51 protein-coding genes and 1 pseudogene (2 of these 52 running past the window's edge) are annotated in these 57,671 nt (G+C 64.9%); 31 read left to right on the top strand and 21 right to left on the bottom strand.

Annotated elements, in window-relative coordinates:
* From FIU28_RS13370 to FIU28_RS13355, 4 genes are all read left to right on the top strand, one after another.
* Window positions 1-795, top strand: the 3' portion of a protein-coding gene (locus tag FIU28_RS13370) for a L,D-transpeptidase (protein WP_143576169.1). 747 nt of this gene lie to the left of the window's left edge; 795 of the gene's 1,542 nt are visible here — the last part of the coding sequence; the start codon falls outside the window, past its left edge; its stop codon occupies window positions 793-795.
* A 123-nt stretch (window positions 796-918) separates the two neighbouring features.
* Complete coding sequence (locus FIU28_RS13365) at window positions 919-1,488, top strand: glutathione peroxidase (RefSeq protein WP_143573638.1); 570 nt, start codon at window positions 919-921, stop codon at window positions 1,486-1,488.
* 98 nt (window positions 1,489-1,586) lie between these two features.
* Window positions 1,587-2,522, top strand: coding sequence for a polysaccharide deacetylase family protein (locus tag FIU28_RS13360; protein ID WP_143573636.1), 936 nt, complete (start codon window positions 1,587-1,589; stop codon window positions 2,520-2,522).
* Between the two features lie 10 nt (window positions 2,523-2,532).
* Window positions 2,533-3,090: a dihydrofolate reductase gene (locus FIU28_RS13355; protein WP_143573634.1), complete on the top strand. Its 558-nt coding sequence runs from the start codon at window positions 2,533-2,535 to the stop codon at window positions 3,088-3,090.
* Between the two features lie 5 nt (window positions 3,091-3,095).
* Here FIU28_RS13355 and FIU28_RS13350 read toward each other — a convergent pair whose 3' ends face one another.
* The gene (locus FIU28_RS13350) at window positions 3,096-3,545 is read right to left on the bottom strand and encodes a DoxX family protein (RefSeq protein ID WP_143573632.1); all 450 of its coding nucleotides are present in this window, start codon (window positions 3,543-3,545) and stop codon (window positions 3,096-3,098) included.
* A 282-nt stretch (window positions 3,546-3,827) separates the two neighbouring features.
* Between FIU28_RS13350 and FIU28_RS13345 the strand changes: the two genes are divergently transcribed.
* Complete coding sequence (locus FIU28_RS13345; protein ID WP_143573630.1) at window positions 3,828-6,803, top strand: autotransporter outer membrane beta-barrel domain-containing protein; 2,976 nt, start codon at window positions 3,828-3,830, stop codon at window positions 6,801-6,803.
* A gap of 100 nt (window positions 6,804-6,903) precedes the next feature.
* On the opposite strand, the gene FIU28_RS13340 is transcribed toward FIU28_RS13345, so the two are convergent.
* Both FIU28_RS13340 and aspS read right to left on the bottom strand, forming a co-directional pair.
* Window positions 6,904-9,210 carry an NADP-dependent malic enzyme gene (locus FIU28_RS13340; protein ID WP_143573628.1) on the bottom strand — a complete coding sequence of 769 codons (2,307 nt, stop codon included), beginning with the start codon at window positions 9,208-9,210 and terminating at the stop codon, window positions 6,904-6,906.
* 53 nt (window positions 9,211-9,263) lie between these two features.
* Window positions 9,264-11,036, bottom strand: a complete 1,773-nt coding sequence (aspS, locus tag FIU28_RS13335; RefSeq protein ID WP_143573626.1) for an aspartate--tRNA ligase — start codon at window positions 11,034-11,036, stop codon at window positions 9,264-9,266.
* A 425-nt stretch (window positions 11,037-11,461) separates the two neighbouring features.
* On the opposite strand from aspS, the gene FIU28_RS13330 reads away from it, so the two are divergent.
* The 5 genes from FIU28_RS13330 (at window position 11,462) to FIU28_RS13310 (ending at window position 18,773) form a co-directional block, all read left to right on the top strand.
* Window positions 11,462-13,141 carry a methyl-accepting chemotaxis protein gene (locus tag FIU28_RS13330; RefSeq protein WP_143573624.1) on the top strand — a complete coding sequence of 560 codons (1,680 nt, stop codon included), beginning with the start codon at window positions 11,462-11,464 and terminating at the stop codon, window positions 13,139-13,141.
* A gap of 255 nt (window positions 13,142-13,396) precedes the next feature.
* Window positions 13,397-13,789 (top strand): glyoxalase/bleomycin resistance/dioxygenase family protein, encoded by a 393-nt coding sequence (locus tag FIU28_RS13325; RefSeq protein ID WP_143573622.1) that lies wholly within the window; start codon window positions 13,397-13,399, stop codon window positions 13,787-13,789.
* Window positions 13,790-13,837: 48 nt separating this feature from the next.
* Window positions 13,838-15,313, top strand: coding sequence for a protein adenylyltransferase SelO (locus FIU28_RS13320; RefSeq protein ID WP_143573620.1), 1,476 nt, complete (start codon window positions 13,838-13,840; stop codon window positions 15,311-15,313).
* Between the two features lie 101 nt (window positions 15,314-15,414).
* The gene (gene rnd / locus FIU28_RS13315) at window positions 15,415-16,569 is read left to right on the top strand and encodes a ribonuclease D (protein ID WP_143573618.1); all 1,155 of its coding nucleotides are present in this window, start codon (window positions 15,415-15,417) and stop codon (window positions 16,567-16,569) included.
* Between the two features lie 236 nt (window positions 16,570-16,805).
* Window positions 16,806-18,773, top strand: coding sequence for a methyl-accepting chemotaxis protein (locus FIU28_RS13310; RefSeq protein ID WP_143573616.1), 1,968 nt, complete (start codon window positions 16,806-16,808; stop codon window positions 18,771-18,773).
* Between the two features lie 8 nt (window positions 18,774-18,781).
* On the opposite strand, the gene ppx is transcribed toward FIU28_RS13310, so the two are convergent.
* The 4 genes from ppx to FIU28_RS13290 all read right to left on the bottom strand — a co-directional run bounded on the left by ppx (window position 18,782) and on the right by FIU28_RS13290 (window position 23,899).
* Window positions 18,782-20,287, bottom strand: a complete 1,506-nt coding sequence (ppx, locus tag FIU28_RS13305) for an exopolyphosphatase (protein WP_143573614.1) — start codon at window positions 20,285-20,287, stop codon at window positions 18,782-18,784.
* Window positions 20,288-20,299: 12 nt separating this feature from the next.
* Window positions 20,300-22,501 (bottom strand): RNA degradosome polyphosphate kinase, encoded by a 2,202-nt coding sequence (locus FIU28_RS13300; RefSeq protein ID WP_143573612.1) that lies wholly within the window; start codon window positions 22,499-22,501, stop codon window positions 20,300-20,302.
* 158 nt (window positions 22,502-22,659) lie between these two features.
* On the bottom strand, window positions 22,660-23,337 hold the full coding sequence (locus FIU28_RS13295) for a DnaA ATPase domain-containing protein (protein WP_143573610.1): 678 nt from the start codon (window positions 23,335-23,337) through the stop codon (window positions 22,660-22,662).
* A 4-nt stretch (window positions 23,338-23,341) separates the two neighbouring features.
* On the bottom strand, window positions 23,342-23,899 hold the full coding sequence (locus FIU28_RS13290) for a CDP-alcohol phosphatidyltransferase family protein (protein ID WP_143573608.1): 558 nt from the start codon (window positions 23,897-23,899) through the stop codon (window positions 23,342-23,344).
* A gap of 165 nt (window positions 23,900-24,064) precedes the next feature.
* Between FIU28_RS13290 and purM the strand changes: the two genes are divergently transcribed.
* The 3 genes from purM to FIU28_RS13275 are packed head-to-tail and all read left to right on the top strand — an operon-like array spanning window position 24,065 to window position 26,181.
* Entirely contained in the window at window positions 24,065-25,138 is a 1,074-nt protein-coding gene (gene purM, locus FIU28_RS13285; protein WP_143573606.1) for a phosphoribosylformylglycinamidine cyclo-ligase, read from the top strand.
* Window positions 25,139-25,144: 6 nt separating this feature from the next.
* Window positions 25,145-25,795: a phosphoribosylglycinamide formyltransferase gene (gene purN / locus FIU28_RS13280; RefSeq protein WP_143573604.1), complete on the top strand. Its 651-nt coding sequence runs from the start codon at window positions 25,145-25,147 to the stop codon at window positions 25,793-25,795.
* Window positions 25,796-25,809: 14 nt separating this feature from the next.
* Window positions 25,810-26,181, top strand: coding sequence for a hypothetical protein (locus FIU28_RS13275; RefSeq protein WP_143573603.1), 372 nt, complete (start codon window positions 25,810-25,812; stop codon window positions 26,179-26,181).
* Between the two features lie 116 nt (window positions 26,182-26,297).
* On the opposite strand, the gene FIU28_RS13270 is transcribed toward FIU28_RS13275, so the two are convergent.
* Window positions 26,298-27,131 carry a TerC family protein gene (locus FIU28_RS13270; RefSeq protein ID WP_143573601.1) on the bottom strand — a complete coding sequence of 278 codons (834 nt, stop codon included), beginning with the start codon at window positions 27,129-27,131 and terminating at the stop codon, window positions 26,298-26,300.
* Window positions 27,132-27,224: 93 nt separating this feature from the next.
* Entirely contained in the window at window positions 27,225-27,647 is a 423-nt protein-coding gene (ndk, locus tag FIU28_RS13265) for a nucleoside-diphosphate kinase (protein WP_143573599.1), read from the bottom strand.
* Between the two features lie 232 nt (window positions 27,648-27,879).
* On the opposite strand from ndk, the gene FIU28_RS13260 reads away from it, so the two are divergent.
* Complete coding sequence (locus tag FIU28_RS13260) at window positions 27,880-28,068, top strand: hypothetical protein (RefSeq protein ID WP_143573597.1); 189 nt, start codon at window positions 27,880-27,882, stop codon at window positions 28,066-28,068.
* A 76-nt stretch (window positions 28,069-28,144) separates the two neighbouring features.
* Window positions 28,145-30,019 carry an ABC-F family ATP-binding cassette domain-containing protein gene (locus FIU28_RS13255; protein WP_143573595.1) on the top strand — a complete coding sequence of 625 codons (1,875 nt, stop codon included), beginning with the start codon at window positions 28,145-28,147 and terminating at the stop codon, window positions 30,017-30,019.
* Between the two features lie 168 nt (window positions 30,020-30,187).
* On the opposite strand, the gene FIU28_RS13250 is transcribed toward FIU28_RS13255, so the two are convergent.
* The 3 genes from FIU28_RS13250 to FIU28_RS13240 all read right to left on the bottom strand — a co-directional run bounded on the left by FIU28_RS13250 (window position 30,188) and on the right by FIU28_RS13240 (window position 32,844).
* Entirely contained in the window at window positions 30,188-30,646 is a 459-nt protein-coding gene (locus tag FIU28_RS13250; protein WP_246660999.1) for a hypothetical protein, read from the bottom strand.
* Between the two features lie 224 nt (window positions 30,647-30,870).
* Window positions 30,871-31,323: a DNA polymerase III subunit chi gene (locus FIU28_RS13245; RefSeq protein WP_143573592.1), complete on the bottom strand. Its 453-nt coding sequence runs from the start codon at window positions 31,321-31,323 to the stop codon at window positions 30,871-30,873.
* A 21-nt stretch (window positions 31,324-31,344) separates the two neighbouring features.
* A complete protein-coding gene (locus FIU28_RS13240) occupies window positions 31,345-32,844 on the bottom strand; it encodes a leucyl aminopeptidase (protein WP_143573590.1) in 1,500 nt (499 codons plus the stop codon).
* Window positions 32,845-33,274: 430 nt separating this feature from the next.
* Between FIU28_RS13240 and lptF the strand changes: the two genes are divergently transcribed.
* The 7 genes from lptF (at window position 33,275) to FIU28_RS13205 (ending at window position 42,032) form a co-directional block, all read left to right on the top strand.
* Entirely contained in the window at window positions 33,275-34,453 is a 1,179-nt protein-coding gene (lptF, locus tag FIU28_RS13235; RefSeq protein ID WP_143573588.1) for an LPS export ABC transporter permease LptF, read from the top strand.
* Complete coding sequence (gene lptG, locus FIU28_RS13230) at window positions 34,450-35,547, top strand: LPS export ABC transporter permease LptG (RefSeq protein ID WP_143573586.1); 1,098 nt, start codon at window positions 34,450-34,452, stop codon at window positions 35,545-35,547. The genes lptF and lptG overlap by 4 nt, the downstream gene beginning before the upstream one ends.
* An 84-nt stretch (window positions 35,548-35,631) precedes the next feature.
* Complete coding sequence (locus FIU28_RS13225) at window positions 35,632-38,055, top strand: LPS-assembly protein LptD (protein WP_246660998.1); 2,424 nt, start codon at window positions 35,632-35,634, stop codon at window positions 38,053-38,055.
* 90 nt (window positions 38,056-38,145) lie between these two features.
* Window positions 38,146-39,063, top strand: coding sequence for a peptidylprolyl isomerase (locus FIU28_RS13220; RefSeq protein ID WP_246660664.1), 918 nt, complete (start codon window positions 38,146-38,148; stop codon window positions 39,061-39,063).
* Window positions 39,064-39,096: 33 nt separating this feature from the next.
* Entirely contained in the window at window positions 39,097-40,101 is a 1,005-nt protein-coding gene (pdxA, locus tag FIU28_RS13215) for a 4-hydroxythreonine-4-phosphate dehydrogenase PdxA (RefSeq protein ID WP_143573581.1), read from the top strand.
* Window positions 40,098-40,961 (top strand): 16S rRNA (adenine(1518)-N(6)/adenine(1519)-N(6))-dimethyltransferase RsmA, encoded by an 864-nt coding sequence (gene rsmA / locus FIU28_RS13210; protein ID WP_143573579.1) that lies wholly within the window; start codon window positions 40,098-40,100, stop codon window positions 40,959-40,961. The genes pdxA and rsmA overlap by 4 nt, the downstream gene beginning before the upstream one ends.
* Window positions 40,962-40,973: 12 nt before the next feature.
* Window positions 40,974-42,032: an alcohol dehydrogenase gene (locus FIU28_RS13205; RefSeq protein WP_143573577.1), complete on the top strand. Its 1,059-nt coding sequence runs from the start codon at window positions 40,974-40,976 to the stop codon at window positions 42,030-42,032.
* Between the two features lie 111 nt (window positions 42,033-42,143).
* Here the strand turns inward: FIU28_RS13205 and gmk are convergent, their stop codons facing one another.
* The 7 genes from gmk to fabD form a co-directional block, all read right to left on the bottom strand.
* Window positions 42,144-42,800, bottom strand: a complete 657-nt coding sequence (gene gmk / locus FIU28_RS13200; protein ID WP_143573575.1) for a guanylate kinase — start codon at window positions 42,798-42,800, stop codon at window positions 42,144-42,146.
* A complete protein-coding gene (locus FIU28_RS13195) occupies window positions 42,797-43,684 on the bottom strand; it encodes a YicC/YloC family endoribonuclease (RefSeq protein WP_143573573.1) in 888 nt (295 codons plus the stop codon). Before FIU28_RS13195 ends, gmk begins: the two co-directional genes overlap by 4 nt.
* Window positions 43,685-43,800: 116 nt before the next feature.
* A complete protein-coding gene (gene mltG, locus FIU28_RS13190; protein WP_143573571.1) occupies window positions 43,801-45,078 on the bottom strand; it encodes an endolytic transglycosylase MltG in 1,278 nt (425 codons plus the stop codon).
* A 111-nt stretch (window positions 45,079-45,189) separates the two neighbouring features.
* Complete coding sequence (gene fabF, locus FIU28_RS13185) at window positions 45,190-46,452, bottom strand: beta-ketoacyl-ACP synthase II (protein WP_143573569.1); 1,263 nt, start codon at window positions 46,450-46,452, stop codon at window positions 45,190-45,192.
* 94 nt (window positions 46,453-46,546) lie between these two features.
* Window positions 46,547-46,786 (bottom strand): acyl carrier protein, encoded by a 240-nt coding sequence (locus tag FIU28_RS13180; protein ID WP_006020277.1) that lies wholly within the window; start codon window positions 46,784-46,786, stop codon window positions 46,547-46,549.
* A 309-nt stretch (window positions 46,787-47,095) separates the two neighbouring features.
* A complete protein-coding gene (gene fabG, locus FIU28_RS13175; protein ID WP_143573567.1) occupies window positions 47,096-47,833 on the bottom strand; it encodes a 3-oxoacyl-[acyl-carrier-protein] reductase in 738 nt (245 codons plus the stop codon).
* Between the two features lie 156 nt (window positions 47,834-47,989).
* Window positions 47,990-48,946: an ACP S-malonyltransferase gene (gene fabD, locus FIU28_RS13170; RefSeq protein ID WP_143573566.1), complete on the bottom strand. Its 957-nt coding sequence runs from the start codon at window positions 48,944-48,946 to the stop codon at window positions 47,990-47,992.
* Between the two features lie 253 nt (window positions 48,947-49,199).
* Here fabD and FIU28_RS13165 point away from each other — a divergent pair, with 253 nt between their 5' ends.
* The 6 genes and pseudogenes from FIU28_RS13165 to rplI all read left to right on the top strand — a co-directional run bounded on the left by FIU28_RS13165 (window position 49,200) and on the right by rplI (window position 53,426).
* A complete protein-coding gene (locus FIU28_RS13165; RefSeq protein WP_143573564.1) occupies window positions 49,200-49,439 on the top strand; it encodes a hypothetical protein in 240 nt (79 codons plus the stop codon).
* A gap of 234 nt (window positions 49,440-49,673) precedes the next feature.
* Entirely contained in the window at window positions 49,674-50,153 is a 480-nt protein-coding gene (rpsF, locus tag FIU28_RS13160) for a 30S ribosomal protein S6 (RefSeq protein WP_143573562.1), read from the top strand.
* Window positions 50,154-50,158: 5 nt separating this feature from the next.
* On the top strand, window positions 50,159-50,398 hold the full coding sequence (gene rpsR, locus FIU28_RS13155; protein ID WP_143573560.1) for a 30S ribosomal protein S18: 240 nt from the start codon (window positions 50,159-50,161) through the stop codon (window positions 50,396-50,398).
* A 151-nt stretch (window positions 50,399-50,549) separates the two neighbouring features.
* A pseudogene (locus tag FIU28_RS13150) lies at window positions 50,550-51,697 on the top strand (metallophosphoesterase).
* A 132-nt stretch (window positions 51,698-51,829) separates the two neighbouring features.
* Window positions 51,830-52,789: a hypothetical protein gene (locus FIU28_RS13145; RefSeq protein ID WP_143573558.1), complete on the top strand. Its 960-nt coding sequence runs from the start codon at window positions 51,830-51,832 to the stop codon at window positions 52,787-52,789.
* 46 nt (window positions 52,790-52,835) lie between these two features.
* Window positions 52,836-53,426 (top strand): 50S ribosomal protein L9, encoded by a 591-nt coding sequence (rplI, locus tag FIU28_RS13140; protein WP_143573556.1) that lies wholly within the window; start codon window positions 52,836-52,838, stop codon window positions 53,424-53,426.
* A gap of 116 nt (window positions 53,427-53,542) precedes the next feature.
* Here the strand turns inward: rplI and FIU28_RS13135 are convergent, their stop codons facing one another.
* Window positions 53,543-54,595, bottom strand: a complete 1,053-nt coding sequence (locus FIU28_RS13135; RefSeq protein WP_143573555.1) for a hypothetical protein — start codon at window positions 54,593-54,595, stop codon at window positions 53,543-53,545.
* Window positions 54,596-54,868: 273 nt separating this feature from the next.
* Window positions 54,869-55,102: a hypothetical protein gene (locus tag FIU28_RS13130; RefSeq protein ID WP_143573553.1), complete on the bottom strand. Its 234-nt coding sequence runs from the start codon at window positions 55,100-55,102 to the stop codon at window positions 54,869-54,871.
* 345 nt (window positions 55,103-55,447) lie between these two features.
* Between FIU28_RS13130 and FIU28_RS13125 the strand changes: the two genes are divergently transcribed.
* The 3 genes from FIU28_RS13125 to alr form a co-directional block, all read left to right on the top strand.
* Window positions 55,448-56,950, top strand: coding sequence for a replicative DNA helicase (locus FIU28_RS13125; RefSeq protein ID WP_143573551.1), 1,503 nt, complete (start codon window positions 55,448-55,450; stop codon window positions 56,948-56,950).
* A gap of 94 nt (window positions 56,951-57,044) precedes the next feature.
* Entirely contained in the window at window positions 57,045-57,359 is a 315-nt protein-coding gene (locus FIU28_RS13120; protein WP_143573549.1) for a hypothetical protein, read from the top strand.
* A gap of 84 nt (window positions 57,360-57,443) precedes the next feature.
* Window positions 57,444-57,671, top strand: partial view of an alanine racemase gene (gene alr, locus FIU28_RS13115; protein WP_143573547.1) — the start only. It continues 939 nt past the right edge of the window; the window shows 228 of its 1,167 coding nt (coding positions 1-228); the start codon lies at window positions 57,444-57,446; its stop codon lies beyond the right edge, outside the window.

The following is a 57,671-nucleotide window of genomic DNA, read 5'->3' as shown; positions in this document are numbered from 1 at the left end:
CGGCGCGAACGCGAACAGAGCCAGACTGCCGATGCCAGCGGCGCGATCATGCCGCAGACCGGCGCGCTCACCCAGTCCGATGCTGCAACCATGCGGCCGAACGACCGGCTTCTCGTCACCCGCCGCGACGTCGATGCCGACGCGGCGCGGACGGTCGATCTGGCGATGGCCGAGGTCCGGGCGGACGAGGCCCGGCCGACCCGGCCCGACGTCCAGCCCCTCGACATGGGCATCGTCCCGGCCGCCGCGGCGACCAGCCCGGAAGCTCCGAAGGACGATGCTGCCAAGGATGATGCTGCCAGGAGCCCGGTTGCCGCCCCGGTGGCCGAGACGGCGCCGAAGCGCAGCGGCCAGATCGCGGTGCTGATCAGCCGCAAGGACGGCAAGATGTACGTCCGGCAGAACTATGCGCCGTTGTTCGAGGTCCCCGTCACGATCGGCGCCAGCGACCGTCCGCTCGGTACCCATGTCTTCACCGCGCGCATCGACAAGGCTGACACGAAGTCGATCCAGTGGTCGGTGGTCTCGATGCCGGCGGCGCGCGTTGCCGCCCGGAATGACCAGGACGACAGCAGCAGCCGTCGCCGCCGCTCGACCGGCGCGGTCGAGATGAATTCAGCGCCGGTGCCCGATGGCCCCGCCGAGGCGCTGGACCGTCTGACGATCCCGGCCGAGGCGATGGCGCAGATCGCGGAATCGCTGGCCACGGGCGGTTCGATCATCGTCTCCGATCTCGGCATTGCCGCCGGCGGCGAGACCGGACAAGGCACCGAATTCGTCGTGCCATTTCGCTAAAACCCGATTGCCCCTTCGTCCGTACATTGCGTACGAGAAGTCCCGGCATAACGTGGTGTCGGGCGCGAGCGCCGCGCCTCGCGCCAGTCTTGACCGCGGCTGATCCGCTTTGACGAGGTAACGATGATGGACCGCAGGCAGATACTGGGCGCGCTGGCCGCAATGGCCTGCGGCGCATCCGCCTCCCCCGTGCTGGCGCAAGGTGTGAGCCGCGTCACCGCCTATGGCTTTTCGTTTCCCGGGCTGCATGGCGGCGAGATCCGGCTCGCCGAATTTGCGGGCCGCCCGTTCATGGTGGTCAATACCGCCTCGCTATGCGGCAACACCCCGCAATATGCCGGGCTGCAGCAATTGTGGACCGAGTTTCGCGACCGCGGTCTGATGATGATCGGTGTACCGTCGAACGATTTCGGCAACCAGGAGCCGGGAGGCGAAACCGAAATCGCGGCGGTCGCGCACGGCCAGTTCAAGGTGAGTTTCCCGATGACCGCCAGGACCGTGGTGAAAGGCCCCGGCGCGCATCCGTTCTATAAATGGGCGGCCGAGGCTCGCCCGCGCGACCTGCCGCGCTGGAATTTCCACAAGTACCTGGTCGGGCGCGACGGCTATCTGGCCGATTCATTCGCGGATACGCTGCAGCCGACCGATACGCGCATCAAGACCGCGGTGGCCCGCGCCCTGGCCATGGCGTGAAGCGCCGGCGACGTGGCAATTGGGGATAAGGCCCTTCACCATGGCGTTGTCCGCCGAAGTCACGCTATGCTTGGTCGACGGTGGGTCCGGGGGATGCAATGCGCCATACAACAGCTTTGATCTTGGCAAGCGCGGTTTCGTTCTATGCCGTCGGCGCCTGTGCCCAGGCGCCAAAAGCCGCGACGCCGGCCGCAGCCCCCGCTTCCACCACACCCGCGCCGGCTGCTGTAGCCGCGCCCGTCAAGCCGGCCTGCGCCAATCCGGATGCGCTCGGCATCGGCCGCGTCGTTGAGATCGATACCACCGGCGGTCCGGGTTTCGGCTTCGAGCACTTCAAGCAACTCGACTTCCTGCGCGACAAGGAAGTCGTGCTGACCTTCGACGACGGTCCGTGGCAGACCACCACGCCGCTGGTGCTGAAGGCACTGGCCGACGAATGTACCAAAGGCATCTTCTTTCCGATCGGCAAGCACGCGACCTATTATCCCGAGGTTCTGAAACAGGTCGCCAGCGCCGGCCATACCATCGGCGGCCACACCTGGGCGCATATCGCGTTGACCAGCAAGAAGCTCACCGAACAGCAGCGCAAGGATGAAATCGAGAAGGGTTTCTCCGCCGTGAAATGGGCGCTGGGCAGCGCGCCGGCGCCGTTCTTCCGGGCGCCCGCGCTGCAGCATCCGCCGGAGATCGTCACCTATCTCGGCTCGCGCAACATGGCGATCTTCTCCTGCGACATCGACTCATTCGATTTCAAGACGCGCAAGTCCGAACAGGTGGTAAGCAACGTGATGACCAAGCTCGACAAGCTCGGCAAGGGCATCATCTTGATGCACGACTTCCAGAAGCACACCGCCGAGGCGTTGCCGACGCTGCTGCGCCGGCTAAAGGCCGGCGGCTACAGGGTGGTACAGATGAAAGCCAAGGCGCCGGTGCAGACCATCGCCGCTTATGACGAGTCGATCGTCAAGGATGCCAAGCTGCCGACCGTCTCTACCCGTCCGGTCAGCAGCGTCGTGCAAACGGTTTCGGAATAGTCGCGTCCCCATGTCTCCTTTTCGTTTCAACGGCTATGTTATCGTCTCCGCCGAAGGCATGCTGGCTGACGCCGCCGGCGTGATGCCGGATGCCCTGAAATTTCCCGGCGATCTGGCCTTCTTCAGCGCCGGCCTCGACCGCGCCGACCTGATCGTGCACGGCCGGCAATCCTTCGAGGACCAGCCGAACTCGCCGCGGCGCACCCGCATCGTGCTCAGCCGCGGAATCGACGGCGTCGCGCCCGACCCCGACAATGACAAAGCGACGCTGTGGAATCCCGCTGGCGCCACGTTCGAGGAAGCCTGCGCCGTCGCCGGTATCCACGCCGGAACCGTCGCGGTGATCGGTGGACCTGCGGTGTACGGCATGTTTCTCGACCGCTACGACGTATTCTGGCTGTCGCAGGCGCCACGCGTGCGCGTGCCGGACGGCCACGGTTGCTTCCCCGGCGTGCCCGCGCAAACGCCGCAACAGATCCTGGCCAGCCACGGTCTCGAGGCCAGCGAAGTGCGGATGCTCGACGACAGCCATGACGTGCGCGTCACCGCCTGGCGGCGCGCCGGCTGAGCCTGCTACACTTCGTCATAGGCGTGATTGATCGTGGGCCCGCGGCCGATTCCGGCGATCATGAACAGCCCGCCGATCAACGACAGGTTCTTCAGCGCATGGATCATGTTATTGGCGGATTCCGGTCCGGTCTGGGTCCAGAAGTCGTGAAAATAGAACGTCGCGGCCATCACGAACAGCACCATGACCATGGCGAAGAAACGCGCACCGAAATTGAGCGCGATCAGGATGCCACCGAGTAGTTCGAGGCTGGCGGCGGCGATCGCCAGCATCTGGTTGCTCGCCATTCCGGTCAGCCCCTGCAATTGAGTGACATAGGGCGCGGCGAGCTCCGGAAAGATGACCTTGCCGCCGATCATCTCGGCGGTGCCGCCGAGATTTAGAAATTTCATGGTTCCGGAGGCAATGAACAGGACGGCAAACAGAATACGTCCGAACGTAATAAACGCTGGCATACAAACCTCGTTGAACGACAATGAACGCGAATGACAGTACCGGTCGATTATGATCGTTCCCGTCGCGGTTTTCAAACGGTCATATGTAGTCCTCGCCGGCGGTTGCAACGCGACGGGCCCGCTCTCACGTCGTCCGATACGCTCTGCCTGCGTGGCGAACTAGCATCACTTCCCGGACATTTTTTTCGATGCTCATTGCGGGTTAGCAAAACGGCGTCCACGTCATCCCGTCGTCATTTCCCAAACCTAAGCAGGGCTCATCGTTTGGGTTGGGGACTTGTGATGTCGAAGTGGCGTAACGGCGCGAGCCGGTTTGCGATGGTGATGGGTGCGGCGGCGCTGATGGCGCCATGGGCGGTGGAGGCCGCGTCCTTCACGGTGACATCGGGTACGACCGATACGACCACCAAGACCGTCGCCGGGACCGACGCCGGGACGGTCGCCAGCGGCGGCACCCTGCGCTCGACCAGCGGCACCGCGACGATCGGCTGGAACGGCGCCTCCACGGGCGTGATCGTCAGCAATTTCGGGACCATCGAGAATACGGGTTCGGGCCGCGTCATCGATGCCACCGGCGCGGTCGCCAACCGCACCTTCACCTTCCTTAACAATGTCGGCGCCATCGTCCGATCGACGCAGAACGACGTGTTCCGGTTCAACCTGGCGATGACCTCGGGCACCATCGTGATCGACAATGCCGGGCTGATCCAGGCCGGCGGCACCGGCTTCAGCGGGCTCGGCCAGGCCATCGACGTGCGCGGCATGACCGGCGCGGCCAGCATGACCATCATCAACCGCGCCGCCGGAATCATCGAAGCCCTGACCGACGACGCGATCCGCACCGGCCAGACCACCGTGGTCGAGAATTACGGCATCATCCGCAGCTTCGGCACCAACACGTCGAGCGGCTCCGCCGACGGTATCGATGCCGGCGGCAACACCGGCGCAGTCATTAACAACCGTGCAGGCGGCTTGATCTCCGGCGCGCGCCACGGCATCACGGCCGATACCAATATCATCGTGACCAACGAGGCCGGCGGCACGATCCTGGGTCGCAACGGCTCCGGCGTGGGCTCCGACGGCACCGGCACCGTCACTAATTACGGCCGCATCACCGGCGCCTATGCCGGCGTCGGCAACATCTTCGATGCCAGCGGCACGGCTCAGATCAATGGCGACGGCGACGGCGTCGATATTGACCTCGCCGCGACGATCACTAACTACGGCGTCATCGAGGGCACCGGCGCCGGTGGATTCGATAGCGGCAACCGCGCCAACAACTCCGAGGGCATCTCGATCGGCGGCGGTACGATCACCAATTTCGGCATGATCAGTGGCGCCTCGTACGGCATCGTCGTCAACAACGATTCTAACGTCGATCGATCACGCAGCGGCGTTGCAGCGACCACCATCACCAACAATGAAGGCGGCACCATCATCGGCCAGAACGGATTCGCGATCCGGCTCGAGAACAAGATCGGCACCGGCGCCGACAACGACATCATCATCAACCGCGGCACCATCATCGGCAACGGCGCGATCCCCGATCCCAATGCCGTGGTTTTGCTGGGCAGCGGCGCCGTCGACACCAATTCGGTCGGCACGCTGAACGGCGTCGTCTATACCGGCACCGGCTCGGCGCGTTTCATCCGCGGCGACGGCTCGGCGATCCAGATGGGCGAAGGCGCCGACGTGCTGACCAACTCCGGCACCATCATCGGCAACAACGGCCGCGCCGTGAACATGGAAGGCGGCAACGACACCGTCAACATCCTGGCCGGCTCGCGCATCGTCGGCCTGGTCGATGGCGGCGCCGGCACCGACACGTTGAACTACAACAAGGTCGGCCTCGGCGACGCCAAGCGGGCGGCGCTGCTGGCCGGGCAGACCGTCAATATCGGCGGCACGCTCTACACCTCGTTCGAGATCATCACCGGCAATTCGCGTTCGTTCTCGTCCTATGCCACAGCCGCGGGCCTCGGCGTCGCCACCGTGTTCGACAATCTACCCGTTACGGTGACCACCAGCAGCGCGGCGATGACGCTGATCGATTCCGTCGGCAGTGCGGCCGACGTCGGCGCGGCGCTGGCGCAATTGTCGCCTTCCGCCTATCAGGGTCTCGGCCGGTTTACGCTCGACAGTGCGTCGCAGACCGCGGCCCTGGTCGGCCAGCGGCTGACGCAGGGCCGGTTCGGCGGCTTGAGCGACGACCTCGCCGGCGCCGGCCAGGCGCTGGCGATGTTCGACAGTGGCACGTTCGACCGCCATGGCGGCGATCTCGACCGCACGCTCGGCGCAATCACCGGCATGCCCGAGAAGCAGGCCACGGCGCTCAACGAGTCTAACTGGCTCAACACCCAGCGCGGCGCCTATGACGCACTCGCCTATGCGCCGATCAACAAGACACCGGCAATGCGTCCGGTCGCCGTGCAGGCCGATCGCGGCGTGTTCGTCACCTCCAGCCTGAGCTTCGCCCGTGAAGGCGCCCGCAGCGATGCGCCGGCGACCCGCGCCACGACCGCCAACGTGGTGGCGGGCGCCGACTGGCGCGTCACCGACAATATGCTGATCGGCGTGTTCGGCGGTTACGCCTATACCCGCGGTCAACTCGATACGCAGGGCAGCACGACCAATATCTCGACGCGCTCGGTCGGCGGCTATGCCGGCTGGCAGGCGGCGGACTGGTTCGCCAATGTGGTCGGCCTGTATGGCTGGAGCGACTACGACAACGTCCGCGCGGCGCTGGGCACGCTCAACACCTCGAGGAACGACGGCACGCATTACACGGTGCGCGGCACGGTCGGCCGCGACCTGCGCGTCAGCGACTGGATGGTGACGCCTGAACTCGGACTGCAATATACGCGGGTGTCGACCGATGGCTTCACCGAGGCCGGCAGCGTCACGGCGCTGAACGTCGCCTCCGACAGTTCGGAGTCGCTGCGCTCCAGCCTGGGTGCCCGCTTTGCCTATGACTATCGTATCAATGGCGGCGTGCTGACGCCGGAGTTTCGCCTGGCCTGGCTGCACGAATTCGGCGACAGCGTGCGCGGCATCAATGCGAGCTTTGCGGATGTCACCCTGCCCGGCAGCTTCGTCACCGCCACCGGAAGCGGTCTGCGCGATCGCGGCGTGATCGGCGCCGGCGTATCGGGCCGGCTCGGCGCCCTGACCATGGTGTCGCTCGGCTACGACGCCGTGATCGGCAGTGACGACTCGCTGGCGCACCAGTTCACCGGCCGGTTGAAGCATTCGTTCTGAGATCGCCCAAAACGCATTCGGCACAAAGTCGGCCAATGCCGACTCTGTGCCCAACGGAGAAGACGAAAAAGCCATCCGCGAAAGCGGGTGGCTTTTTTGATTACCCGAACAGGCTGACCTGCGGCCGGTTGGCGCGTTCCTGGGCTTCGACGACGGCGATGGCGGTCATGTTGAGGATGCCGCGCGCGGTCACCGATGGCGTCAGGATATGCGCCGGTCGCGCCGCGCCTACCAGGATCGGGCCGACCGGCAGAGCGTCGCCCAGCACCTTGATCATCTGATAGGCGACGTTGGCGGTGTCGAGGTTCGGCATGATCATCACATTGGCGACGCCGTCCAGCTTCGAATGCGGCAGGATCATTTTTCGCGCGGCTTCCGACAGCGCGGTGTCGCCCTGCATTTCGCCGTCCGACTCGATCTCCGGATGCCTTTCGCGCAGCAACGCCGCGGCCCGGCGCATCTTGCGCGACGAGTCGGTGTCGTAGCTGCCGAAATCGGAATGCGAGACGAAGGCGATCTTCGGCTTCATCGCGAAACGCTGAACATGGACCGCCGCCATGGCGGCGACTTCCGCAAGCTCTTCCGCGCTCGGGTTCGGACGCACCTGGGTGTCCGCGATGAAATACGCGCCCTTGCTGGTGATCATCAGCGCCAAGGCCGCAAAGTCGGAGACCCCCGGCAGGAAACCGATGATCTCGCGGACGTGGCGCAGATGGCTCATGTAGCGGCCCTCCACACCGCAGATCATCGCGTCCGCCTCGCCGCGCACCACCGACAGCGCTGCGATCACCGTCGCATTCGTACGCACCACCGTGCGCGCCGCATCGGGCGTCACGCCATGGCGTCCGGCGACGTCGATATAGGACTGCACGAATGAGCGGTAGCGCGGATCGTCCTCGGGATTGACGAGGTCGAAATCGGTGCCGGCGCGGATCGCCAGTCCCAGACGCTTGATGCGGGCCTCGACCACGCTCGGACGGCCGACCAGGATCGGCCGGCCCAGCTTTTCCTCCAGCACCACCTGCGTGGCGCGCAGCACGCGCTCGTCCTCGCCTTCGGCGTAGATCACGCGCACCGGCTGGGTCTTCGCCTTGGCGAACACCGGCTTCATCACCAGGCCGGAACGGAACGCGAAGCGCTCGAGGCCGGCGAGGTACTCGTCGAAATTCTCGATCGGCCGCGACGCCACGCCGGACTCCATCGCCGCACGCGCGACGGCCGGCGCGATACGCAGGATCAGGCGGGGGTCGAACGGGCTCGGGATCAGCGAGCCCGGACCGAAGCCCTGTGTCTCGCCATCGAACCCCTGCGCCACCGCATCCGAAGGCGGTTCGCGCGCGAGCTGGGCGATGGCGTCCACCGCGGCGATCTTCATCGCCTCGTTGATCGCGGTGGCGCCGCAATCCAGCGCGCCGCGGAAGATGAAGGGGAAGCACAGCACGTTGTTGACCTGGTTCGGGAAGTCCGAACGTCCCGTGCAGATCATCGCGTCCGGCCGGGCCTTGCGGGCCTCCTCCGGCATGATCTCGGGATTGGGGTTGGCCAGCGCCATCACCAGCGGCTTGTCCGCCATCGCCTTGACCATTTCCGGCTTCAGCACGTTCGGCGCGGACACGCCGAGGAAAATATCGGCGCCGGGGATCACGTCGCCCAGCGTGCGCGCATCGGTTTTCTGAGCATATACCGCCTTCCAGCGATCCATCAGCGTGTTGCGACCTTCATGCACGACACCGTCGATGTCGCAGACCCAGATGTTCTTGAGTTGCGCGCCGAGATGCACCAGGAGATTGAGGCAGGCGATCGCCGCTGCACCCGCGCCGGAGCAGACGATCTTGCAGTCCTTGAGGTTCTTGCCGTTGAGCAGCAGCGCGTTGGTGATCGCGGCGCTGACGATGATTGCGGTGCCGTGCTGGTCGTCGTGGAAGACCGGGATCTTCATGCGCGCCTTGAGCTGCGTCTCGATCTCGAAACACTCCGGCCCCTTGATGTCTTCAAGGTTGATGCCGCCGAAGGTCGGCTCCAGCGCCGCCACGGTCTCGACCACGCGCTCGATGGTGTCGGCGGCGATCTCGATGTCGAACACGTCGATGCCGGCGAACTTCTTGAACAGCACCGCCTTGCCTTCCATCACCGGCTTGGACGCCAGCGGGCCGATATTGCCGAGGCCGAGCACCGCGGTGCCGTTCGACACCACCGCGACCAGATTGGCCCGCGACGTCAGCGTCGCCGCCTCATTGGGATCGGCGGCAATCGCGAGACAGGGTGCCGCCACGCCCGGCGAATAGGCCAGCGCCAGGTCGCGCTGGTTGGCGAGCGGCTTGGTCGCCTGGATCTCGAGTTTGCCGGGACGCGGCAGACGATGATAGGCCAGCGCCGCCTTGGCGAGATCTTCAGAAGAGGATGACATGAACGCTCCCGCGCAACCGATATCGATTGTGTAGTTGAAGGTCGTGGATCAGATCACGCTTCCGGCAGATTGAGCCGGATGTGCGCTTCGCGCAACTGCTTGGGGGACGCCTCGGAAGGCGCACCCATCAGCAGGTCTTCAGCACGCTGGTTCATCGGGAACAGCGAGATCTCGCGCAGATTGCTGGTGCCGCACAGCAGCATGACAATGCGATCGACGCCGGCCGCCATGCCGCCATGCGGCGGCGCGCCGTACTGGAAGGCGCGGTACATGCCGCCGAAGCGCTCGATGACGGTGTGCTCGCCATAGCCGGCGATTTCGAACGCCTTCACCATCGCGTCGGGCTTGTGGTTGCGGATGCCGCCGGAGGCGATCTCGAAGCCGTTGCAGGTGATGTCGTACTGGAACGCGTTGATGGTCAACGGGTCCTTGGTCAGCAAGGCATCGAGGCCGCCCTGCGGCATCGAGAACGGGTTGTGCGAGAACTCGATCTTCTTCTCGTCCTCGTCATATTCGTACATCGGGAAGTCGACGATCCAGGCCAGCGCAAAGCGCTCCTTGTCGATCAGGTTCAACTCCTCGCCCAGACGGGTACGGGCAAGGCCCGCAAACTTGTAGAATTTAGTGGGATCGCCGGCGACGAAGAACGCGGCATCGCCGGCCTTCATGCCGAGTGCCACGCGGATCGCCTCGGTACGCTCCGGGCCGATGTTGTTGGCGAGCGGACCCGCTCCCTCATTGCCCTCACGCCACATGATGTAGCCGAGGCCGGGCTGGCCCTCGCCCTGCGCCCACGAGTTCATGCGGTCGCAGAACGCGCGGCTGCCGCCGGTCGGTCCGGGGATTGCCCAGACCTGGTTGGTTTCGGTTTCGAGCATCCGCGCGAACACCTTGAAGCCCGAACCGCGGAAGTGTTCCGAGACGTTCTGCATCTCGATCGGGTTGCGCAGGTCCGGCTTGTCCGAGCCGTATTTGCGGAGCGATTCCGCGTAGGGAATCTTCGGCCAGTCAGAGTTGACAGGCTGGCCCTTGGCGAATTCCTCGAACACGCCGGTGATCACCGGCTGCACCGCGGCGAACACGTCTTCCTGCTCGACGAAGCTCATCTCCAGATCGAGCTGGTAGAATTCGCCGGGCAGACGGTCGGCGCGCGGATCTTCGTCGCGGAAGCACGGCGCGATCTGGAAGTAGCGGTCGAAGCCCGACATCATCAGCAATTGCTTGTACTGCTGCGGCGCCTGCGGCAGCGCGTAGAATTTTCCGGGATGAATGCGGCTGGGCACCAGGAAGTCGCGCGCGCCTTCCGGCGACGAGGCCGTCAGGATCGGCGTCTGGAATTCGAAGAAGCCCTGCTCCTTCATCCGCTTGCGCATCGAGTCGATGATCGCGCCGCGGGTCATGATGTTCTGGTGCAGCTTCTCGCGGCGCAAATCGAGGAAGCGGTACTTCAGCCGGATGTCTTCCGGATAGTCCTGGTCGCCGAACACCGGCAGCGGCAATTCCAGCGACGCGCCCAGCACTTCGATCGACGAAATGTAGATTTCCACAGCACCGGTCGGCAGATCGGTGTTCTCGGTGCCCTCGGGACGGCGGCGCACCTTTCCGTCGATCTTCACCACCCATTCCGAGCGCAGCAGTTCGGCATCCTTGAACGCCGGCGAGGCCGGATCGGCAACGCACTGCGTCAGCCCGTAATGGTCACGCAAGTCGATGAACAACACGCCGCCATGGTCGCGAATACGGTGGCACCAGCCAGAGACGCGGACGGTCTGGTCGATATGGCTGTCGCGGAGCGCGCCGCAGGTGTGAGACCGGTAGCGATGCATGTTAATCCTGGAAGGGCGTCAGAGGGCGGAATCGGTCGCGACCGGGGCCGCGAAGCGCAGGGTTTACCCGACCGGACCCGGCGCGGCAACCAACCGGATGCTCCACCCAGCCATCCCGAACGGCACGGACCCGCCTTGCCCCGCAATGCAAAATCGGCGCGCGAGCAGTGCGGCAAGTCCATGAAATATGGCGACTAAAATCTTGTTGCGTTGCGCGAGCCTGCAACCCGAATGTGGTATCTCGACACCAAAACAAAGACTTAGCAAGCTACTTACGGGTAATTTTACCCTTCCTTGACCAACACAACCCATTGTACCGCAGGAACCCTGCACGTTTTGAAGCAGGCGATTCAGCCAGAACTTGAGCTCACTCTGCGCCTTTCTCGTCATTATGGCGGGCGCGGCCAACCATAGGGAATGTTTCTGTGCTCGAAAGATATTCGATCAGCGCCAAGCTGTTTGCCATTGTTGCCTTTCTCGTTCTTGTCATCGCCATGATCGGCAGCCTTGCCTTTGTGCAAATGGGCGCGATCAATGCCGCGACGCAGGACATCCAGACGCGATGGCTGCCGAGCGTGCGCTGGATCGGCGAGATGCGCGTGCAGTCCGCCCGCTACCGCGCCGTGCTGCGTGACCATCTGATCGTCGCCGATGCCGACCGGCCGGACGTCGACAAGAACCTCTCGGCGCGCAAGGCGGACTTCGAAAAGGCCGCCAAGGCGTTCGCGCCACTGGTAACGGCGCCGGCGGAACGCGAACTCGCCAACACGCTCGACGCGCAATGGAAAGAGTTCATCGAGGGTTCGGTTCAGGTGCGGGATCTCGCGACCAAGGGTGATTTCGCGGCGGCCAAGGACATCAACGCCAAGAAGGTCGTCCCGGTCGGACGCGCAATGGACGCGACGCTGGCGAAACTGGTCGTGCTGAACGACGGCGGCGCCGAGACGGCCGGCAAGATGGCGGACGCCACCTATTCAAGCGCCATCTGGACGATGATCGCCCTGCTCGGCGCCGCCTTCGTGCTGGGGCTGGGAGCCGCCATCTATCTGACGCGCGATATCGGCCGCGGTATCGGCTCGATCCTGAAGCCGATGGGCGAGCTGACCTCCGGCGAATTGTCGGCGCATATACCGCTGCAGGACGCCGATACCGAAATCGGCCGCATCGCGCGCGCGCTGCAGATTTTCAAGGATGCTTTGATCGCCAAGCGCGCGGCCGATGAGGCCACTGGCGTCGCGGAAGGGGTGAAGACCGCGCGCGCCGAAACCATCGGGCGGGCGACGCGCGATTTCGAAGCGATGATCGGCGAGCTGGTCGACTCGCTGTCCACGGCTTCCACGGCGCTGGAGACCTCGGCGACGACCCTGACGCGAACCTCCGACACCAATATTTCGCTGTCGGGCTCGGCGGCAGCCGCCTCGCACAGCGTGTCGGACAACATCCAGTCGGTCGCGGCCGCGACCGAAGAGATCACCTCCTCCGTCAACGAGATCGGCCGCCAGGTCCACGAATCCAACCGCATCGCCTCGACCGCCGTGCAGCAGGCCGAAAAGACCAATCTCAGCATCGCCCGGTTGACGCAGGCGACTGCCCGCATCGACGACGTGGTGAAACTGATTACCGCCGTCGCCGAACAGACCAACCTGCTGGCGCTCAACGCCACCATCGAGGCAGCGCGCGCCGGCGAAGCCGGCCGCGGCTTTGCCGTCGTCGCCGCGGAGGTGAAGGCTCTGGCGTCGCAGACGGCCAAGGCCACCGACGAGATCGGAGCGCAGATCGCCGGCATGCAGTCGGCCAGCGCCGAGACCGTGGTCACCATTCAGGAGATCGGCGCGACCATCACCATGATCTCCGAAGTCTCTTCGGCGATCGCCGCGGCGGTCGAGGAACAGGGCGCCGCCACGCAGGAGATTGCCCGCAACGTGCAGCAATCCGCGCAATTGAGCTCGCAGGTCGCCCATGAGGTCACCGAGGTTAACCGCGGCAGCGCCGAGACCGGCGCCGCCTCCGGCCAGGTGCTCTCCGCCGCCCAGTCGCTGTCGATGCAGAGCACGCGGTTGAAGAGCGAAGTGGAGAAGTTCATGGCGACGGTCAGGGCGGCGTAATACTTAAACCTCTCCCCGCTCTTTGCGGGGAGAGGTCGCGCGCCCTTGCGCGCGGGTGAGGGGCGAGGCACCTGGCACGCTTCGCCTGCAGCGTTGTGGATGGAAGAGCCCCTCGCCGATTCCGCCCCGCAAGCGCCAGGGAGCATTGGGTCTCACTTATTTCCTTAGCCAATCCACGCGAAACATCCTGCGCCGATTATACTATAGTTGAGCCATCCGCGATGGCGGCTTTTGTACGATAGAAAGGTGGCGCCGGTGAGCCTGGATCAGATACGCAACCTCGACTACACTATCCTGCTATGCAACCGGATGAGCGTCACGCGGACCTTCTACCGTGATATCATGAAGTTTCCCGTTGAAACCGACCTTGCTAACTGGGTGAGCTTTCGAGTCGGTGCTGCGCTGCTGACGCTGCGGCCCCGTGGACCATGGAGTGTGTGCAACGACGGCACGTCTGTGCCCGGATCGGCTGCTGTGCAGTTGGCGTTTCAGGTCCCGCTCGCAGCGGTCGATGGCTGCCACGCGGAGCTGGTGGCGAAGGATGTGCCGATTCTGCGTTGCCCTACCGACTTGCCCGACTGGCGGCATCGCACGCTATTTTTTCGCGATCCAGAAGACAATATCATCGAGATCTATGCAGAATACTAGGCCATAGCCCCCGTTGCCAATTCCGCCTGGCGCCCCCATCTTTCCTCCATGACGATCCAGTTCCCGTTCGACAACAGCTACGCCACCCTGCCCGCGAATTTCTACGCGCGGGTGCAGCCCACGCCCGTCGTCGCGCCGAAGCTTATCAAGCTGAACCGACCGCTCGCCGTGCAGCTCGGCCTCGACCCTGACTGGCTCGAAAGCCCGGAGGGTGTCGAGGTGCTGGCCGGCACGCGGGTGCCGGACGGCGCCGAGCCGCTGGCGATGGCCTATGCCGGCCATCAGTTCGGCAATTTCACCGCCCAACTCGGGGATGGCCGCGCCATCCTGCTCGGCGAGGTGATCGACCAGAGCGGCGCGCGCCGCGACATCCAGCTCAAGGGATCGGGTCCGACGCCGTTCTCGCGCCGTGGCGACGGCCGCGCGGCACTGGGGCCGGTGATCCGCGAATATGTGATCTCCGAGGCGATGTTCGCATTGGGCATTCCGACCACGCGGTCGCTCGCCGCCGTCGTCACCGGCGAGAGCGTGCGGCGCGAGACCCTGCTGCCCGGCGCAGTGCTGACCCGGATCGCTGCCAGCCACATCCGCGTCGGCACCTTCCAGTTCTTCGCCGCACGCGGCGATCTCGAGGCGCTGAAACACCTCGCCGACCATGTGATCGCCCGGCACTATCCGCAAGCCGCGCAGGCCGAGCAGCCCTATCGGGCGCTGCTCGACGGCGTGATCGCCAGGCAGGCCGCACTGGTGGCGCGCTGGCTGCTGGTCGGCTTCATCCACGGCGTGATGAACACCGACAATTCCTCGATATCCGGCGAGACGATCGACTACGGCCCCTGCGCGTTCATGGACGATTACGATCCGAAAACCGTGTTCTCGTCCATCGACGAACTCGGCCGCTACGCCTATGCCAACCAGCCGCGCATTACCTTGTGGAACCTGACGCGCTTCGCCGAGACGCTGCTGCCGCTGTTCGCCGACGACGAGAAGGCCGCGATCGAAATCGCGCAGGACTCTTTGGCCGCATTCTCCGGCCTGTTCGACGACGCCTATCAGGCCGGCCTGCGGCAGAAGCTCGGGCTGTTCACCGCGCAGCCCGATGATGCGGTGCTGGCGCAGGACCTGCTGGCGGCGATGGCCGCCAACCAGGCCGATTTCACATTGACCTTTCGCGCACTCGGCCATGCCGCTTTGGACCCGGCCGGCGATACGGCCCTGCGCGCCCTGTTGACCGACCCCGCGGCCTATGACGCCTGGGCCATCCAGTGGCGCGCCCGGCTGGCGCTGGAACCGGAGACCCCGGCTGCCCGCCATGCCGCCATGCAGGCGGTCAATCCGGCCTTTATCCCCCGCAATCACCGCGTCGAGGCCGTGATCCAGGCGGCCCAGGCCGGCGACTATGCGCCGTTCGAGGAGCTGGTGTCGGTGCTCGCCAACCCGTTCCAGGACCAGCCGGAACGCGCCGACTACGCCGATCCGCCGCTGCTGCACCAGCGCGTGCTGCAGACTTTTTGCGGCACCTGACCAGTCGAGTTCCCGCTCCCGGGTTCCCGAATCGCCGGGAACACGCTTGACTTGCCCCGCTTTTCGGCCGAACGCCTTGGCAAAAGCGTTATGGACCGGACATGCAACTGATCACCACCACAGCCCAGCTGACTGCCGCCTGCGAGCGGCTCGCCCAGCATCCCGTTATCACGGTCGATACGGAATTCCTGCGCGAGACGACCTATTATCCGCTGCTCTGTGTCGTGCAGATGGCCAGTGCCGATGACGCGCTGGTGATCGACACGCTGGCGGAAGGCATTGACCTCAAGCCGTTCTTCGATCTGATGACGAACGCGGCCGTGCTCAAGGTGTTTCACGCCGCACGCCAGGACATCGAGATCATCGTGCACCGCGCCGGCGTGGTGCCCTACCCGATCTTCGACACCCAGGTCGCCGCCATGGTGCTCGGCTATGGCGACAGCATCGCCTATGACCAATTGGTCGAACGCATCACCGGCCACCGCCCCGACAAGACCCACCGTTTCACCGACTGGTCGCACCGTCCGCTCACCGAGGAGCAGTTGCACTACGCCGTCTCCGACGTCACCCATCTGCGCGACGTGTTCGCTGCCCTCGACGCCGACCTGAAGAAGCGCGGCCGCAGCGACTGGGTCTCCGAGGAAATGGAAGTGCTGACTTCGCCGAAGACCTACGACTTCCACCCCGAGCGCGCCTGGGAACGTCTCAAGACCCGCGTCCGCAAGCCCAAGGAATTGGGCGTGCTGATGGAAATCGCCGCCTGGCGCGAGCAGGAAGCGCAGAGCCGCGACGTGCCGCGCTCGCGCGTGCTGAAGGACGACGCCGTCGGCGATATCGCCACGCATGCCCCGACCTCGCTGGAGAAGCTCGCTTCGTTGCGCTCGCTGCCGAAGGGCTTTGATCGCTCGAAGTGGGGCTCGGACATCGTCGAGGCCGTGAAGCGCGGCGTCGCCCGCGATCCCGCCAGCCTGCCGAAAATCGAAAAGCCGCGCGGCTCGTCGAACGGCGGCGCCATCGTCGAACTGCTGAAAGTTCTGCTGCGCATGACCTCGGAGCGCCATGCCGTGGCCTCCAAGGTGATCGCCACCGTCGACGATCTCGAACAGATCGCCAATGACGACCACGCCGATGTCGGCGCCCTCTCCGGCTGGCGCCGCGAATTGTTCGGCGAAGCAGCACTCGCGCTGAAGCAGGGTCGGCTTGCCCTGGCAATCGAAAAAGGCCGCGTCGTCCGGGTCGACCGCAGCGGCACCTGAGCATCACCTCGGGCGCGCGCAGCGTCTCGCGCGATGCATCCGCTTGATGTGGTGGCCTGGTATGGGTGTCAGGCCATTTTAAGCCACCGCGCCCGCGTTGCCTGAAAATAATCAAAGACCCCCTTCAACCACGACGACGCAATCAAAAGTTTCATTAATGCAATACCGCTAGGATTCCCGTTACACCCCGGCGAGCGCAGAACCGCGTTTGACGAACAAAAGTGAGCGGGAATAGCATGCTGCGGAATTTGGGCATTACCACGCGGATCACGGCGGCGCTCGCTCTGGCCTCTACCATGACCGCGGTGGTAATGCTGCTCGGAGCGATGTGGGTGATCGGCGGCATTGTCGATCGCGCCGATCAGCGCGAGTTGCGCAGCCATTTCGATGCATTGCAGTCTCGGCTGCACCAGGAATCCCAACGCGCCGCCGCGATGAGCGCAGTTGTCGCTTCGATCCCAGCGGTGCAGGACGCGATGGCGCGCAATGATCGCGACGCGCTGATCAAGCTGTTCGGCCCCGGCTTCGCATCGCTGAAGGCGAACTACGGCGTCGATCAGTTCCAGTTCCACGTTGCGCCCGCGATCTCCTATCTGCGCGTGCATCAGCCCGCCAAATTCGGCGACGATCTCGCCGGCTTCCGCAAGACCGTGGTGGCGGCCAATGTCGATCGCAAGCCGATCGTCGGACTTGAGGGCGGCGTCGCCGGCCTCGGCATTCGCGGCGTCGTGCCGGTGGCGCAGGCCGGCAAGCATCTCGGCACGGTCGAATTCGGCCTGACCTTCGCCCAGCCGTTCTTCGACGAGTTCAAGCGCACCCGCGGCGTCGACGTGGCGTTCCATGTCGCCGGCACGGATGGGTTCAAAGTCTTCAGCAGCACGCTTGTCGGCCGCAGCTTCTTTACCGCCGACGATTATCGCGGCGCCGGCAATGGCGCATTCATCGTCCGCCAGGATCGCCTCAACGACCGCCCGGTCGCCGCTTTGCTCGGCCCGATCCAGGACTTTTCCGGCGCCTCGATCGGCGCCGCCGAGATTGTGATGGACAATACCGACTATGTTGCCGCGATGGATCGCGCGCGCAATCTGACCATCGGCATGGCCGCGATCGCTTTGCTGATCGCCGCCGCCGCCGGCTATCTGATTGCCCGCGGCATCTCGCGGCCGATCCATACCATGACGCGTGCGATGCGCGACGTTGCCGACGGCAATCTCGACGTCGAATTGCCGGCGCACCGGCGCAACGACGAGGTCGGCCAGATGGCGCAGGCGGTCTTGGTGTTCAAGGAAAACGCGATCCGTGTCAGCCTGCTGCAGTCCGAGCAGGAGCAAGCCAAGCTGCGCTCCGAACAGGACCGCCGGGACACTTTCGCCGCCCTCGCCGACAATTTCGAGGATCGGGTCCGCGGCGTCGTCGATAGCGTCGCGAGCGCGGCGTCCGACATGCATTCTACCGCGCAGTCGATGTCGCAGATCGCGGAACAGTCGCAGCAGCAGACGCTGGTGGTCGCGACCGCCTCGGCGCAGGCCTCCGACAATGTGCAGACCGTGGCCGCGGCGGCGGAGCAATTGTCGGCGTCGATCAACGAGATCGGGCGACAGCTCGCGCAATCCTCCACCGTGGTCAAACGCGCGGCGGACGGCGGTCAACAATCCAACCAGCGGATGGAAAGTCTGGCGGCGGCGGCGCAGAAGATTGGCGACGTGGTGGCGCTGATCAACCAGGTCGCGAGCCAGACCAATCTGCTGGCGCTCAATGCCACCATCGAGGCGGCGCGGGCCGGCGAGGCCGGCCGCGGCTTCGCCGTCGTTGCCAGCGAAGTGAAAATGCTGGCGACGCAGACCGCGCAGGCCACCGACGAAATCCGCGCCCAGATCAGTTCGGTTCAGGTCGAAACCGCCGGCGCGGTACAGGCGATCCTGGCGATCTGCGCGACGATCGGCGAAGTCGATGAAATCTCGTCCTCGATAGCCTCGGCGATGGAACAGCAGGGATCTGCGACGAAGGAAATCGCCCGCAACGTGCAGCAGGCGGCCGAACGCACCGGCGACGTGACGCGCAACATTTCCGGCGTCACCGCAGGCGCCACCGAAACCGGCGATGCGGCGCGCCGCGTGCTGGGATCAGCGACCGTTCTCTCCGCGCATTCGGAAACGCTGCGCGACGAGGTCAACCGCTTCCTAATGAGCATCCGCGCCGCCTGACGCCTGAATCAGCGCCGCACGATGGTCCCGCTCTTGCCGACCAGTTTCGCCAGTTGCCGGAAGCGGCTGCCGACCCGGTCGGCGACGAGATCGACCAGGCGATGCTCGAACACCAGCGACATCTTGCGGTCCTGCACCGAAAAATGCGTCGCCGGCAGCACGCCGGGCCGCGCCGCGGAGATCAGATGCGCCACCCGGAACAGCGCGCCGAGCACGCGCGCGCGCTCGACCTGCGCCGGCGTCACCAGCGCACGCACCAGTTCCGGCGGCTCGTTCTCGGCGCTGAAGCCGGCGTAGCGGTAATAAACGGACAGGGCGAGGAAGGCGCGACCGTGATGATCGACGGAGCCGAAATTGCCGTTGGTGATCAGATGTAGCGTCTGCTCGCCCCGGTAGTCGGGATGCACGCGCCAGCCGATGTCCGACAGCAGGCAGGCGACATGGCGCAGCCGCTTGTCTTCCGGCGTCTCCGGCAGCTTGGCGACGCGAACGAAGCGGTCGCTCCAGCCGATCAACTCTTCGCCGTGCTTCGCCGAGCGCGACAACAGATGATTCAGCGTCTGCGCTGCCGCCACCAGGCCATCTTCGGCGCGCCTGGCGAGGGGCAGCATCTCGTACATCAGCCCTTCGCGCACGCCATAGGTTGAAAACACGATCGTCGTCGGCTTGCCGGTCAGGATGATGTTTTCCAGCACCAGGGCGGCATAGACCAGCAGCGGCTGGCGCGCTTCGGCGATCGATTCGATATTGGCGAGGATGTTGGCGGTGGCCAGCCGGCGCAGCCGGCGGACGAAATCCAGCGCTTCGGCCGCGGGTAGTGAATAGCCGTGCATCACCCGCAGCGGATAACCGCTCTGGATGATGTGCAGCCGCGCAAGCGCGCGCCAGGTGCCGCCGACCGCGTAGAAGGTGCGCCCGGTCGCAGCACCGAGCTGCGGCACGCCGACCAGAGCGGTCTTGACGATCCTCTCGGCCTTCTTCGGCGATTTCTGCGAGGCATCCTGCAGCGCCAGACTGCCGAGCGGCAGCGTCACGCCCTGGCGGACGCGGCTGCCCTTGACGTCAATCAGTTCGAGCGAGCCGCCGCCGAGATCGCCGACCAGCCCATCCGGCCTGTGTACGCCGGAAATCACGCCAAGCGCGGAGAGCTTGGCTTCCCGCGGACCTGACAGGATCTCGATGCTGCAGCCGCAGATCTTCTCCGCTGCGGCAATGAAATCCGCGCCGTTCCTGGCGTCACGCGCCGCCGCGGTGGCGATCGCATGAACGCGGCCGACCCTCATGATCCGGCACAGCGCCCGAAAGCGCTTCAGCGCCGCCAGAGCCTTGGTCACCGCGCCAGGCGCCAAAAGGCCGGTGGATTGCACCTCGCTGCCGAGGCCGCACAGCGCCTTTTCGTTGAAGATCGTGACAAGGCTGCGGGTCAGCGTCTCGTAGACGACGAGACGCACGGAATTGGAGCCGATGTCGATCACTGCGACGCTGGCAGCGCGTTGTTTGGGACGCGCTACCACGTGGTGCAATCCTTATGACGAGGCCTGCTTCTCCGACCGCCGTGTAAGCCGCTTCGGTGACGATTCCTTGAGAGATTTACCACGGCCGGACAGACTCGGATTCGTCATGAAGTAATTATGCAGGTTGAATGGCTCCTCGCCCTTCGCCGCCTTCATACGCGTTGACGACCCGTCGGGCAACAATTGCCAGCTCTGTTCGGTGTCCTTGAGGTTCGCCACCATGATCTGTTCGAGCACCTGCTGATGCACCGTCGGGTTCTGCAGCGGGCACAACACCTCGACACGACGGTCGAGATTGCGCGGCATCATGTCGGCCGACGAGATGTAAAGCGCGGCCTTCGGGCTCGGCAGGCCGAAGCCCATGCCGAAGCAGTAGACGCGGCCGTGTTCGAGGAAGCGGCCGATGATCGACTTGACGCGGATGTTCTCCGACAGGCCGGGCACGCCGGGCCGCAGGCAGCAGATACCGCGCACGATTAATTCGATCTGCACGCCGGCATTCGAGGCCTCATACAATGCGTCGATGATGTCGGGATCGACCAGCGAGTTCATTTTCAGCCAGATCATGCCGGGCTTGCCGGCGCGCGAAAACGCCGCCTCGCCGCGGATGTGCTCGATCATCCGCTTGCGCAGCGTCAGCGGCGACACCGCCATCTTCTCGATGTCGGAAGGTTCGGCGTAACCGGTGATGTAATTGAAGACGCGGGCGGCATCGCGGCCGATCACGGGGTCGGAGGTGAAATACGACAGATCGGTATAGATCCGCGCCGTCACCGGATGGTAGTTGCCGGTGCCGGTATGCACGTAAGTTGCGAGCGTGCCGCCCTCGCGGCGCACCACCATCGACAATTTGGCATGAGTCTTCAGTTCGAGGAACCCATAGACCACCTGGACGCCGGCGCGTTCGAGGTCGCGCGCCCAGCGGATATTGGCCTCCTCGTCGAACCGCGCCCGCAGTTCGACCAGGGCGGTGACCGACTTGCCGGCCTCGGCGGCCTCAACCAGGGTTCGCACGATCGGCGAGTTGTTCGAGGTGCGGTAGAGCGTCTGCTTGATCGCCACCACGTCGGGATCGCGCGCCGCCTGCTGCAGAAACTGGACGACAACGTCGAATGATTCATAGGGATGGTGGACAACGAGGTCCTTTTTCCGGATCGCGGCGAAAATGTCGCCGCCATGGTCGCGCACCCGCTCCGGATGGCGCGGCACATAGGGCACGAATTCGAGGTCGGGCCGGTCGAGCCGGGTCAATTGCGACAGCTCGTTCATGGCCAGCACGCCGTCGACCAGAATGATCTCGTCGTCGGACGTGGCCAGTGCGCGCTGCACGAATCCGCGCAATTCGGCCGGCATGGTCGCCTCGATCTCGAGCCGGATCACCGACCCTCGCCGGCGCCGCTTCAGCGCCGACTCGAACAGTCGCACCAGATCCTCGGCCTCTTCTTCCACTTCCAGTTCGCTGTCGCGAATGATGCGGAACGCGCCCATGCCCTTGACCACGTAGCCCGGGAATAGCCGCCCGATGAACAGGCCGGTCGCCTGCTCCAGCGCCATCAGCCGGACCGCGCCGTCCTTGCCGGTATTCGGCAGACGGATAAAGCGGTCGATCTTGCCGGGCATGCGGATCAGCGCGTTCATCGGCCGCCCATCGGACACCCGCGCCAATTGCAGCGCGATGGTGAAGCCGAGGCTGGGGATGAACGGGAACGGATGCGCGGGGTCGATCGCCAGCGGCGTTAGCAGCGGAAAGATATTGTGGAGGAAGTGGTCCTCGATCCAGGCGCGCTCCGATTTGGAGGCATCCTTGCCGTCGAGCAGCACGATGCCGACATCGGCCAGCATGCTGCGCTGATCGCGCCAGATCGCCTGCTGGTCCTGCCCGAGCTTGGACACCGCGTCGTTGATCAGCACCAATTGTTCCGACGGCGTCAGCCCGTCCGGGCTGCGTTCGGTGATGCCCTCACGAACCTGCGCCTTCAGGCCGGCGACGCGGACCATGAAGAACTCGTCGAGATTATTGGCCGAGATCGAGAGAAAGCGCACCCGCTCGAGTGCCGGGTGTCCGGGATTGACCGATTCTTCGAGGACGCGGCGGTTGAAATGCAGCCAGGACAGTTCGCGATTGATGAAACGCTCGGGCCCGGAGGCGACCATGGAGGCCGGTTCGACAACGCCATTTCTTTCTTCAATAACAATGTCTTGTTCGGATTCCATAAGGTAACGATCCATCTAGTTCAGACAATGACGCAGGGCGGGCGATCTGCTGCAAACCATCTGTGAGCCGTGTGACAGCGGGATGACAGGATGACCCTGTCAGGCGCCCCGTCAAGCTGCGCCATTGGTCGCACCGACCCGCGCTTGTCGGCCCACCGTCACGCGCCGCGCAGCAATTCCGCGGCCAGAGCGCGCGTCACCGGACGCCCCAAGCGCAACGCCTCGGTATCGAGCATTTCCACGGCCTGCCGCGCCGCGGCAAAAGAGCGTTCGATCCGGCTGGCGAGGAAGCTGACCACGGTTTCATCGATGCTCATCTGGCGGTCGGCACAGAATTTGACGATCAGCGCGCGAAACAGCTGGTCGTCCGGCGCCGTGAGCTGCACGACCGGCACGGCCCGCAACCGCGAGCGCAGGTCGCGCAATTCGATCGGCAGCGCGGCCGGCGCGATCCGCGCGGTAATCAGCACGTAGGCCTCGTCCTCGCGCGCCAGGTTCAGCAGATGAAACAGCGCGCGTTCGTCGAACGATCCGGCGTTGAGGTCCTCGACCACCAGCGCGCCGGTCGCCAGCGCGGCGGGCACATTGGCGGCGGTGAGCGCATGCGCCGTGGTCGAGCGAGCGCCGGATGTCTCCGCCCAAATCGCCGCCAGATGGCTCTTGCCAGAGCCCTCCGGCCCGACCAGCAGCATCACGCGGTTCGGCCAGTCCGGCCAGCGCTCGACCAGACCCAGCGCCTCGGCATTGGCCGGGCCTTCGAGGAAGTTGTCGCGCGACAGGCTTTCGGCATGGGGCAACGCGAAAGCCAGCTGACGAGGGGGGATTCGGGAGGCCACGCCGTCACTCCGTACCGGGACGAGCAGGCTCGATCGAGCTCATGTGACGCATCCACTCAACGAGATAAAACGACACAGACAAGAGCGTCAAAAATGTCACAAAACCCATTAAAATCAAATCGTAAGGTGACGATTCGAACCTAAATCCGAGGGACGCCAGAATCAATGCAGCGAACGCCACCTGGGCGACCGTGTTGAGTTTGGAGACCATCAGCGGCCGCATCGGCATCGGCTTGCCGAACAGCCAGGATACCAGCACCGCACTGACGATCATGATGTCGCGCGACACCACCAGAATCACGATCCAGCGTGGCACCGCCCCCCAGATGCCGAGCGCGACGTAGATCGACACCAGCAGCGCCTTGTCGGCCAGGGGGTCGAGCAGCGCTCCCAGTTCGCTGGCCATGTTGAACCGCTTGGCAAGAAAGCCATCGACGGCGTCCGAAATCCCCGCCACCACGAACAGCGCGAAGGCGATCTCCATCTGGCCGGAGGCGATCGCCCATACGATGACCGGCACCAGCAGGATGCGTCCGAGGGTGATGATGTTGGGGATACTCAACAGTTGCTTCCTGGTCGGTCGGGCTGCAATCCGGGCGATCGATGCCCTGGCCGGCTGAATGTGTACATAGTCCATACCGCTGTGGCTTGCGAGCATTGCGCGCGACTGGAATCCGACGTAACCAGCCGAAAATACGTCGCTTTGCTTAACGCCAGGAAACCGGCCATGACCGACCCGAAAAAAGGCCTCACCTATGCGGATGCGGGCGTCGACATCGATGCCGGCAACCGGCTGGTCGATCTGATCAAGCCGATGGTGCGCGCCACGGCGCGCGCCGGCGCGGATGCCGAGATCGGCGGTTTCGGCGGATTGTTCGACCTCAAGGCCGCCGGATTCACGGATCCGGTGCTGGTGGCGGCGACCGACGGCGTTGGTACCAAGGTCAAGATCGCCATCGAGTCCGGCTACCACCAGGGCATCGGCGTCGACCTCGTCGCGATGTCGGTCAACGACCTCGTCGTGCAGGGCGCCGAGCCGCTGTTCTTCCTCGACTACTTCGCCTGCGGCAAGCTCGACCCGGAAGCCGCGGCCATGATCGTCGCCGGGGTCGCCGAGGGTTGCCGCGAATCCGGCTGTGCGCTGATCGGCGGCGAGACCGCCGAGATGCCCGGCCTCTACAAGGATGGCGACTACGACCTCGCCGGCTTTGCCGTCGGCGCCGCCGAGCGCGGCACCCTGCTCCCGACCCGGGATATCGAGGCCGGCGACGTCGTGATCGGCATGGCCTCCTCCGGCGTGCACTCCAACGGCTTTTCGCTGGTGCGCAAGATCGTCGAGAAGACCGGGCTGGCCTGGACGGATCAGGCGCCGTTCCTGCCCTTCATGACGCTCGGCGCAGCCTTGCTGACCCCGACCCGGCTATACGTCAAATCCTGCCTGCGCGCGGTGCGCGAGACCGGCGGCGTCAAGGGCTTCGCGCACATCACCGGCGGCGGCTTTACCGACAACATCCCACGCGTGCTGCCGAAGGACCTCGGCGTCCGCATCGACCTCACCGCTCTGACGGTGCTGCCGGTGTTCAAATGGCTGGCGGCCGAGGGCAACATTGCCGAACTCGAACTGCTGCGCACCTTCAACTGCGGCGTCGGCATGATTGCCATCGTCAAACCCGACGCCGTCCCGCAGGTGCTGGAAACTCTCCGCGAGGGCGGCGAGACGGTCAGCGTGCTTGGCGAGGTGATCGCCGCTGATGGCGACGAGCGCGTGGTCTATGACGGCCATCTCGAACTGACGCAGTGAGCTGACATGCGCCGCGTCGCCATTCTGATTTCCGGCCGCGGCTCCAACATGACCGCGCTGATCGAGGCTGCCCGGGCCAACGGCTTCCCCGCCGAAATTGCGCTGGTAATCTCCAACAGGGTCGACGCCCCCGGCCTGGCTGCGGCCGCGCAAGCCGGCGTCGAAACGCTGGTGATCGAGAGCAAGCCGTTTGGCCGCGATCGCGCCGGCTTCGAGACCGTTCTGCAGAAAGCGCTCGACGACCACCGGATCGAGTTGATCTGCCTCGGCGGCTTCATGCGGCTGTTCACCGCGGATTTCGTGCAACGCTGGTACGGCCGGATGCTCAACATCCACCCGTCGCTGCTGCCCTCCTTCCCCGGCCTCGACCCGCATGGCCAGGCGCTGCGCGCCGGCGTCAGGATCTCCGGCGCCACCGTGCATTTCGTGATACCGGAAACCGATGCCGGCCCGATCGTGATGCAGGGCGCCGTCAGCGTCGCCGATGACGACACGGCCGACACGCTGGCCGCGCGCGTACTCGGCATCGAGCACAAGATCTACCCGCAGGCGCTGCGGCTGCTGGCGACCGACGCCATCCGCATCGACGGCGATATCTGCCGCGTGCGGGCCGGAGCCTCTACCGGCGACGACCTGATTTCACCGACTCTCACCTAGCAAGGAACCAAACCATGGCGGACGCCGATCTGGATGTCGTCATCCGGCAGATTGCCAAACAGCAGAACAAGACGGTGCTCGCTGCCGCCAAGAAGCGCCGCGACCATTTCGCAGCGCTGGCCGCGAAGGCCACCGATCCCGGGAAGAAAGAACGCTTCAAGCAACTGGCCAAGGACGCGCTGGAGCACGGCATGTTCGCTGCGAAGCGCCTGATGACGTCTGCCGACAATGCCGCCGACAGCTACGCGCGCGCGATGCGCCTGGCGATGGACGCGCCGATCGCCAAGGCGGTGGCGGCAAAGAAGGCGCCGGTCGCCAAGGCCCCGGCCAAGACGGCCGCGCCCGCCAAAAAGCCGGCAAAGAAGAGCGCTAAGAAGAAAGCCTGATCAGTAGGGTAGGCAAAGCCGCGGCGCGCAACGCGCGGCGCGGCGTGCCCACCGCCCGCGAGGGTGGGCACGGCGCATGTGCGCCTTTGCCCACCCTACACGAGTGCCTTAAGCGCTTACGCCGCGTGGCTGACCACTTCGTTGATCCGGCGGCGGCGCCACAGCGTGCCGACGCCCAGCACGATGAGCACGCCGAGCAGGCCGCAGGCGATCTCGCCGCCATGGCCGCCCGACGTGAAGCGGGTCGTCAGGCCGATCGCGGTCATTACGCTGTCGAGCCCCGCCCCGACCGAACCGTTGAAGATATGATGCACCCACGGCATCACCGCGGGATCGGAGGCGATCACTTCGCCTGCGACCCAACCGAGCAAGGCCGCGCCGAGCCAGACCAGCACCGGCAGCCGGGTCAGCAACGCCATGATCAGCGCCGCACCGGCGACGATCAGCGGCACGCTGATGGCGAGGCCGAGGATCAGGAGCGGCACGCTGCCATTGGCGGCGGCAGCCACCGCGATGACGTTGTCGAGGCTCATGACGATGTCGGCCACGACCACGATCTGCACGGCCGCCCACAGATTCGAAGCGGCGTGAACGCCGTCGTCCTCCTGCTTCTCCGGCACCAGCAGCTTGGCCGCGATGACGATCAGCGCGAGGCCGCCGATCAGCTTCAGATACGGCAGTTCCATCAAGGTGGCGACGATGCCGGTGAAGATGATGCGCAGGATGACAGCCGCAGCGGCGCCGAGGATCATGCCCCACATCCGCTGCTTCGGGGCCAGCCCGCGGCAGGCCAGCGCGATCACCAGCGCATTGTCGCCGGACAACAGAACGTTGATCCAGATGATCTTGCTGACGGCGAGCCAGAACGCGGGCTGCTGCATTTCGACCTGGAACTGAACAAAAACCGATTTGATCGTCTCTGGATCAAAAATATTCAGCAACCAGTCCACAGCACGCCCCCCTTTATGATTATTTTCCGGCCTGTACCGGCCATCGGATAGTGTCGGCTGCGGCGCGATTTCGCGCCGCAGCCGGAATCGGCGTTAGCCGACGATCTCGTTGCCGGAGAAAAACTGGGCGATCTCGATCGCCGCGGTTTCCACAGCGTCCGACCCGTGCACCGAGTTCTCGCCGATCGACTTGGCGTGCGCCTTGCGGATGGTGCCTTCGGCGGCCTTCGACGGGTCGGTGGCGCCCATCACGTCGCGGTGCTTGAGCACGGCGTTCTCGCCTTCCAGGACCTGCACGACCACCGGGCCGGAGATCATGAAATCGACCAGCTCGCCGAAGAACGGACGCGCGCTGTGCACGGCGTAGAAGGTCTCGGCCTGCTTGCGGGTCATCAGGATGCGCTTCTGGGCGACGATGCGCAGACCGGCCTTTTCGATGATGGCGTTGATCGCCCCGGTCAGGTTACGCTCGGTCGCGTCGGGCTTCAGAATCGAAAAGGTACGCTCGATCGCCATGATTTTATCCTTGAAAACTGCCGTGGGATGATGGCCGGGCTTATATCGACGCGCCGTCGATACGGCAAGCGATCCGACCGGAGGCCGAGCGATACCATCCCGGCTATGAAAGGCAGAAGGCCTTCATGGTTTTTTGACTCAAATGCGCTGCAATCGAGAAAACAGGAAACAATTGTCGGATACCGGACTTAACTTGGTAATTCAACTGCCACGAGCATGAAGTGGACGACTGATGCAAAAGCGAATCAATACCGCAGAGGAGTCGATCGACCGCCTGACCAGCGCCTCGATCTGTACGGCGATTGGCGAGCGGCTGCGTCGCAACCTGAGCACCGAGAACAGCCAATTACCCTTGCACCTGCAGGACCTGATTGACCAAATGCAGCGTCAGGACGACGAGAATGCCCCACCGGCGCGTTGATGCCGTTTTGTTGCGATCCGAGGCCTCTCGGGCACAATCATCTTGCCTTTGTGCGCTGCAGCGGTGACAACCCCGCATGCTTTCAATCACAGACATTTCGATCCGGATCGCCGGCCGCCTGCTCATTGACGAGGGGTCGGCGCAGATTACGCCCGGATCCCGGGTCGGTTTCGTGGGCCGCAACGGCGTCGGCAAGTCGACCCTGTTCCATGCCATTCGCGGCGACCTGCCGCTGGAAACCGGCAGCATTTCGATTCCGCCACGCTGGACCATCGGCAGCCTTGCCCAGGAAGCCCCGGACGGCCCGCCGAGCCTGATCTCGGTGGTGCTGAAGGCCGATCTGGAGCGCGCCGCGCTGCTCAAGGAAGCCGATACCGCCACCGATCCGCACCGGATCGCCGAAATCCAGACCCGCCTCGTCGACATCGACGCCCATTCCGCGCCATCGCGCGCCGCGGCCATCCTCAGCGGCCTCGGCTTCTCCACTGCGGATCAGGAGCGCTCCTGCTCGGAATTCTCCGGCGGCTGGCGGATGCGCGTGGCGCTGGCGGCAACGCTGTTCTCGGCACCGGACCTGTTGCTGCTCGACGAGCCAACCAACTATCTCGATCTCGAAGGCACGCTGTGGCTTGAGGACCATCTCGCCAACTACCCGCGTACCGTCATCGTCATCTCGCATGACCGCGACCTGCTCGACACCTCGGTCGACCAGATCCTGCATCTCGACCGCGGCAAGCTGGTGCATTATCGCGGCACCTACTCGGCCTACGAGGAATTCCGCGCCAACAAGGAAATGCTCGACGCCAAGAACGTCAAGCGCCAGGAGGCCGAGCGCGCCCGGCTGCAGTCGTTCGTCGACCGCTTCAAGGCGACCGCCTCCAAGGCCCGTCAGGCACAGAGCCGCGTGAAAATGCTGGAGCGGATGAAGCCGATCTCGGCGCTGGTCAACCAGGACGTCCGCGAGATCGTGTTTCCGGCGCCGGAAAAGATCCTGTCGCCGCCGATCCTCGCGGTCGACAACGTCTCGGTCGGCTACGACCCCGCGCATCCCGTGCTCAACCGCGTCACGCTGCGCATCGACACGACGGATCGCATCGCTTTGCTCGGCTCCAACGGCAACGGTAAATCCACGCTGGTGAAGCTGCTCGCCAACAAGCTCAAGCCGTTCTCCGGCGAGATCACGCGCGCCGAGAAGCTCTCGATCGCCTACTTTGCGCAGCATCAGCTCGACGAGCTGGTGATGGACGCCTCGCCCTACGACCACGTCCGCAAGCTGATGCCGGAGGCGCATGAGAGCAAGGTGCGCGCGCGGGTCGGCACGATCGGATTCTCCGGCAAGGCGGGCGACACGAAAGTCAGCAGCCTGTCCGGCGGCGAGAAGGCGCGCCTGCTGCTCGGGCTCGCGACCTTCTTCGGCCCCAACATGATCATTCTGGACGAGCCGACCAACCATCTCGATATCGACAGCCGCGCGGCACTCGCCGAAGCGATCAACGAATATCCCGGCGCCGTCATCATGGTCTCGCATGATCGCTATCTGATCGAGGCATGCGCCGACCAGTTGTGGATCGTCGCCGACAAGACCGTCACCAATTTCGACGGCGACCTCAACGACTACCGCCGCATCGTGATGCAGCAACGGGGCATGCGCGCCAGCCCGCGCGACCGCGCCGCCACGGCCGAAAAGGGCGTCGCCAAGGATAAGGGCGCGCCGAAGGTCAAGGAAAAGAAGCTGCCGCTGAAGCAGCGCGTCGCCGAAGCCGAGACCGAGATGGCCCGCATCACCGGCATCCTCGCCAAGATCGACCTGGCGCTGGCAACGCCCGGTCTGTTCAAGAAGGATCCCAAGCAGGCCGCGCAGCTTGGCAAGGCCCGCTCCGGCGCGGAAGCTGCCCTCGCCCGCGCCGAAGAAGCCTGGCTCGCGCTCAGCACGCAGTACGAGAACAGCTGATCCCGTGTCCCGGACGCGGTGCAGCGTGCAACGCTGCTCCGCAGATCCGGGATCATCCCAAACGCCGGCGCTTGCGAAGGCCCCGGATCAGCAGCGCACCCCGCCGCAAGATGCGGCGCAGTGCGCAGCATCCGGGGAACGAGAAACTTCGGCTCTTGTGAGTGTTACTTAGGTCGCCGCGCGCTTCTTCGCGGCCTTCGGCCGTGCGGTCCGCGGCTGCGGGGCGGCTTCCGGCCCGCGCTCGACCATCGTCAGGCGGCCGGCCGTAAAGGTGTAGATGCCGGCACGGTCGCCGCGGGAATAGGTCAGGATCGCGACGCGGTCGCCGCGTCCGTTGTTGGACAGCGCGACGCTGTCGGGCGCGCCGGCGCCGCGAACCACATCGCATTCATTATGCCCGAGCGCGACCACACCACTATAGGAAGGCGCAGCCGCCGTGCCGTCGGCCATGGCATCGGGTCCCGGCGCCATGCCGGGGCACGAACCGTCGGCGCCGACGAGGTCGGCCTGGGTGACGGGCTTGTCAGGGGTCAGCGGCGGGGTTTCGATCGAGACGTTCTTGATGAAGACGCGGCCCGGCTTGGAGAACCAATTGGCGTCCTTCGACAGCAGATCGGTCTGGAACATCTCACCGCCGACGCCGGCACAACCGGCCAGCAGGGGTCCGGCGCACACGAGGGCCAGCAACGAAATCCGATAACGCCTGTCCTGTCGCACGATCAGCTCATCCCTACCCGGCACGCCACGTAAGCTCCTGTAGCACCACTGCTTTGCGGCGCCACCATGACATCGGCCGGATTGTCCCGGCGAATGGTAGAATTATCGTAAATGGCCGGTAATAGCGAGCCGACCTAGTTCTTCTTCTGCCAGCGGCCGCGCTCGTCGGTCTGCCAGTAGGTGGCGGCAAAGCCCCTCGCCTTGCAGTCGGTCCAGGCGGCACGCGCCGCAGCCAGAGCCTCGCCATCGTCGCCGTTGAACACCAGCACCATGCGCTCATAGCTCTCGCCATCCGCCGGGATCGCGGCGTTGTCGACAAGGAAGCGGACCTGCGCGCCGTTCGGATTGTCGGCGCCGATCGACAGCAGGATCGGCTGCTCGGCGGCATCTGCCGCAAGCCAGGTGGCATGCGGCAGGAACGAATCCTCGGTGTAGGTCCACAGATGCGCGTCGAGCGCCTCCGCCCGCTCTTCCGAAGTCGACTGCACGACGACCCGCCAGCCGCGCGCGAGAGACTTCTCGAGCAGCGGCGGCAGCACCTCTTCCAGCGACTTGTTCTGCAGGTGATAGAACAGGACCTCGGTCATGCCGCGGCCTCCTCCACCCGACTACTTCTTCGCCTCGTAATAGTCCGACACCAGCCGGTCGAGCAGACGCACGCCGTAGCCCGAGCCCCAGCTCTGGTTGATCTCGGTCTTCGGCGCGCCCATTGCGGTGCCGGCGATATCGAGATGCGCCCACGGCGTATCGCCGACGAAACGCTGCAGGAACTGCGCCGCGGTGATCGAGCCGCCATTGCGCGCGCCGGCGTTCTTCATGTCGGCAAACTGCGAGTCCATCATCTTGTCGTATTCCGGACCCATCGGCAGCCGCCACACCTTCTCGCCGGTCGACTGGCCGACCGCGTAGAGCCGTTCCGACAATTCGTCGTTGTTGGAGAAGAGCCCGGCATGCTCGGTGCCGAGCGCGACCAGGATGGCGCCGGTCAGCGTTGCCAGATCGACCATGAATTTCGGCTTGAACTTCTCTTTGACGTACCAGAGCACGTCGGCCAGCACGAGGCGGCCTTCGGCGTCGGTGTTGATGATCTCGATGGTCTGACCGGACATCGAGGTGACGATGTCGCCGGGACGCTGCGCGTTGCCGTCCGGCATGTTCTCGACGATGCCGATCGCGCCGACCACGTTGCACTTCGCCTTGCGGCCGGCCAGCGCATGCATCAGGCCGACGACGCAGGCCGCGCCGCCCATGTCGCCCTTCATGTCTTCCATTGAGCCCGACGGCTTGATCGAAATGCCGCCGGTGTCGAAGGTGACGCCCTTGCCGATGAAGGCGACCGGCTGCTCGCCCTTCTTGCCGCCGTTCCAGCGCATGATCACCATGCGGCCGGGCTGCGTCGAGCCCTGCGACACACCGAGCAGCGCGCCCATGCCGAGCTTCTCCATCGCCTTGATGTCGAGCACCTCGACGGCCACGCCGAGCTTCTTCAGTTCGGAAGCGCGGCGGGCGAACTCGACCGGAAACAGCACGTTCGGCGGCTCATTGACGAGGTTGCGTGCCAGAATCACGCCCTCGACGACATTTTCGTCGGCCGCAAACGCCTTCTTGGCGGCGGCGACGTCGCTGACCGCGATCGACACCGCGACGTCGGTCGCCTTGTCGTCGTCATCCTTCTTCTTGGTCTTGTAGCGATCGAAGGCGTAAGCCCGCAGCAACACGCCGGAGGCGAGCGAGGCCGCCTGCTCCGCGCTCATCGCGCCCGACGGCAGTTCGGCCATCACGGTGACGGCTTCGGCGCCGCGCATCTTGCCGGCCAGCACGCCGCCGAACTTCAGCACGTCGGTTTCCTTGATGGCGTCGGCCTTGCCGGTGCCGATCACGATCAGCCGGCCGGCCTTGAGGCCTTCCGGAGCCAGGATATCGAGCGTCGAGGCGCTCTTGCCCTTGAAATTCGAGGACGCAGCGGCGCGCTTGACGACCGCGGCGGTATCGCCGAGGCCCTTCAGGGTGGCGGCGCCGAACTTCAGCGCGTCGTCGCAGAACACCACCAGAATGCCGCGCGCGGCAGCGGAAAATGGCACGAAGCCGACCTTGACGGTGTCGGGCATGGGAAATCCTCCAAAAGTCTGGGCTGTCGCAGAGGTCGGCGCGAGAATCCGGTCGGTGCGGCGGGGTCATCTGTTTTGTTGTCGCCACAGCGCGAGCCGTCAAGGCCGTTCGGCGACCCGACCTGTTGGATTGATCTTTTTTCGCGGGGACGACGTTGAGGGTCCGCGCGCCGCGCGAGGTAAGAGATTGCGGCTGCCGCCGGAACAAGCAGGGGCCCGTCCATCTCCGTGTCCCGCCCGCCACAGAAACACATTATTAACCGTATCCTCGCCCGGGCCACCGCACGGCCATTTTGTTGACCAATCAAAGAGATGGTAAGGGTGAATGTAATTGGGCCTGAAGCGGCCGCGTGACCCTGGGGGGTCTCCTTGAACGGGGATTGGGACGCGCGGATCACTTGCAGGTCAGCGACGGGGAACGCTCGGACCGATGGGGTCTATCGACAAATACATCTTCCGCACGACGCTGGCGTCGTTTGCGCTGGTTCTGGTCAGCCTGACGGGCGTGATCTGGATCACGCAGGCGTTGCGCGGGATCGATCTGATGACGAGCCAGGGCCAGACCATTCTGACCTTCCTCGGCGTCACAAGCCTGGCTATTCCCGTGCTGGTGCTGGTGATCGCGCCGATCGCCCTGATGATCGCGATCTCCCACACCCTCACCAAGCTCGCCACCGACTCAGAGATCATCGTGATGAACGCCGCCGGCCTGTCGCCGATCCGGCTGTTCCGGCCGTTTCTGTTCGCCACCATCGTGGTGGCGGTGCTGGTGGCCTTCATCGGCTCCTACCTCGCGCCCGACGGCATGCGCCGGCTGAAACGCTGGGACGCCGAGATCACCGCCGACGTGCTGTCCAACATCCTGCAACCCGGCCGCTTCGCGCAGCTCGACCAGAACCTGACGATCCGGATCCGCGAGCGTCAGCCCGGCGGGCTCCTGGTCGGCATTTTCGTCGATGACCGCCGCGACCCCAAGGAACGCGACACCATCATCGCCGACCACGGCACCGTCATCAAGAATGGCGATGGCTCTTACCTGATCCTCGAGGACGGCAATCTGCAGCGCTTCGAAATCGGCAAGAAGGACCCGACGATGGTGGCGTTCGGCCGCTACGCCTTCGACATGTCGAAATTCTCCAACCGCAGCAAGGACGTGAGCTACGGCATTCGTGAACGCTATCTGTGGGAACTGATGTCCCCACCCCCGGGCGATCCGGTCTATGCGCAGATGCCCGGCCAGTTCAACGCCGAACTGCACGACCGCTTCCTGTCGCCGATCTACCCGTTCGCCTTCGCCTGCCTCACTTTTGCGTTCTTGGGATCGCCGCGCACCACGCGGCAGAGCCGCAATTTCTCGATGGGCTGCGCGATCGGCGCCGTGTTTGCGATCCGGCTCGCCGGCTTCGCGCTGTCGGTGATGGCGGCCAAAACGTCTTCCGCGGCACTGGTTCAATATCTGATGCTGGCCACAGCGATCGGCGCCAGCGTCTGGATCATCGTCAGCGGCGTCGTGATCGAGCCACCCGCCGGGCTGATGGAGGCGATCAACCGCTCCAACGCGCGGCTGCTGCGCTGGTCGCGACTGGGTCGGCGGCCCGTCGCGACATGAGCATGATCACCAACACCATCGGGCGATATTTCGCCGGCCGCTTCCTGGTCGCCGCAGTCGGCGTGTTCCTCAGCATTTTCATGCTGCTGGTGCTGGTCGATTATATCGAGATGGTGCGGCGAACCTCGGGGCTGGCTTCGGTGTCCGCCCTCACGGTGGCGCTGACCTCGCTCTACCGGGTGCCGCAGCTGCTCGAAAAGATGATGCCGTTCTGCATCCTGATCGGCGCCATGACCTGCTACCTCGCGCTATCGCGGCGGCTCGAACTGGTGGTGGCGCGCGCTGCCGGCGTCTCCGCCTGGCAGTTCATCTCGCCGGCTTTGTTCGCGGCGCTGGTGCTGGGGGCGCTGGCGACCGTGGCCTACAATCCGATGTCGGCCAATTTGCGCGAATTGTCGAAGCGCATGGAAGCACAGATGTTCGGCGACACGCCGGGTGGCGGCGTGCAGGACGCCAACGGGTTCTGGATCAACCAGGTCAACAGCGAGGGCCAGGCCATCATCAATGCCGCGCGCTCCGAACAGCAGGGCATTCTGCTCACCGGGCTGACCGTGTTCCGCTTCGCGCCCGATTACGCCTTCCTGGAGCGCATCGAGGCCCGCGAGGCAACGCTGGAGCCCGGCCGCTGGCTGTTCAAGGGCGTGCGGCGCTTTACCCTCGATTCGCAGGCGGTCGAGCAGGACAGCATGTACCTGGCGACGTCGCTGACCCCGCTGCAGGTGCGAAATAGTTTTTCGACCCCCGAAACCGTGTCATTTTGGCAACTTCCTTCGTATATCAAATCGTCGGAGAGTTCGGGATTCGCAACCGCAGGTTATCGTCTGCAGTATCACAAACTCATCGCACAGCCGTTTTTGCTGGTCGCGATGGTGTTGCTGGCGGCGTCGGTGAGCCTGCGGTTCTTCCGCATGGGCGGTGTCCAGAAGATGGTTTTGAGTGGCGTGGGCGCAGGCTTTCTGCTCTACGTTTTGTCGAAGGTGACTGAAGATTTGAGCAAGGCCGAGTTGATGCATCCGATAGCCGCCGCGTGGCTGCCCGTTACCGTGGGCGGCCTCACCGGCTTTTTAGCCTTGTTGTACCTGGAGGACGGTTAGTTGACCGTTGTCACCCCCACCCCAGGTCAGGCGTATCCCGGTTCGCGCACCTCTGCGCGCGGCCGGCGCTCGCGCACGCCTGCCCTGCTCGCCTCTATTTTCACAAGCTGGGCCCTGCTCGCCGCCCTCGATGCGGCAGACGCGCCGGCTTCGGCGCAGGGTTTCACCTTCAACCGGCCGCACACAAGGCCGAAGCCCGCCCCCGTCGCCCAGACCGGGCAGATGCTGGTGCAGGCTGTCGAGGTCGATTACGACTACAACAATTCCCGGATCTCCGCGGTCGGTTCCGTGCAGATGTTTTACAATGGTACCACGGTCGAGGCCGACCGGGTGGTCTACGACCAGAAGTCCAAGCGTCTGCACGCCGAAGGCAACGTCCGCATGACGGATGCCGAAGGCAAGATCACCTACGCCAACCTGCTCGACCTCAGCGACGATTACCGCGACGGTTTCGTCGATTCGCTGCGCGTCGACACGGCCGACGCCACCCGCATGGCCGCGACCCGCGCCGAGCGCACCGCCGGCAACTACACCGTGTTCCAGAACGGCGTCTACACCGCCTGCGCGGCGTGCAAGGACGATCCCAAGAAGCCGCCGCTCTGGCAGGTCAAGGGCGCCCGCATCATCCACGACCAGACCGAGAAGATGATGTATTTCGAGGACGCGCGCCTCGAATTCTTCGGCTATCCGCTGGCCTACATGCCGTATTTCTCGACGCCCGACCCGACCGTGAAGCGCAAGACCGGCTTCCTGATGCCCAGCTACACCAGCACGACGGCCAACGGCATCGGCATCGAGTCGCCGTTCTACTGGGCGATCGCGCCGGACTATGATGCGACGATTTCGCCGCGCTACACCACCAGGCAGGGTCTGCTGGTGCAGGGCGAGTTCCGGCAGCGTCTGATGGACGGCGCCTATTCGATCCGCGCCTACGGCATCAACCAGCAGGAACCCAAGGCCTATGCCGGCCAGCCCGGCGAAAAGGATTTCCGCGGCGGCGTCGAGTCCAAGGGCCAGTTCGCGATCAACGACAAGTGGATCTGGGGCTGGGACGCGGTCGCGCTGAGCGACTACACCTTCCTGCAGGATTACCGGCTGTCGCTGTACAAGGATCCCTACGCGTCCTTCCTGAACCTGCCGACCGAAGCGATTTCGCAGCTCTATCTCACCGGCGTCGGCAATCGCAGCTTCTTCGATGCGCGCACGATCTATTATCTGAGCTATTCCGGCGGACAGAGCCAGGTTCCGGTGGTGCTGCCGGTGATCGACTATGCCAATGTCATCAATCACAACATCCTCGGCGGCGAGTTCAGCTACAAGACCAACTTCACCAGCCTGACTCGTGACGGAGCCGATTTTAACGCGATTAATTCAACTGTTAATCCGACTACCAGCATTAGTGCCGGCCTTAACCCATGCAGCTTGAATTCAGCAGACGTGGCTCTGCGAACACCGGCGAATTGTCTGCTGCGCGGCACCCCCGGCACCTATACCCGGCTGTCCGCAGAGGCCGAATGGCGTCGGTCCTACACCGACTCGTTCGGACAGATTTTCACGCCGTTCGCCATCATTCGCGCCGACGCTATCAACGCGTCGATCTCCAACCAGCCGGGCGTGTCCAATTTCATCCAGACCGGCGACACCCAAGCCCTGCGGGTGATGCCGACAATCGGCATGGAGTACCGCTATCCCTTCATCAACGTGCAGCCCTGGGGCACCACGACGATCGAGCCGATCGCACAGGTCATCATCCGTCCCAACGAGACCTATGCCGGCAAGATGCCGAACGAAGATGCGCAGAGCCTGAATTTCGACGCCTCGAACCTGTTCAGCGTCAACAAGTTCTCCGGCTATGACCGCGTCGAGGGCGGCGGCCGGGCCAATGTCGGCGTCCAGGCGACCACCCAATTCGACCGCGGCGGCTCCGTCAACGTGCTGTTCGGCCAGTCCTACCAACTCTACGGCCTGAACTCCTACGCCGTGAAGGACGTTACCAATACCGGCGTCAATTCGGGACTGGAAACCACGCGCTCCGATTACGTCGCCCGGGTGAACTATTCGCCGAACCGCACCTACACCTTCTCGACCCGCGCCCGCATCGACGAGCAAACCATGAACATCCAGCGCTTCGAGGCCGAAGGCCGCGCCTCGTTCGACCGCTGGTCGGTCAGCCTGATGTATGGCAATTATGCGCCGCAGGCGGATCTGGGTTACCTGACCCGCCGCGAAGGCATTCTTGGCACCGCCTCGATCAAGCTGGCCTCGAACTGGGTGGCGACCGGCGGCGCCCGCTGGGATCTCGAAGAGAACAAAATCAACTCTTACACGATGGGCGTCGGCTATGTGGACGACTGTTTCGTGCTCGCTGTAAACTATGTGACGTCCTACAGCTACACCCAGAACCTGTCGACGCCGCCGGTGCTGAACCAGACCGTGATGCTGCAGCTCGGGCTGCGTACGCTCGGCAGTTCGACAGGCGGCAGCGGCAGCGGCGGCATTACCCAGTAACGCCGGTCCGCCGCGAATTCTCCGTTTTTTGCGCGCAAAGGCGGACCCGGTTCGCGATGATTGACACGGCGGTTTGACATGACTTCCACGATGACCCGGCGCCTTTCGAATGCCGTGATGGCTGCGACGCTGCTGCTGCTCTGCGGCACCGCGCCGCTGCTCGCCCAATCCGTCGCCGTTATGGTCAATGGCGAGGCGATCACCAATTTCGACATCGATCAGCGCACCAAACTGAGCGGACTGTCGGGCCAGCAGGTCAACCGCCAGGCCGTGATCGAGGAACTGATCAACGAGAAGGTCAAGATCAAGGAAGGCAAGAAATTCAGCGTCGATCCCGGCGCCTCCGAGGTCGAAGGCGCCTTCGCCGGCATGAGTTCGCGGATGCGGATGTCGTCGGACCAGCTGGTGGCGCAGCTCGCCACCAAGGGCATCCGGCCGGACACGCTGAAGAGCCGCCTGAAAGCCGACATGGTCTGGAACGCGCTGGTCCGCGGCCGTTTCAAGCAGAGCCTGCAGGTCAGCGAGAAAGAGGTCGATGCGCTGGTGTCGGGCACCGGCGGCGCACCCGAAGCCGAGGCGTTCGAATATCAGATGCGCCCGGTGGTGCTGGTGGTGCCGCGAGGCGCCGGTGGCGGAGCAGCAGAGTCCCGTAGCAAGGAAGCCGAAGGGCTGCGCGCCCGCATCCAGAGCTGCGACGAGGCCAACCGGACCTTCAAGTCGATGCAGAACGCCACCATCCGCGACACCGTCATCAAGACCTCTGCCGACCTGCCGCCGACCTTGCGCGAACTGCTCGACAAGACCCCGATCGGCCACCTGACGCCGCCGGAAGTCACCCGCCAGGGCGTCGAGATGGTGGCGCTGTGCTCGCGCAAGCCGACCAAGGTCGACACGCCGAAGAAGCGCGAAGTCCGCGACAAGATGTTTGCCGAGAAGTTCGAGGCCAAATCGAAGGCGTATCTACAGGAAGTCCGCAAGGGCTCGATGATCGAGTATCGCCAGCAATAATCGGCTCCGGCCGCGACCGGCTGAAGGGCCACCATGGCAACACCTCTTGCGCTCACGCTCGGCGAACCGGCTGGCATCGGCCCGGACGTCGCCATCGCAGCCTGGCTGCGCCGCCATGAGCTGGATCTTCCGCCGTTCTATCTGCTCGGCGATCCCGCCTGCATCCGGGCACGGGCGCAGTTGCTCGGCGTCGAGGTCCCGATCGCCGACGCCACGCCCGGCACCGCCGCCACCAGCTTCGCTGATGCGTTTCCAATCGTCCCCACCGGCCACGCCGTCACCGCGCAGCCGGGCCGACCGGATGCCTCCAGCGCGCCTGCCGCGATCGGCTCGATCCGCCAGGCCGTCGCCGACGTCGAGGCAGGACGCGCATCTGCCGTGGTCACCAACCCGATCGCCAAAAACGTGCTGTACCGCGCCGGCTTCCAGCATCCGGGCCACACCGAATTTCTCGCCGAACTGGCCATGCGCGACGGCCGCGTGCCGATGCCGGTCATGCTGCTGTGGTCGCCGACGCTGGCGGTGGTGCCGGTGACGATCCACGTCTCGCTGCGCGACGCCATCGAGCAGCTCACCAGCCACCTGATCACCGCGACCGCGCGCATCGTCGCCGCCGATCTGAAGTCGCGCTTCGGCATCCGCCGCCCGCGCCTCGCCATCTCCGGTCTCAACCCGCATGCCGGCGAGGACGGCACGATGGGCGACGAGGAGCAGACCATCATCCAGCACGCCATCACCGTGCTGCAGAACGAGGGCATCGACGTCACCGGCCCGCTGCCGGCCGACACCATGTTCCATCCGGCGGCGCGCGCGAAGTACGATTGCGCGATCTGCATGTATCACGACCAGGCGCTGATCCCGATCAAGACCATCGCCTTCGACGACGGCGTAAACGTCACGCTCGGCCTGCCCTTCATCCGCACCTCGCCCGACCACGGCACCGCCTTCGGCATTGCCGGCACCGGCACCGCCAATCCGTCGAGCCTGATCGCGGCCTTGAAGCTGGCTGCGCGGATGGCCGCGACGCAGCCATCATGAGCGCCATCGACGACCTGCCGCCGCTGCGCGACGTCATCGCGACATTCGACCTGTCGGCGCGCAAATCGCTCGGCCAGAATTTTCTGCTCGACCTCAACCTCACCGCCAAGATCGCCCGCGCCGCCGGTCCGCTCGAAGGCGCCACGATCATCGAGATCGGCCCCGGTCCGGGCGGCCTGACCCGCGCGCTGCTGGCGCTGGGCGCAGCCCGCGTCATCGCGGTGGAACGCGACGAGCGCGCGCTCGGGCCGTTGCAGCAGATCGCGGCGCATTATCCGGGCCGGCTCGAGATCGTGCTGGCCGACGCGTTAACCTTCGACCCGCGCCCGCTGCTCGGCGGCAGCCGCGCGAAAATCGTCGCCAACCTACCCTACAATATCGCCACGCCCCTGCTGATCGACTGGCTATGCGCCGAACCATGGCCGCCGTGGTACGACATGATGGTCCTGATGTTCCAGCGCGAGGTCGCCGAGCGCATTGTCGCGACCGAGGACGACGAGGCCTATGGCCGGCTCGGCGTGCTGTCCAACTGGCGCGCCGAGACTCGCATCCTGTTCGACATTCCGCCGACCGCCTTCGTGCCGGCGCCGAAGGTGACCTCGTCGGTAGTCCGCTTCGTGCCGCGCGCCGCGCCCGACCCCTGCGAGCGAAAGATGCTCGAACAGGTCGCCGCCGCCGCCTTCGGCCAACGTCGCAAGATGCTGCGGCAAAGCCTCAAGGCGCTGGGCGTCGATCCCGAACGCCTCGCCGCCGCGGCCGGCGTCGAAGCCACCCGGCGCGCGGAGACCGTTCCGGTGTCCGGCTTTGTTGCCATGGCGCGCGAACTGGCGGATATACGAAGGACAAAAAACAGCCCGTAGGGAGAGCTATCAATGCCGCTGATGCGCCGCCAGTCGCTGGTCAAGTTCGATGCGCCGTTGTGCGAAACCATCGTCGATACGCCGAAGCCCGTCGGCAATGAAGTTCTGGTCCGCATCGAGCGTTGCGGCTTGTGCCATTCCGACCTGCATATCCAGGACGGCTATGCCGACCTCGGCGGCGGCAAGAAGCTCGACACCACGCGCGGCATGACGCTCCCCTTTACGCTCGGCCACGAGATCGCCGGCGTCGTCGATGAAGTCGGCCCCGACGGCGACAAGGCCATGATCGGCCGCAAGGTGGCGGTCTTCCCGTGGATCGGCTGCGGCAAGTGCCGCGACTGCCTCGCCGGCGACGAGAACCTCTGCGCCCGCAACCGCTATCTCGGCGTCGCCCTCGATGGCGGCTTCGCCAGCCACGTGCTGGTGCCGGATTCCAAATACCTGCTCGACTACGATCCGCTGCCGGTCAACATGGCGGCGACGCTGATGTGCTCCGGCGTCACCGCTTATGGCGCGCTGAAGCGCCTCGTCGATCGGCCGCGCCAGCGCAACCTGCTGCTGATCGGCCTCGGCGGCGTCGGCATGATGGGCCTGGCCTTCGCGCAGGCGATGTTCAAGCAGCCGATCTCGGTCGCCGATCTCAATCCGGCGGCGCGCGAGGCGGCGCTGAAGAACGGCGCGGCGTTTGCCTATGACCCGGCCGAGCCGGATGTCGCCAAGCGCATGGTCAAGGAGAACGACGGCGGCTTCGACGGCGTGATCGATTTCGCCGGCAACGACAGATCGATGGGCTTTGCGGTCTCGACGGTGGCGCGCGGCGGCAAGATCGTGGTGTCCGGCCTGATGGGCGGCAACTTCTCGCTGCCGATGGTGCAGTGGATCTACAAGCGCATGACCATCGAAGGCTTCATGGTCGGCACGCTGGCCGAAGCGCGCGAGTTGATGGACCTCGCTTGCGCCGGCAAGATCAAGCCGACGCCGATGAAGGAAGAGCCGATGGCCGATGCGCAGAAGTGGATCGAGGAATTGCGCGCCGGACATGTGGTCGGCCGCGTGGTGCTGACGAATTGATCCTCTGTAGCCCGGATGACAATCCGGGGTCGGCCCATCCATTGAGGGGCTGTTTCCCCGGATTTCATCATCCCGCCGCTGACGCGGCGAACGGATTTCATCCGGGCTACATCAGAGTTGCTGCCTCAGCTTCTGCACGAAATCCGTGACGCCGACCTGGCGGTCCAGCTTCAGCTGCTCGGCGCGCAGGATCGACTTCACCGATTCAAACGCGATGCCGATATTGTCGTTGATGACGATGTAGTCGTAGGCGTCGAAATGGCTCATTTCGTCGCCGGCCTTCTTCATGCGACCGCGGATCACCTCGTCGGAATCCTGCGCGCGGGTGTGCAGCCGCTGCTCCAGCGCCTGCACCGAGGGCGGCAGGATGAACACGCTGACGACGTCCGTCGGCGCGCGACCGCGCAATTGCTGCGTGCCCTGCCAGTCGATATCGAACAGCACGTTGCGGCCGGCGGCCAGCGCCGCCTCGACCGGCGCCCGCGGCGTGCCGTAGCAATTGTCGAACACCCGCGCCCATTCCAGCAGTTCGTCCTGCGCGACCATCTCGTCGAACCGCTTCTGGTCGACGAAGTAATAGTCGCGGCCTTCCTCCTCGCCGGGACGCATCGGCCGCGTCGTCACCGACACCGACATCTTCAGTTCGGGAATTTCCGCAATCAGCATCCGCGTCAGCGTGGTCTTGCCGGCGCCGGACGGCGACGACAGCACGAACATCAGGCCGCGGCGTTCGACGCCTTCGAAGACGGGGTTGTTGGAATTGGTCATTCGAGGTTCTGAACCTGTTCGCGGAATTGCTCGACGACGTTCTTCATCTCGAGGCCGGTGTTGGTGAGTTCGATGTCGTTGGACTTCGAGCAGCAGGTGTTGACCTCGCGGTTGAACTCCTGCGCCAGGAAGTCGAGCCTGCGCCCGACCGCTCCGCCCTTGCCGATCATCTCGCGCGCCTGCGAGATGTGCGAGGCAATGCGGTCGAGCTCCTCGCGGATGTCGGCCTTTGCCGCCATCATCAACGCTTCCTGGTTGAGCCGGTCGGAGTCGAAACGGTCCGAGGTTTCCAACAGGGCCGCGATCTGCTCGGCCAGGCGCGCGCGGATCGCCTCCGGCTTGCGGCCAGGTGCGGCTTCCGCCTTGTTCGCCAGCGTCTCGATCTCGTGCATGCGCTGCGTCAGGATCTCGCCGAGCGTGGCCCCCTCGCGCTGGCGCATCGCCACCAGCGCGGCCAGCGCCTCCTCGAAGGAAGCGGCCACCGCGATCTTGGCGGCCTTTTCCTCTTCCTCGTCGGCTTCCGGCTCGACCACTTCGATCACGCCCTTGATCGCCATCAGCCCGTCGACCGAGGGCGCCACGGCGTCTATCTTGCCGGCTAGGTCGGCGGCGATCCGCAGGATCGAATTGAGCACGTCCTCGTTTACCCGCACGGTGGACAGCGCGTTGCCGCGCTTCACGGTGAGGTTGGCGTAGACGGTGCCGCGCGAAAGCAGTTCCGTGGCGCGCTTGCGGGCGATGGTCTCGATCTCGTCCCAGCCCGGCGGCAGCCGCATCCGCAGGTCAAAGCCCTTGGCATTGACGGATTTCAATTCCCACTCGAAGGCATAAGGCCCCGAAGTGCCGTGGCTTCGCGCAAAGCCGGTCATGCTCGACAGCGCCATTGCGTCATGTCTCCGAAAATTCAGGCGGGATTCGCTGAACGCGACCCCGCACAGGTTAGAGCCTTTTCAGCCCGAAACGAAGTCGGCCCGATCAAGCGCGTCGCCGGGCGGCAACGTTATTGTTGGACCACCGGCGGTGTCGTGGTGGTCTGCGCCGCGCCCTGACGGGCCGCCGGCGCGCCATTGCGGACGCGCTGCTTGGCCGGCGCGACAGGCCGGGTCGGCGTCGTCCCGGTCGCGCCGCTGGCGTCGGCAGGCGCGGCGGCGGCGGCCGGTGCGGCTGCGTCTTCCGGCGGCTCGACGGCGTCGTTCTGCAGCGCCTTCTCCATCGCGCGCAGCTTCACCACGTTCTTCTGGTGGGCGTCGTAGGTTTCCGTGAACGTATGGCCGCCGGTGCCGTCGACGACGAAGAACAGGTCGCGGGTGCGCGCCGGGTTGGCGGTGGCTTCCAGCGAGGCGCGGCCGGGATTGGCGATCGGGCCCGGCGGCAGGCCGTCGACGACATAGGTGTTGTAGGGCGACGGCTGGGTGATTTCGCTGCGCTTGATCGGGCGGCCCAGCGTGCCCTTGCCGCCGACGATGCCGTAGATGATCGTGGGGTCGGACTGCAGCTTCATCTTCTGGCGCAGGCGATTGACGAACACCGAAGCGACGCGGCTGCGCTCGTCCGCCTTGCCGGTTTCCTTCTCGACGATGGAGGCCAGCGTCACCAGTTGCTCCGGCGTCTTGACCGGAATGTCGGCGTTGCGGCGCTCCCAGATCTCGCCGAGCACGCGCTTTTGCGCCTGCTGCATGCGCTGGATCACCTGGTCGCGCGGCGTGCCGCGCGGGAATTTATAGGTCTCCGGCAACAGCGTGCCCTCGCGCGGCATTTCGCGCACCGAACCGGTGAAGATCTCGTTTTCTGTCAAACGGGCGACGATCTGCTCGGAGGTCAGGCCTTCGGGAATGGTCACCGAATGCTGCACCACCTTGCCCTCGACGATGGTGCCGATGACGTCGCGCAGATTGGCGTTCTTCTGGAACAAATATTCGCCAGGCTTCAATTCGGAGCTGGCCTTGAGCGCAAACACAGAGCCGATGAACACCCAGCGGCTGGCATTGATCACGCCTTCGCTTTGCAGCTTCTCGGCGATGTCGCCCTTGCCGGCGCGGGCCGGGATGTTGACGACCTTGTCTTCCTTGAGGGGGCCGGGTGCTTCCAGCGCCTGGCGGCCGTAGACATACACGCCCCCCGCCCCGATCATCGCGACGATGATGATGGTGATGATGGCGTTGCCGGCCACCACGAACGGGTTGCGCGCGCTGTCGGAGCGCTTCGGCGGCGGCGGTACCTGCTCCGGCTCCAGCGCGGCGCGCGGGCTCCTCGGCGAAATGGGCGGCCTCTCACTCATCGATACAACCTGATCCTGTCGGTTCAGTGCGGACGGGGACGAACCGAACCCGTCAGTAGCACGCGCCGGAAGTAGGAATTAGAGCGGAATGCGGCGAAACGGTGGAGCCTGCTAACTGACCCGCTGCAGGATCAACGAGGCGTTTGTCCCGCCGAACCCGAACGAGTTCGACAGCGCAACATTGATCTCCCGCTTGCGTGCCTTCAGCGGCACCAGGTCGATCGCCGTCTCCACCGACGGATTGTCGAGATTGATGGTCGGCGGTGCGACGTTATCCCGAATCGCCAGCAGGCAGAAGATGGCCTCGACCGCACCGGCTGCGCCAAGCAGATGGCCGATCGACGATTTGGTCGACGACATCGAGACCTTGGAGGCGGCATTGCCGAGCAGGCGCAGCGCAGCCCCCAGTTCGATCTCGTCGCCGACCGGGGTCGAGGTGCCGTGGGCGTTGATGTAATCGATGTCGGCGGCGGTGATTCCGGCGCGCTTCATGGCAGCGCCCATGCTGCGGAACGCACCATCGCCATCGGGCGTCGGAGAGGTAATGTGATAGGCGTCGCCGGACATGCCGTAGCCGATGATTTCGCCGTGGATCCGCGCGCCGCGCGCTTTGGCGTGCTCGTACTCTTCCAGCACAACCACGCCGGCGCCCTCGCCCATGACGAAACCGTCGCGATCCTTGTCGTAGGGACGTGACGCCCGGGTCGGATCGTCGTTGAAGCCGCTGGACAGCGTCCGCGCCGCGCAGAAACCCGCCATCGCAAGACGGCTGATCGGCGATTCGGTGCCGCCGGCGACCATCACGTCGGCATCGCCGAGCGCGATCAGGCGGCTGGCGTCGCCGATCGCATGCGCGCCGGTCGAACATGCCGTCACGACAGAATGATTGGGGCCCTTGAGGCCGTGCGCGATCGAGACATAGCCCGACGCCAGATTGATCAGGCGGCCGGGAATGAAGAACGGCGACACTTTGCGCGGGCCGCGCTCCTTGAGGAGCAACGCGGTGTCGGCGATTCCCGACAGGCCGCCGATGCCGGAGCCGATCATGGTGCCGGTGGCGCACTTTTGTTCTTCGGTCTCGGGATGCCAGTTGGCGTCGTCCAGGGCCTGCTTGGCGGCGCACATCGCATAGATGATGAAATCGTCGACCTTGCGCTGGTCTTTCGGCTCCATCCATTGGTCGGGATTGAAGGTGCCATTGGTGCCGTCGCCGCGCGGAATCACGCAGGCGATCTGGCTGGTCAGATCGGAAACGTCGAACGTGTCGATACGCTTGGCACCGCTTTCGCCATTCAGAATCCGCTTCCAGGTCGGCTCGACGCCGCAGCCCAGGGGCGACACCATGCCTAGGCCCGTGACGACCACCCGCCTCATCGACAATCCTCCCACCAAAGCCTGTTCGTCACAGCAAGAAGCCGGTGGACCGCGGTCGCGATCCGTCCGGCTTCAAATGTGTCGCACCAAGGCGTCAGCTTTTTGCGTTCTTCTCAAGAAATTTGGTGGCGTCGCCGACGGTCAGGATCGTTTCGGCGGCGTCGTCCGGGATTTCACAACCGAACTCTTCTTCGAAAGCCATCACGAGCTCGACAGTATCGAGACTGTCAGCGCCGAGATCATCGATGAAGCTCGCGGCATCAACAACCTTCTCGGGTTCAACACCAAGGTGTTCGACCACGATCTTCTTAACTCGCTCGCCAATCTCGCTCATCGTTAAACCTCGTGCTTGTTTTCAATAGGCTCGTCCGTAGACGATACGAGCCATCGTGGAGCGTAAACTCGTTAGAACCTGCGCAGCTGCGCTGATCTGGAATGGGCTTCGTCGTCCCGGACGAAGCCTCGCGAAACGGCAGGCTCGACCCCGCCAATATACAGGGTTTCAAAATCCTGCAATGGCCTTCTTTATCCTACCGTTGGTGCTTCGGTTACCATACTTCCCGAGCCTTGACCACACGGGCGAAAGCGGCGTCGTACCTTGTCCCGTCTTCCGTCAAATTATATCCAACGGGTTCCAAGTCGCTCAAATCATGGCCATTCCGCCGTTGACGTGAATCGTCTGCCCGGTGACATAGGCAGCCTCGTTGGAGGCCAGGTACACCGCAGCCGCCGCAATGTCTTCCGGCGTGCCGAGACGCCCTGCAGGCACCCTGGTCAGAATCGTTTCGCGCTGCTTCTCGTTCAGCGCATCCGTCATCGGCGTGGCGATGAAGCCCGGCGCGATGCAGTTGGCGGTGACGTTGCGCTTGGCATATTCCGCGCCGAGCGTCTTGATCATGCCGATCAGGCCGGCCTTGGCCGCGGTGTAGTTGCCCTGCCCGGGATTGCCGGTGACGCCGACCACCGAGGTGATGGCGATGATGCGGCCGAACCGCTTGCGCATCATCAGCTTGGTGGCGGCGCGTGCCAGCCGGAAGGTCGCGGTCAGGTTGACGTTGATGACGTCGTCCCAGTCCTCGTCCTTGAGCTGCACGAACAGATTGTCGCGGGTTATTCCGGCATTGCTGACCAGGATGTCGAGCTGGCCCATCGCGGCTTCCGCCTGGGGCACCAGCGCCTCGACCTCGGCCGCATCCGACAGGTTACAGGGAAGCAAATGAGTGCGGTCGCCGAGCTTGGCGGCCAGCGCCTCCAGCACCTCGCGGCGGGTGCCGGACAGCGCCACGGTGGCCCCCTGCGCGTGCAGGGCGGCGGCGATTGCGCCGCCGATGCCGCCGGTCGCGCCGGTCACCAGCGCCGTCCTGCCTGTCAGATCAAACATCATCGTCTCCTTGCAGCCTTTTCAGGCCCGGTCGCACCGGGGTGCGCCGCGCCAAGATCAATGCGCGGTTTGCAGCAAGCGGGCGCACCGCGTCAATGACCTCCGGCGATCGCCGCCCCCGCCCATTGCGGGCCATATGCCGACCATCCGCGGCGTTCAGACCCGGGAGGCGGCGACCGCCTCGGTGGCCGCGGCGATATCGGCGGGTCCGCCGACCGCGGTGCCGACCGCGCCCTCGGCAATGCGTTTGACGAGGCCGGTCAATACCTTGCCGGAGCCGATCTCGAGGAAACGGGTGACGCCGTGCGACGCCATATAGAGCACGCATTCGCGCCAGCGGACGGTGCCGGTGACCTGTTCGACCAGCCGCTGACGGATCTCGGCGGGATCGCTGATAGCCGACGCCAGCACATTGGAGACCAGCGGAACCACCGGCGCCTGAATCGTCACATTGGCCAGCGCCGCGGCCATCGCGTCGGCGGCGGGCTGCATCAGACGGCAGTGAAACGGCGCCGACACCGGCAGCAGCATCGCGCGCTTGGCGCCGTGGGCCTTGGCAATCTCCAGCGCGCGCTCGACCGCGGCCTTGTCGCCGGACACCACCACCTGGCCGCCGCCATTGTCATTGGCGGCGTGACAGACGTCGCCCTGCGCGGCTTCCTCCGCGACGGCCAACGCCGCCTCATAGTCGAGGCCCAGCAGCGCCGCCATCGCGCCGACGCCGACCGGCACCGCCTTCTGCATGGCGAGCCCGCGGGTGCGCAGCAGCCGTGCCGCATCCGAAATCGACAGGCTGCCGGCGGCGGCCAGCGCCGAATATTCGCCGAGCGAATGGCCGGCCACGAACGCCGCATCGCGGGCCAGCGAAATGCCGGCTTCAGCCTCGAGCACCCGCATCGTCGCCAGCGACACCGCCATCAAGGCCGGCTGAGCGTTTTCGGTGAGCTGCAGGGTCTCGGCCGGGCCGTCCCAGATAATGGACGTCAGCTTCTCGCCGAGCGCCGAATCGACCTCCTCAAAAACCGCACGCGCCGCAGGAAAGGCATCGGCCAGTGTCTTGCCCATGCCGACGACCTGGGAGCCCTGCCCTGGAAAGGTGAATGCTGCGGTCATGAAATCCCCCCGAACGACGTAAAGTTGCGCCGTAAGACACCGGGCGAGGCCGCGCTGTCAAGCCGCCGGCAGGCCAGCCCGCTTCAGCCTGCCGCTGTCATCCCGTCGGAATTTACCGGCCGTGAATGCATCGCCGCCGGGGCATCAACCAAAGAAACAAGGCCATGCAGTTTTTTGCAGCGCCGGACGTTAGCCGTTAATGTATGTCGCATAACGGGCAGAACGCATGATGCCGACGTAGCGAAAGAAGCTAATGAACATCGTCAAGGTTCCACCGCCGCTTGCCGATGAAGGCTTGGGACTCTTGCACCGCAATCTTAACTGGCTGTTGAGCGGGACCGATGCGCGATCGGCCGAAGTGCATGCGCAGTTGCTGCAACACGTGCAGCTCAGCCAGTCCACGCTGGTCATATTGACCCTGCTTTGGCCGACGTTGTGGATCTGTGTCCGCAGGCCTACCCGGCCGATCTTCCGGATACGACCATCCGGGTGACCTCCTGAGCCGGCTTTCCCTTGCCATTTCGTTGGAATCCCGTATAAGCCCCCGATCCGCAGACCCCGGCCGGGAGCTGAACGGACGGCCTCAGCAATTTAACGTTCGAATTGATGTGGCAGGGCCAGTTGGCCCGTCGTCCCGTGCTTCCGCCTTCTGAGCAATATCGAGTCCTTTCCAAGAGGGTTCGAAGGGCTTGCCGCCGGGCGACGCGCTAACAAGGAAAGGACGCCCATGGCTCTCTACGAGCATGTATTTCTCGCGCGCCAGGACGCGAGCGCCCAGCAGGTCGAGGACCTCACGGCACAGATGACCGCGATCGTCGAAGGTACCGGCGGCAAGGTCGTGAAGATGGAAAACTGGGGCGTTCGCTCCCTGACCTATCGCATGAACAAGAACCGCAAGGCGCACTTCGTTCTGATGAACATCGATGCCCCGTCGGCGGCGATCACCGAGATCGAGCGCCAGGAGCGCATTTCGGAAGACGTCATCCGCTATCTGACCATCCGCGTCGAAGAGCACGAGGAAGGCCCGTCGGCGATGATGCGCAAGGCCGATCGCGATCGTGATCGCGACGACCGTGGCGGCGGTTTCCGTGGCGACCGCGAAGGCGGTGGTTTCCGTGGCGATCGTGAAGCCGGTGGCTTCCGTGGTGATCGCGGCCCGCGTCGTCCCCGTGACGACGAAGGCGCAACTGCATCGGTTGAGGAGTAAGAATCATGGCTGAAGCTGGTGCACGCCGTCCGTTTTTCCGCCGTCGCAAGACCTGCCCGTTCACGGGTCCGAACGCGCCGAAGATCGACTACAAGGATTCCAAGCTGTTGATGCGTTACGTTTCCGAGCGCGGCAAGATCGTGCCGAGCCGCATCACCGCCGTCTCCGCCAAGAAGCAGCGTGAACTCGCCCGCGCCATCAAGCGCTCGCGTTTCCTCGGTCTGCTGCCCTACGTCATCAAGTAAAATCAGCCCACGGCACCCGTGCCGCGGCTGGATTGATCAAAACGATTGCAGCCCGCGACATTCCTGTCGCGGGCTGTTTCTTTTTCAGGCCTGCCGCGTTGTTCAGTTCCGGCCGCCTGATCGACGCGACCTCTTCCGACGGAGATATCCGATTTTTCATCTCATTTTCGGCCTGCCCTGGCTTGTCGTGGTCACCCGCTTCCTGTGGCCGCTGCAGCTGCCGCTCGCGGCCAAGCTCGCCGCCGCCGTCCTGCTGCTGATCGCCGCGCAATATCATCTGTGGAGCCGGCTCTCCTCGGGCTCGGTGTTCGCGCCCGAATTCCCGCGCGCCGTGGTGATGCTGTTCAACTGGGCGTTTGGCGCCATCGTGCTTCTGGCGGCGATGCAAGTGTTGCTTGACGTCGCCACGCTGCTGGCGATGCTGGTGCACAGCGGCGTGCACGTGCCGGACGGCGTCCGCTATACGATGGCTGCCGTCGTCGCCGTGCTCGCCGCGATAGGCGTCCACCAGGCGACCCGGGTGCCTGACCTCAAGGACGTCGAGATCGCCATTCCAGATCTGCCTCGCAGTTCGACGGCTACACGATGCTGCAACTGACCGACCTTCACATCAGCCGGCTGTTCCCAGCGAAATGGACGCGTGCGGTGGTCGACAAATCCAATGCGCTGGATGCCGATCTGATCGTCATTACCGGCGACCTGATCGACGGCAGCCTTGCCATCCGCCGCGACGACGTCGAACCGTTGCGCGACCTGCGGGCCAAGGACGGTGTCTACGCGATCCCCGGCAACCACGAATATTTCTTCAGCTATCGCCCATGGATGACGCACTTCGCTGGAATGGGCATGCGGATCCTTGAAAATGGCCATGCGCTTCTCGACCGCGACGGCAGTCGACTGGTTCTCGCCGGCGTCACCGACGCCTCGGCGCCGGCGACCGGAAACCCGGCGCCGGACCTGACTGCCGCGATCAGGGGCGCGCCAGCCGGCGTGCCCGTCATTCTGCTCGACCATCAACCCAGAAATGCCCGGCATGCCGCAGCCGCCGGTGTCGCGCTACAACTCTCCGGCCATACCCACGGCGGCATGGTCAGCGGCCTCGATCGCCTCGCCGCGCGCGCCAACGCCGGTTACATCTCCGGCCGCTACGACGTCGAGGGCATGACGCTGTACGTCAACAACGGCACCGCGCTATGGCCGGGGTTTGCCCTGCGGCTGGGACGCCCTTCGGAGCTGACCAGGATCACACTACGTCAAGTCTCGGGCCCCTTGATGAGTTCTCGCTTACTCGACCGTTGATTCCGGCCCTGCAATGGCCTAGAAGGCGTCCACGCGGTGGATGCATATGCCAACCGCATACTCAAATAGTTGGTCACGCTGCGGAATTTCCGTTGACGTCGATCTAACCGCTCAAAGGGGGCGGGACAGCGCATGCTTACCACCTTCCTGATCGCGCTTTCCGCGGGCGCTGCGTCCGCGCTGATGTTCGCCTCGCTGTTGTCGGGCTCGCTGATCGCTATCCCCCTGTTCTATTTTTCGCCGCTGCCGTTGGTGGTGGCGGGCCTCGGCTGGGGCCCGGTCGCCGCCTCGATCGGCGGCATCATGGCCGCCACCGGCCTTGGCCTCTTGTTCGGCATGTCGTTTCTCGCCGTGTTCGTCGTGACCGTCGCACTGCCGGCGTGGTGGCTTGGCCATCTCGCGCTGCTCGGCCGCCGCGTTGCCGCCGTCCCCGCCGCCAATGGCACGCCGGCCACCGCCCCGGTCATCGAATGGTATCCGGTCGGCCGCCTGCTGCTGTGGGTCGCGGGCTTTGCCGCGCTGACCACGATGGGCGCCCTTCTCACGCTCGGTTCCGACAGCGCCGCCATCCACGACGCGCTGCGCCCGATGCTGGTGCGCATCATGCAGGCCTCCGACGTGCCGTCCAGCGACCGCAACGTCGCGGCTACCCTGGCCATGGCGCCGGCCGCTGCCGCCCTTGTTGCGATCATGACGCTGACGCTCAATTTGTGGGTCGCCGGCCGCATCACCGCAACGTCCGGCCGGCTGCAGCGCTCCTGGCCCGACCTGACCACCACGGCAATGCCGCCGATGACCCTGGTGGCATTGTGCGTGGCGATCGCCCTGACCTTCCAGGATGGCCTGATCGGCATCTTCGCGATGATCGTCAGCGCCACGCTGATCATGGCCTTCGCCCTCACCGGCTTCGCCACGCTGCATATGCTGACCCGTAACCTGAAGAACCGCGCGCTGTGGCTCGGCTCGGCCTATGCGCTGGTGACCTTTCTGGTGTGGCCGATCGCCGCTTTGGTCGTGCTGGGCCTGGCCGATGCCTTCTTCGGATTTCGCGACCGCTTGGCGCAGCGGCCGCCGCCGCCCCCGGCGGCCTGATCCCCCTTCACCCAACCCGAACCTCAACCAACCAAAGGAGATTAAGATGGAAGTCATTTTGCTGGAGCGCGTCGCCAAACTTGGCCAGATGGGCGAAGTCGTCCGCGTCAAGGACGGCTATGCCCGCAACTTCCTGCTCAAGCGCAACAAGGCGCTGCGCGCCACCGCGATGAACCGCTCGAAGTTCGAAGGCATGAAGGCCGACCTCGAGGCGCGTAACCTCGTCGCCAAGGAAGAAGCCACCGTGGTTGCCGGCAAGATCGACGGTCGCAACGTCGTCGTGCTGCGTCAGGCTTCGGAAACCGGCCAGCTGTTCGGCTCGGTCACCGTGCGCGACATCATCGCGACCTTCGAGAGCGACGGCGTCACCTTCGCACGCAGCCAGGTGCTGCTCGACGCCCCGATCAAGACCATCGGCAAGCACAAGATCTCGATCGCCGTGCATCCGGAAGTCGAAGTCAGCGTCAGCGTCACGGTTGCCCGTTCGGAAGCCGAAGCCGAGCGCATCAACCGCGGCGAAGACATTTCGAGCCGTCAGGAAGACCAGGACGCTGCTGCCGAGGCACTGGCCGCCGCCGGCGAGTTCTTCGATCCCGACGCCCGCCCGAGCGACGAAGACGAAGGCGACGACAAGTAAGCGTCGCCCTTTCGCCGTCTCGACAAACAAAGAAGCCCGGCCTGATCACAGGCCGGGCTTTTTGCTGTTGGGGTCCGGGCGTCCGTTCCACGGACGCCCGGACCTGTTGCGACGTGTTATCGCGCGGCCGGCGGCACCGCATCGCCCGGCGGCGTCAGGGGTACCGGCGACAATGCGGGCTCGGTCGGGCGCGGTGCGGGCGCAGGCGCGACCGGTGCGGAAGAAGAGGGCTCGACGGCGGGCCGCGATTCCTGCTCTGGCTTCGGTTCGGGCTTGAGCTCCGGCGCCGGCTTCGGCGCCGGCGTAACCGCCGGAACCGGATCGGCCCGAAGCGGCATTGCCGGTGCGGGCTCTGGCCGGGGCTCGGGCTTCACCGGCTCGGGTCTGGTCTCCTCGACCGGACGAGCGACCGGCTTGGCGTCTTGCTTCGGCGGAGCCATTTCGGGCTTCGCATCGGCCTTCGGCGGCTCTTCCTGGCCGCGACGGTTCTTCTTGGCGGCCTTCGGCTTGCCGGGGCGAACCGGCTCGCTTTCGATCGGGACCGGGGGCTCTCCCAGCACGGCAGGCCTTGCGGCGGCCGGCGGTGCCGCTTCGGTCGGCCGGACGGCGTCGGACTTCTGGCGTTCCAGGCGCCGCGCCGCGCGTTCGGCGGCGCGCTTCTGCCGCGCCGTCATCGGCGGCTCGGCGTCCGGCCGGGCGGCTTCTTGCGGCGGCTCGGCGGGCTTGCGGCCGAAATTGAAGAACGAGGGCGATTCCGCTGCCGGCGCAGGTGCTGCGGCAGCCGGCGCGTTTTCCGGCCTTGAGTCAGGTCTTGCGTCAGGCCTTGCCTCTGGCCGAGCCTCGACCGGCCGGCGCGGGGCCACCAGATCCTGGCCCTGCCGGGTCAACCCGCCGCCGCGCGGATCGTTGGCGCCGTTGGAAATCACATAGGCCGACAGCTGCGAGGCCATGTCGGTGCTGGTCGTATAGTGCTGGCGCAGGAAGCCCGGCAGCGAACCCGGAGCGACCGACTTCAGCAGGCCGCGCGGACTCTTGTGGCAAACCGCGCAGGAGCCCGAGAAGATCTGTGAGGGCGATTTGCCGGCTTCGAGATTTTGGGCTTGGGCCGGCACTGCCGCGACGCTCAACACAAGCATCGCCGTGGCCACGCCGAGCACTCGGCTCAACATTCTAATTCTCCGAATATGGAAGCGCCGCGAATGCGGCGGAACCGTTGTATCCGAAACTCCCGCGAATGGAAGCCGGCCGAAAACTCAAACGCGTGATATGCGAGTTCTGTCTGCCGGGCATCGGGCTGCTGCTAAGAATTGCGCATCGCTGGATCAATATCGCGGGATCTGGTGAAGCGCACCGCGGCCGGAACGACGTTATTCGCGAGAAATAGCGTGCGGCGAGATCCGGAATCGGGGCTTTAATTGTGCGAAACCGACCTGGCAGGTTGCCTAACCGCGATGGAACACGGCGGGCGAACGGGAACATCCGAACTGAGAAAAACGGTTGGATGCAGATCGCGTCGTCGTCGGGCGTGCCAGCCGCGCGCGCATGGCGCGCATGGCTGAATCATCACACGGCACGTCGCTGAGCCGTTCGACGCTATCGAGCGTTTCTACGAGGCCGAAGAGCCAGTCGCGGCTGCCGTCGAACGTCGCGCGCTTTGTCTCTTGCAGAAGGGCCATCGTGCGTTCCTTGCCTGTTGCGTAACCAACCTCGCGCAACGGTCACGGTTCCTGCTGGTGTTACGAATTGTCACCGACGATGTCAGGCTGTTCCCGATGAGTGTCCGGAACGTGGCGACGGGTTCAATCGCCAAATGAAATTCTCGCCATGTGGCGGGGCACGGGCCATGAACACGCCGATCCCCGTCAAGGTTGTCTGCCGGCAACTTACGATTAATCCACACTTAATGAGCGTGGTGCATAACGCGCCAACTTCCGCTTTCCCTTCGACGTCCGATGGCGCTTTATCGCGCCGCGCCTCCATGAATGGCCGCGTAACTGACGAATTTTGAAGTAAAATCAGACATGGCCACATTCGATTCGAACAACATCGTCAAACTGACGCAGGAACCGGGCGCGCCCGCGTTCCGCACCGCACCGCATAATATCGAGGCGGAGCAGAGCGTTCTTGGCGCCATGCTGGTGAACAACGACGCCTTCTACCGGGTGTCGGACTTCCTGAAGCCCGACCATTTCTTCGAGCCGATCCACCAGACGATCTATGACACCGCCAGCAGCATCATCCGCGCCGGCAAGGTCGCCACCCCCGTGACGCTGAAGACGTTCCTGCCGGCCGACACCGACCTCGGCGGCATGACCGTCGGCCAGTACCTCGCCCGGCTGGCGGCCGAAGCCACCACCATCATTAATACCCACGACTACGGCCGCACGATCTATGAACTGGCGATCCGCCGGCAGTTGATCAATGTCGGCGAGGACATGGTCAACGTCGCCTATGACGCGCCGGTGGACTTTGCGCCGCGCGCGCAGATCGAGGACGCCGAGCGCCGGCTGTACGAGCTGGCCGAAGCCGGCCGCTACGACGGCGGCTTCCAGAAGTTCTCGCAGGCGATGAAGACCGCGCTGGACATGGCGGCCAACGCCTACCACCGCGAGGGCAAGCTGTCCGGCATCTCGACCGGCATGAAGGATCTCGACGCCCGCCTCGGCGGGTTGCAGGCGTCCGATCTCGTGGTGCTGGCCGGCCGCCCCGGCATGGGCAAGACCGCGCTGGCCACCAACATCGCCTACAATATCGCCCGTGCCTACCAGCATGAATTGCAGCCCGACGGCACCAAGAAGACCGTCAATGGCGGCATCGTCGGCTTCTTCTCCTGCGAAATGTCGGCCGAACAGCTAGCGACGCGTATTCTCGCCGAGCAGACCAACATCTCGTCCTCCAGCATCCGCCGCGGCGGCATCACGGAGCGCGACTTCGAGAAGATCCGCGACCACACCATCGAATTGCAGAACCTGCCGCTCTACGTCGACGAAACCGGCGGCCTGTCGATCTCGCAGCTCACCGCGCGCGCCCGCCGCCTGAAGCGGCAGAAGGGCCTCGACGTTATCGTGGTGGACTACATCCAGCTCTTGCAGGGCTCGGGCAAGCGCTCCGACAACCGCGTGCAGGAAGTCACCGAGATCACGACGAGCCTGAAGGCCCTGGCGAAAGAGCTGAACTGCCCGGTGATCGCGCTGTCGCAGCTGTCGCGCCAGGTCGAAAGCCGCGACGACAAGCGCCCGCAGCTCTCGGACCTCAGAGAATCCGGATCGATCGAGCAGGACGCCGACGCGGTGATCTTCGTCTACCGCGAGGAATACTACCTGCAGAACAAGGAGCCGCGCCCCGGCACCCCCGAGCACGAGAAGTGGCAGCTCGACATGTCGCTGGTACACGGCCGCGCCGAAGTCATCATTGCGAAACAGCGCCACGGCCCGACCGGCACCGTCGAACTGCAGTTCGAGGGCCAGTTTACCCGCTTCAGCGATCTGGTCGGTGAAAGCCACCTGCCCGCGCATCATGAGTAAGTTCTACGCCTAGCGAGCGGCTATCCGCCCAGAGGCCTTTCCGGGGCCGGAGATTGCGGTTATATTTGTGCCGGGTAGCTAAACGAGCGGATCGATGGTCGAACCTCCCGCAACTCCTGGTGATGTGGCAACGGCGACTGCACGGTCTCGAACAGCTGATATTCTGCCTGGCGAGTTCGGAAAATTGCAGAGCGACGCCGAATACATCAAACGCGACGTGGCCGAGTTGCGCGCTGACTCGCGCGATGTCCGCGATCGCTTGGCTCGCCTCGAAGAGCGCGTCGCGCATCTGCCGGGCAAAGGTTTCATCATCGTCGTTGTTACGACCGCTCTGGTCATCACCGGCGGCCTGATCACGATCGCCCCGAAGCTGCAGGCGCTGCTTCAATCACCCATCGCGCGCGGTTGAACCCTTTTCCCCGCGCGCCTATTGTGCGCTGCGATTGCCGGGCGTTGCTGCCATCGCGTGATCGATGCTGCGTCAGGAATGTCCATGAAGATCGTGTCGGATCCCAACCCCATCGCCGGTAACGCGGCGCTGCTCGACGCCACCGCGACCGGCGTGCTGACCATCGATCTCGATGCCATCGCGGCAAACTGGAAGAAGCTCGAGAAGCTCGGCGTGCCGGCCGAATGCGGCGCGGCGGTGAAGGCCGACGCCTATGGCTGCGGAATCGATCCCGTGGTGCGTGCGCTGACCACGGCCGGCTGCAAGACCTTC

The organism is Tardiphaga sp. vice154, from assembly GCF_007018645.1.
In the GTDB taxonomy this organism is placed as follows: Bacteria; Pseudomonadota; Alphaproteobacteria; order Rhizobiales; family Xanthobacteraceae; genus Tardiphaga.
Note: the sequence above shows the minus strand (reverse complement) of the source record. Positions and strands in the feature narration are given on the sequence as shown.

Bases quoted from the DNA above. Each gene is read 5' to 3' on its own strand.
- FIU28_RS13365 (WP_143573638.1), top strand. From the start codon at position 919: ATGATGGACCGCAGGCAGATACTGGGCGCGCTGGCCGCAATGGCCTGC.
- FIU28_RS13360 (WP_143573636.1), top strand. From the start codon at position 1,587: ATGCGCCATACAACAGCTTTGATCTTGGCAAGCGCGGTTTCGTTCTAT.
- FIU28_RS13355 (WP_143573634.1), top strand. From the start codon at position 2,533: ATGTCTCCTTTTCGTTTCAACGGCTATGTTATCGTCTCCGCCGAAGGC.
- FIU28_RS13350 (WP_143573632.1), bottom strand. From the start codon at position 3,545: ATGCCAGCGTTTATTACGTTCGGACGTATTCTGTTTGCCGTCCTGTTC.
- FIU28_RS13345 (WP_143573630.1), top strand. From the start codon at position 3,828: ATGTCGAAGTGGCGTAACGGCGCGAGCCGGTTTGCGATGGTGATGGGT.
- FIU28_RS13340 (WP_143573628.1), bottom strand. From the start codon at position 9,210: ATGTCATCCTCTTCTGAAGATCTCGCCAAGGCGGCGCTGGCCTATCAT.
- aspS (WP_143573626.1), bottom strand. From the start codon at position 11,036: ATGCATCGCTACCGGTCTCACACCTGCGGCGCGCTCCGCGACAGCCAT.
- FIU28_RS13320 (WP_143573620.1), top strand. From the start codon at position 13,838: ATGACGATCCAGTTCCCGTTCGACAACAGCTACGCCACCCTGCCCGCG.
- rnd (WP_143573618.1), top strand. From the start codon at position 15,415: ATGCAACTGATCACCACCACAGCCCAGCTGACTGCCGCCTGCGAGCGG.
- FIU28_RS13310 (WP_143573616.1), top strand. From the start codon at position 16,806: ATGCTGCGGAATTTGGGCATTACCACGCGGATCACGGCGGCGCTCGCT.
- FIU28_RS13300 (WP_143573612.1), bottom strand. From the start codon at position 22,501: ATGGAATCCGAACAAGACATTGTTATTGAAGAAAGAAATGGCGTTGTC.
- purM (WP_143573606.1), top strand. From the start codon at position 24,065: ATGACCGACCCGAAAAAAGGCCTCACCTATGCGGATGCGGGCGTCGAC.
- purN (WP_143573604.1), top strand. From the start codon at position 25,145: ATGCGCCGCGTCGCCATTCTGATTTCCGGCCGCGGCTCCAACATGACC.
- FIU28_RS13275 (WP_143573603.1), top strand. From the start codon at position 25,810: ATGGCGGACGCCGATCTGGATGTCGTCATCCGGCAGATTGCCAAACAG.
- ndk (WP_143573599.1), bottom strand. From the start codon at position 27,647: ATGGCGATCGAGCGTACCTTTTCGATTCTGAAGCCCGACGCGACCGAG.
- FIU28_RS13260 (WP_143573597.1), top strand. From the start codon at position 27,880: ATGCAAAAGCGAATCAATACCGCAGAGGAGTCGATCGACCGCCTGACC.
- FIU28_RS13255 (WP_143573595.1), top strand. From the start codon at position 28,145: ATGCTTTCAATCACAGACATTTCGATCCGGATCGCCGGCCGCCTGCTC.
- FIU28_RS13250 (WP_246660999.1), bottom strand. From the start codon at position 30,646: ATGTTCCAGACCGATCTGCTGTCGAAGGACGCCAATTGGTTCTCCAAG.
- FIU28_RS13245 (WP_143573592.1), bottom strand. From the start codon at position 31,323: ATGACCGAGGTCCTGTTCTATCACCTGCAGAACAAGTCGCTGGAAGAG.
- FIU28_RS13240 (WP_143573590.1), bottom strand. From the start codon at position 32,844: ATGCCCGACACCGTCAAGGTCGGCTTCGTGCCATTTTCCGCTGCCGCG.
- lptF (WP_143573588.1), top strand. From the start codon at position 33,275: ATGGGGTCTATCGACAAATACATCTTCCGCACGACGCTGGCGTCGTTT.
- lptG (WP_143573586.1), top strand. From the start codon at position 34,450: ATGAGCATGATCACCAACACCATCGGGCGATATTTCGCCGGCCGCTTC.
- FIU28_RS13220 (WP_246660664.1), top strand. From the start codon at position 38,146: ATGACCCGGCGCCTTTCGAATGCCGTGATGGCTGCGACGCTGCTGCTG.
- pdxA (WP_143573581.1), top strand. From the start codon at position 39,097: ATGGCAACACCTCTTGCGCTCACGCTCGGCGAACCGGCTGGCATCGGC.
- rsmA (WP_143573579.1), top strand. From the start codon at position 40,098: ATGAGCGCCATCGACGACCTGCCGCCGCTGCGCGACGTCATCGCGACA.
- FIU28_RS13205 (WP_143573577.1), top strand. From the start codon at position 40,974: ATGCCGCTGATGCGCCGCCAGTCGCTGGTCAAGTTCGATGCGCCGTTG.
- gmk (WP_143573575.1), bottom strand. From the start codon at position 42,800: ATGACCAATTCCAACAACCCCGTCTTCGAAGGCGTCGAACGCCGCGGC.
- FIU28_RS13195 (WP_143573573.1), bottom strand. From the start codon at position 43,684: ATGGCGCTGTCGAGCATGACCGGCTTTGCGCGAAGCCACGGCACTTCG.
- mltG (WP_143573571.1), bottom strand. From the start codon at position 45,078: ATGAGTGAGAGGCCGCCCATTTCGCCGAGGAGCCCGCGCGCCGCGCTG.
- fabF (WP_143573569.1), bottom strand. From the start codon at position 46,452: ATGAGGCGGGTGGTCGTCACGGGCCTAGGCATGGTGTCGCCCCTGGGC.
- FIU28_RS13180 (WP_006020277.1), bottom strand. From the start codon at position 46,786: ATGAGCGAGATTGGCGAGCGAGTTAAGAAGATCGTGGTCGAACACCTT.
- fabG (WP_143573567.1), bottom strand. From the start codon at position 47,833: ATGTTTGATCTGACAGGCAGGACGGCGCTGGTGACCGGCGCGACCGGC.
- fabD (WP_143573566.1), bottom strand. From the start codon at position 48,946: ATGACCGCAGCATTCACCTTTCCAGGGCAGGGCTCCCAGGTCGTCGGC.
- FIU28_RS13165 (WP_143573564.1), top strand. From the start codon at position 49,200: ATGAACATCGTCAAGGTTCCACCGCCGCTTGCCGATGAAGGCTTGGGA.
- rpsF (WP_143573562.1), top strand. From the start codon at position 49,674: ATGGCTCTCTACGAGCATGTATTTCTCGCGCGCCAGGACGCGAGCGCC.
- rpsR (WP_143573560.1), top strand. From the start codon at position 50,159: ATGGCTGAAGCTGGTGCACGCCGTCCGTTTTTCCGCCGTCGCAAGACC.
- FIU28_RS13145 (WP_143573558.1), top strand. From the start codon at position 51,830: ATGCTTACCACCTTCCTGATCGCGCTTTCCGCGGGCGCTGCGTCCGCG.
- rplI (WP_143573556.1), top strand. From the start codon at position 52,836: ATGGAAGTCATTTTGCTGGAGCGCGTCGCCAAACTTGGCCAGATGGGC.
- FIU28_RS13135 (WP_143573555.1), bottom strand. From the start codon at position 54,595: ATGTTGAGCCGAGTGCTCGGCGTGGCCACGGCGATGCTTGTGTTGAGC.
- FIU28_RS13130 (WP_143573553.1), bottom strand. From the start codon at position 55,102: ATGGCCCTTCTGCAAGAGACAAAGCGCGCGACGTTCGACGGCAGCCGC.
- FIU28_RS13125 (WP_143573551.1), top strand. From the start codon at position 55,448: ATGGCCACATTCGATTCGAACAACATCGTCAAACTGACGCAGGAACCG.
- FIU28_RS13120 (WP_143573549.1), top strand. From the start codon at position 57,045: ATGGTCGAACCTCCCGCAACTCCTGGTGATGTGGCAACGGCGACTGCA.